Annotated in this window: 49 protein-coding genes, 1 tRNA gene and 1 pseudogene (1 of these 51 only partly in view); 27 read left to right on the plus strand and 24 right to left on the minus strand. The window is 74.4% G+C overall.

The window, feature by feature from the left end:
• A protein-coding gene (locus tag AC24FB_RS05815) for a DUF3027 domain-containing protein (protein ID WP_425714447.1) crosses the window boundary here: on the minus strand, nucleotides 1-549 show its 5' portion. 369 nt of this gene lie to the left of the window's left edge; only the first 549 of its 918 coding nucleotides appear in the window; the start codon lies at nucleotides 547-549; its stop codon lies off the left edge, out of view.
• 135 nt (nucleotides 550-684) lie between these two features.
• The gene (locus AC24FB_RS05820) at nucleotides 685-1,059 is read right to left on the minus strand and encodes a cold-shock protein (protein WP_425714446.1); all 375 of its coding nucleotides are present in this window, start codon (nucleotides 1,057-1,059) and stop codon (nucleotides 685-687) included.
• A gap of 326 nt (nucleotides 1,060-1,385) precedes the next feature.
• On the opposite strand from AC24FB_RS05820, the gene AC24FB_RS05825 reads away from it, so the two are divergent.
• The 10 genes from AC24FB_RS05825 to AC24FB_RS05870 all read left to right on the plus strand — a co-directional run bounded on the left by AC24FB_RS05825 (nucleotide 1,386) and on the right by AC24FB_RS05870 (nucleotide 14,813).
• Nucleotides 1,386-3,380, plus strand: a complete 1,995-nt coding sequence (locus tag AC24FB_RS05825) for a TPM domain-containing protein (RefSeq protein ID WP_425714445.1) — start codon at nucleotides 1,386-1,388, stop codon at nucleotides 3,378-3,380.
• Between the two features lie 145 nt (nucleotides 3,381-3,525).
• Nucleotides 3,526-4,344, plus strand: a complete 819-nt coding sequence (locus AC24FB_RS05830; RefSeq protein ID WP_425714444.1) for a PspA/IM30 family protein — start codon at nucleotides 3,526-3,528, stop codon at nucleotides 4,342-4,344.
• 303 nt (nucleotides 4,345-4,647) lie between these two features.
• Nucleotides 4,648-5,829 (plus strand): ABC transporter substrate-binding protein, encoded by a 1,182-nt coding sequence (locus AC24FB_RS05835; RefSeq protein WP_425714443.1) that lies wholly within the window; start codon nucleotides 4,648-4,650, stop codon nucleotides 5,827-5,829.
• Nucleotides 5,830-5,893: 64 nt separating this feature from the next.
• Nucleotides 5,894-6,751, plus strand: a complete 858-nt coding sequence (locus AC24FB_RS05840; RefSeq protein WP_425714442.1) for a branched-chain amino acid ABC transporter permease — start codon at nucleotides 5,894-5,896, stop codon at nucleotides 6,749-6,751.
• Complete coding sequence (locus AC24FB_RS05845) at nucleotides 6,738-8,549, plus strand: branched-chain amino acid ABC transporter ATP-binding protein/permease (protein WP_425714441.1); 1,812 nt, start codon at nucleotides 6,738-6,740, stop codon at nucleotides 8,547-8,549. The genes AC24FB_RS05840 and AC24FB_RS05845 overlap by 14 nt, the downstream gene beginning before the upstream one ends.
• Nucleotides 8,546-9,304, plus strand: coding sequence for an ABC transporter ATP-binding protein (locus AC24FB_RS05850; protein ID WP_425714440.1), 759 nt, complete (start codon nucleotides 8,546-8,548; stop codon nucleotides 9,302-9,304). Before AC24FB_RS05845 ends, AC24FB_RS05850 begins: the two co-directional genes overlap by 4 nt.
• 475 nt (nucleotides 9,305-9,779) lie before the next feature.
• On the plus strand, nucleotides 9,780-11,246 hold the full coding sequence (locus AC24FB_RS05855) for a dicarboxylate/amino acid:cation symporter (RefSeq protein WP_425714439.1): 1,467 nt from the start codon (nucleotides 9,780-9,782) through the stop codon (nucleotides 11,244-11,246).
• A 270-nt stretch (nucleotides 11,247-11,516) separates the two neighbouring features.
• Entirely contained in the window at nucleotides 11,517-12,083 is a 567-nt protein-coding gene (locus AC24FB_RS05860; RefSeq protein WP_425714438.1) for an NYN domain-containing protein, read from the plus strand.
• A 67-nt stretch (nucleotides 12,084-12,150) separates the two neighbouring features.
• Nucleotides 12,151-12,909 carry a response regulator transcription factor gene (locus AC24FB_RS05865; protein ID WP_425714437.1) on the plus strand — a complete coding sequence of 253 codons (759 nt, stop codon included), beginning with the start codon at nucleotides 12,151-12,153 and terminating at the stop codon, nucleotides 12,907-12,909.
• Complete coding sequence (locus AC24FB_RS05870; RefSeq protein ID WP_425714436.1) at nucleotides 12,909-14,813, plus strand: ATP-binding protein; 1,905 nt, start codon at nucleotides 12,909-12,911, stop codon at nucleotides 14,811-14,813. The genes AC24FB_RS05865 and AC24FB_RS05870 overlap by 1 nt, the downstream gene beginning before the upstream one ends.
• Nucleotides 14,814-14,920: 107 nt before the next feature.
• Here the strand turns inward: AC24FB_RS05870 and AC24FB_RS05875 are convergent, their stop codons facing one another.
• Genes AC24FB_RS05875 through AC24FB_RS05890 form a run of 4 tightly spaced genes read right to left on the minus strand, consistent with a single transcriptional unit; the run spans nucleotide 14,921 to nucleotide 20,506 of the window.
• The gene (locus AC24FB_RS05875) at nucleotides 14,921-16,612 is read right to left on the minus strand and encodes an FAD-binding oxidoreductase (protein WP_425714435.1); all 1,692 of its coding nucleotides are present in this window, start codon (nucleotides 16,610-16,612) and stop codon (nucleotides 14,921-14,923) included.
• Nucleotides 16,609-17,463, minus strand: coding sequence for a lysophospholipid acyltransferase family protein (locus AC24FB_RS05880; protein ID WP_425714434.1), 855 nt, complete (start codon nucleotides 17,461-17,463; stop codon nucleotides 16,609-16,611). The genes AC24FB_RS05875 and AC24FB_RS05880 overlap by 4 nt, the downstream gene beginning before the upstream one ends.
• Nucleotides 17,460-18,239 (minus strand): SDR family NAD(P)-dependent oxidoreductase, encoded by a 780-nt coding sequence (locus AC24FB_RS05885; RefSeq protein ID WP_425714433.1) that lies wholly within the window; start codon nucleotides 18,237-18,239, stop codon nucleotides 17,460-17,462. The genes AC24FB_RS05880 and AC24FB_RS05885 overlap by 4 nt, the downstream gene beginning before the upstream one ends.
• The gene (locus AC24FB_RS05890; protein ID WP_425714432.1) at nucleotides 18,236-20,506 is read right to left on the minus strand and encodes an SDR family oxidoreductase; all 2,271 of its coding nucleotides are present in this window, start codon (nucleotides 20,504-20,506) and stop codon (nucleotides 18,236-18,238) included. Before AC24FB_RS05890 ends, AC24FB_RS05885 begins: the two co-directional genes overlap by 4 nt.
• A gap of 218 nt (nucleotides 20,507-20,724) precedes the next feature.
• On the opposite strand from AC24FB_RS05890, the gene AC24FB_RS05895 reads away from it, so the two are divergent.
• The 3 genes from AC24FB_RS05895 to AC24FB_RS05905 all read left to right on the plus strand — a co-directional run bounded on the left by AC24FB_RS05895 (nucleotide 20,725) and on the right by AC24FB_RS05905 (nucleotide 23,529).
• Nucleotides 20,725-21,987, plus strand: a complete 1,263-nt coding sequence (locus tag AC24FB_RS05895) for an HD domain-containing protein (RefSeq protein WP_425714431.1) — start codon at nucleotides 20,725-20,727, stop codon at nucleotides 21,985-21,987.
• A 243-nt stretch (nucleotides 21,988-22,230) separates the two neighbouring features.
• Nucleotides 22,231-22,521, plus strand: a complete 291-nt coding sequence (locus AC24FB_RS05900) for a WXG100 family type VII secretion target (RefSeq protein WP_425714430.1) — start codon at nucleotides 22,231-22,233, stop codon at nucleotides 22,519-22,521.
• A 57-nt stretch (nucleotides 22,522-22,578) separates the two neighbouring features.
• Entirely contained in the window at nucleotides 22,579-23,529 is a 951-nt protein-coding gene (locus AC24FB_RS05905; protein ID WP_425714429.1) for a DUF4031 domain-containing protein, read from the plus strand.
• 133 nt (nucleotides 23,530-23,662) lie between these two features.
• Here the strand turns inward: AC24FB_RS05905 and AC24FB_RS05910 are convergent, their stop codons facing one another.
• Both AC24FB_RS05910 and AC24FB_RS05915 read right to left on the minus strand, forming a co-directional pair.
• Nucleotides 23,663-24,973, minus strand: coding sequence for an MFS transporter (locus tag AC24FB_RS05910; protein ID WP_425714428.1), 1,311 nt, complete (start codon nucleotides 24,971-24,973; stop codon nucleotides 23,663-23,665).
• A 52-nt stretch (nucleotides 24,974-25,025) separates the two neighbouring features.
• Nucleotides 25,026-25,433, minus strand: coding sequence for a universal stress protein (locus AC24FB_RS05915; RefSeq protein WP_425714427.1), 408 nt, complete (start codon nucleotides 25,431-25,433; stop codon nucleotides 25,026-25,028).
• 101 nt (nucleotides 25,434-25,534) lie between these two features.
• Between AC24FB_RS05915 and AC24FB_RS05920 the strand changes: the two genes are divergently transcribed.
• Entirely contained in the window at nucleotides 25,535-26,296 is a 762-nt protein-coding gene (locus AC24FB_RS05920) for a hypothetical protein (RefSeq protein WP_425714426.1), read from the plus strand.
• Between the two features lie 156 nt (nucleotides 26,297-26,452).
• Here AC24FB_RS05920 and groL read toward each other — a convergent pair whose 3' ends face one another.
• Nucleotides 26,453-28,078, minus strand: a complete 1,626-nt coding sequence (gene groL / locus AC24FB_RS05925; RefSeq protein WP_425714425.1) for a chaperonin GroEL — start codon at nucleotides 28,076-28,078, stop codon at nucleotides 26,453-26,455.
• A gap of 227 nt (nucleotides 28,079-28,305) precedes the next feature.
• Between groL and AC24FB_RS05930 the strand changes: the two genes are divergently transcribed.
• Nucleotides 28,306-29,919, plus strand: coding sequence for a glycoside hydrolase family 15 protein (locus AC24FB_RS05930; RefSeq protein ID WP_425714424.1), 1,614 nt, complete (start codon nucleotides 28,306-28,308; stop codon nucleotides 29,917-29,919).
• A gap of 39 nt (nucleotides 29,920-29,958) precedes the next feature.
• Here AC24FB_RS05930 and AC24FB_RS05935 read toward each other — a convergent pair whose 3' ends face one another.
• From AC24FB_RS05935 to AC24FB_RS05945, 3 genes are all read right to left on the minus strand, one after another.
• Nucleotides 29,959-30,138, minus strand: a complete 180-nt coding sequence (locus AC24FB_RS05935; RefSeq protein ID WP_425714423.1) for a DUF5302 domain-containing protein — start codon at nucleotides 30,136-30,138, stop codon at nucleotides 29,959-29,961.
• Between the two features lie 137 nt (nucleotides 30,139-30,275).
• Nucleotides 30,276-30,902 (minus strand): LytR C-terminal domain-containing protein, encoded by a 627-nt coding sequence (locus AC24FB_RS05940; RefSeq protein WP_425714422.1) that lies wholly within the window; start codon nucleotides 30,900-30,902, stop codon nucleotides 30,276-30,278.
• Between the two features lie 67 nt (nucleotides 30,903-30,969).
• Entirely contained in the window at nucleotides 30,970-31,269 is a 300-nt protein-coding gene (locus AC24FB_RS05945) for a DUF3263 domain-containing protein (protein WP_425714421.1), read from the minus strand.
• 414 nt (nucleotides 31,270-31,683) lie between these two features.
• On the opposite strand from AC24FB_RS05945, the gene AC24FB_RS05950 reads away from it, so the two are divergent.
• The 5 genes and pseudogenes from AC24FB_RS05950 to AC24FB_RS05970 all read left to right on the plus strand — a co-directional run.
• Nucleotides 31,684-32,655 (plus strand): NAD(P)-dependent oxidoreductase, encoded by a 972-nt coding sequence (locus AC24FB_RS05950; protein WP_425714420.1) that lies wholly within the window; start codon nucleotides 31,684-31,686, stop codon nucleotides 32,653-32,655.
• Nucleotides 32,652-33,182 (plus strand): AbrB family transcriptional regulator, encoded by a 531-nt coding sequence (locus tag AC24FB_RS05955; protein ID WP_425714419.1) that lies wholly within the window; start codon nucleotides 32,652-32,654, stop codon nucleotides 33,180-33,182. Before AC24FB_RS05950 ends, AC24FB_RS05955 begins: the two co-directional genes overlap by 4 nt.
• Nucleotides 33,179-33,802: an AbrB family transcriptional regulator gene (locus AC24FB_RS05960; RefSeq protein ID WP_425714418.1), complete on the plus strand. Its 624-nt coding sequence runs from the start codon at nucleotides 33,179-33,181 to the stop codon at nucleotides 33,800-33,802. The genes AC24FB_RS05955 and AC24FB_RS05960 overlap by 4 nt, the downstream gene beginning before the upstream one ends.
• A 10-nt stretch (nucleotides 33,803-33,812) precedes the next feature.
• Nucleotides 33,813-34,490: a uracil-DNA glycosylase gene (locus AC24FB_RS05965; protein ID WP_425714417.1), complete on the plus strand. Its 678-nt coding sequence runs from the start codon at nucleotides 33,813-33,815 to the stop codon at nucleotides 34,488-34,490.
• 239 nt (nucleotides 34,491-34,729) lie between these two features.
• Nucleotides 34,730-36,373: pseudogene (locus tag AC24FB_RS05970) on the plus strand (ABC-F family ATP-binding cassette domain-containing protein); the annotation flags it as partial.
• Here the strand turns inward: AC24FB_RS05970 and AC24FB_RS05975 are convergent.
• From AC24FB_RS05975 to AC24FB_RS05985, 3 genes are all read right to left on the minus strand, one after another.
• A tRNA-Thr gene (locus tag AC24FB_RS05975) sits at nucleotides 36,360-36,435 on the minus strand. The pseudogene AC24FB_RS05970 and the gene AC24FB_RS05975 overlap by 14 nt on opposite strands.
• A gap of 45 nt (nucleotides 36,436-36,480) precedes the next feature.
• Complete coding sequence (locus AC24FB_RS05980; protein WP_425714416.1) at nucleotides 36,481-37,359, minus strand: DsbA family protein; 879 nt, start codon at nucleotides 37,357-37,359, stop codon at nucleotides 36,481-36,483.
• 236 nt (nucleotides 37,360-37,595) lie between these two features.
• A complete protein-coding gene (locus AC24FB_RS05985) occupies nucleotides 37,596-39,779 on the minus strand; it encodes a serine/threonine-protein kinase (protein ID WP_425714415.1) in 2,184 nt (727 codons plus the stop codon).
• Between the two features lie 198 nt (nucleotides 39,780-39,977).
• Here AC24FB_RS05985 and AC24FB_RS05990 point away from each other — a divergent pair, with 198 nt between their 5' ends.
• From AC24FB_RS05990 to AC24FB_RS06005, 4 genes are all read left to right on the plus strand, one after another.
• On the plus strand, nucleotides 39,978-41,627 hold the full coding sequence (locus tag AC24FB_RS05990) for an alpha,alpha-trehalose-phosphate synthase (UDP-forming) (protein WP_425714414.1): 1,650 nt from the start codon (nucleotides 39,978-39,980) through the stop codon (nucleotides 41,625-41,627).
• Complete coding sequence (otsB, locus tag AC24FB_RS05995) at nucleotides 41,624-42,475, plus strand: trehalose-phosphatase (protein ID WP_425714413.1); 852 nt, start codon at nucleotides 41,624-41,626, stop codon at nucleotides 42,473-42,475. Before AC24FB_RS05990 ends, otsB begins: the two co-directional genes overlap by 4 nt.
• A 215-nt stretch (nucleotides 42,476-42,690) precedes the next feature.
• Complete coding sequence (locus tag AC24FB_RS06000; RefSeq protein ID WP_425714412.1) at nucleotides 42,691-43,815, plus strand: ABC transporter ATP-binding protein; 1,125 nt, start codon at nucleotides 42,691-42,693, stop codon at nucleotides 43,813-43,815.
• Nucleotides 43,816-43,955: 140 nt separating this feature from the next.
• The gene (locus AC24FB_RS06005) at nucleotides 43,956-45,179 is read left to right on the plus strand and encodes a DUF4032 domain-containing protein (protein ID WP_425714411.1); all 1,224 of its coding nucleotides are present in this window, start codon (nucleotides 43,956-43,958) and stop codon (nucleotides 45,177-45,179) included.
• 88 nt (nucleotides 45,180-45,267) lie between these two features.
• Here the strand turns inward: AC24FB_RS06005 and AC24FB_RS06010 are convergent, their stop codons facing one another.
• The 3 genes from AC24FB_RS06010 to cysS are packed head-to-tail and all read right to left on the minus strand — an operon-like array spanning nucleotide 45,268 to nucleotide 48,124.
• The gene (locus tag AC24FB_RS06010; protein WP_425714410.1) at nucleotides 45,268-45,624 is read right to left on the minus strand and encodes a hypothetical protein; all 357 of its coding nucleotides are present in this window, start codon (nucleotides 45,622-45,624) and stop codon (nucleotides 45,268-45,270) included.
• Entirely contained in the window at nucleotides 45,621-46,676 is a 1,056-nt protein-coding gene (gene rlmB / locus AC24FB_RS06015; protein WP_425714409.1) for a 23S rRNA (guanosine(2251)-2'-O)-methyltransferase RlmB, read from the minus strand. The genes AC24FB_RS06010 and rlmB overlap by 4 nt, the downstream gene beginning before the upstream one ends.
• Complete coding sequence (gene cysS, locus AC24FB_RS06020; RefSeq protein ID WP_425714408.1) at nucleotides 46,676-48,124, minus strand: cysteine--tRNA ligase; 1,449 nt, start codon at nucleotides 48,122-48,124, stop codon at nucleotides 46,676-46,678. The genes rlmB and cysS overlap by 1 nt, the downstream gene beginning before the upstream one ends.
• A gap of 160 nt (nucleotides 48,125-48,284) precedes the next feature.
• On the opposite strand from cysS, the gene AC24FB_RS06025 reads away from it, so the two are divergent.
• Nucleotides 48,285-49,718, plus strand: coding sequence for an MFS transporter (locus tag AC24FB_RS06025; RefSeq protein ID WP_425714472.1), 1,434 nt, complete (start codon nucleotides 48,285-48,287; stop codon nucleotides 49,716-49,718).
• A 286-nt stretch (nucleotides 49,719-50,004) separates the two neighbouring features.
• Here AC24FB_RS06025 and ispF read toward each other — a convergent pair whose 3' ends face one another.
• The 3 genes from ispF to AC24FB_RS06040 are packed head-to-tail and all read right to left on the minus strand — an operon-like array spanning nucleotide 50,005 to nucleotide 51,854.
• Nucleotides 50,005-50,490 (minus strand): 2-C-methyl-D-erythritol 2,4-cyclodiphosphate synthase, encoded by a 486-nt coding sequence (gene ispF / locus AC24FB_RS06030; RefSeq protein ID WP_425714407.1) that lies wholly within the window; start codon nucleotides 50,488-50,490, stop codon nucleotides 50,005-50,007.
• A gap of 7 nt (nucleotides 50,491-50,497) precedes the next feature.
• Complete coding sequence (gene ispD, locus AC24FB_RS06035; protein WP_425714406.1) at nucleotides 50,498-51,298, minus strand: 2-C-methyl-D-erythritol 4-phosphate cytidylyltransferase; 801 nt, start codon at nucleotides 51,296-51,298, stop codon at nucleotides 50,498-50,500.
• A gap of 22 nt (nucleotides 51,299-51,320) precedes the next feature.
• The gene (locus AC24FB_RS06040) at nucleotides 51,321-51,854 is read right to left on the minus strand and encodes a CarD family transcriptional regulator (RefSeq protein ID WP_425714405.1); all 534 of its coding nucleotides are present in this window, start codon (nucleotides 51,852-51,854) and stop codon (nucleotides 51,321-51,323) included.
• A gap of 164 nt (nucleotides 51,855-52,018) precedes the next feature.
• Between AC24FB_RS06040 and AC24FB_RS06045 the strand changes: the two genes are divergently transcribed.
• Entirely contained in the window at nucleotides 52,019-52,519 is a 501-nt protein-coding gene (locus AC24FB_RS06045; RefSeq protein ID WP_425714404.1) for a hypothetical protein, read from the plus strand.
• Between the two features lie 69 nt (nucleotides 52,520-52,588).
• Here AC24FB_RS06045 and AC24FB_RS06050 read toward each other — a convergent pair whose 3' ends face one another.
• Together AC24FB_RS06050 and AC24FB_RS06055 are read right to left on the minus strand one after the other, a co-directional pair.
• Nucleotides 52,589-53,278, minus strand: coding sequence for a response regulator (locus AC24FB_RS06050; protein WP_425714403.1), 690 nt, complete (start codon nucleotides 53,276-53,278; stop codon nucleotides 52,589-52,591).
• A complete protein-coding gene (locus AC24FB_RS06055; RefSeq protein WP_425714402.1) occupies nucleotides 53,278-54,516 on the minus strand; it encodes a sensor histidine kinase in 1,239 nt (412 codons plus the stop codon). The genes AC24FB_RS06050 and AC24FB_RS06055 overlap by 1 nt, the downstream gene beginning before the upstream one ends.
• Before the next feature lie 139 nt (nucleotides 54,517-54,655).
• Here AC24FB_RS06055 and phoU point away from each other — a divergent pair, with 139 nt between their 5' ends.
• Nucleotides 54,656-55,360 carry a phosphate signaling complex protein PhoU gene (gene phoU, locus AC24FB_RS06060; protein ID WP_425714401.1) on the plus strand — a complete coding sequence of 235 codons (705 nt, stop codon included), beginning with the start codon at nucleotides 54,656-54,658 and terminating at the stop codon, nucleotides 55,358-55,360.
• Between the two features lie 91 nt (nucleotides 55,361-55,451).
• Here phoU and AC24FB_RS06065 read toward each other — a convergent pair whose 3' ends face one another.
• Nucleotides 55,452-56,189, minus strand: a complete 738-nt coding sequence (locus AC24FB_RS06065; RefSeq protein WP_425714400.1) for a phosphoglyceromutase — start codon at nucleotides 56,187-56,189, stop codon at nucleotides 55,452-55,454.

The raw sequence follows: 56,189 nt of genomic DNA on the forward strand, positions 1-56,189 counted from the left end.
GCCCGCCGCGTTCTTCGCCACCGGCGCGTCGGGGCCGGCAGCCCCCTCGTACCACCGCTGCATGGCCTCGGCGCGGCCACGGGGCGAGAGCACCCGGGCGCGCGCGAGGCCGAGGTCCTCGGCGACCTGCCGCTCGGCGTCGTCCTCCTCGCCCGTGAACTCGTACCCCTGGACGAGCCGGTCGTCCTCGGCCACGTAGGGCAGGACGTCGTTCGTGCCGAGGTCGCCGGGGCGCAGGCGGTCGGCCCACGGCACCCACGCCGGGGCCAGCAGGGCGCCGTCTCCGGGGACGAGCTCGACCTCGCTCACGCTCGGGGTCCGGCCGCGCGGTACGCGGGCGACGGTCACCGCCCAGCGCCACCCCTGGTAGCCGGGGACCTGCGAGGCGAAGTAGTGCGTGCCGACCCGGTCGGCGTGGAGCTCGAAGCCCGTGTGGTCGCCGACGTGACCGCCGATGGCGACATCCTCGGCGGCAGAGCGGGCCACCTCGACGGCCCCGGACAGGACCTGATCCTTCGAGGGGGCACGGGCGGTGCGGGCTGCAGACACCCGGACAGTCTAGGCGTGACGCCGCGGGCAGGCGGCCCCGGGGTCGGCCGTGGGGGCGCCGCCGCGCATGCGGTCGGTCACCCGCGCGGGGGGCTCAGCCGTCGAGACGGATGGCCCAGAGGTCGAGACGGGCGTTCAGGCGTCGAACTGGTCGGCCACCGCGCGGAGCATCGCCGCGAGCTTGGCCCCGTTGTCCGGGTAGCGCCCGCGGTTGAGCGAGCTCGAGGCGCGGTCGAGAGTCTTGATGAGGTCCTCGACGATGGTCGCCATGTCCTCGGCCGGCCGGCGGTGCGCCTTGGCGACCGACGGCGGGGCCTCGAGCACGGTGACCGACAGGGCCTGCGGGCCGCGGCGGCCGTCCGCCACCCCGTAGTCGACGCGTGCCCCGGCGCGCGGGCTGGCACCGGCGGGCATGGCGGAGGCGTGCAGGAAGACCTCGGAACCGTCGTCCCCGGCGATGAAGCCGAACCCCTTGTCGGGGTCGTAGAACTTGACCTTGCCGGTGGGCACCGCGGAACCTCATTCGTCGATCGGGGCCGACGGCTGTCGGCGTGCGTGGGCGGGCCCGCCTCGGCCCGACCGGCACATGATACCCGCGGCCGCCGACACCCCGCCGTGCCTGGTCCGGCACCACACCGCCCGTCGTCGCGTGCCTCGGCCTACGTGGTCGCGCGTCGTCGTCCGTCCCGACGGACCGGGACCGGGCACGACGACGAGGGCCGGACCCGCCGGGGGCGGACCCCCGAGCGGCACCGACCGGGCAGGACGTGTCCGCCCGCGGCGGAAGGCGACGGACCCTCGTTGCGACGGCGGCCACATCACGCCAAGATCGTTGGGTGAGACCTGCCTCTCGTCGCCCCCGCCGCCTCGCCGCCCCGCTCGGTATCGCCGCGCTCGCGCTCGGCCCCGTCCTGCTGGCCGGACCGGCACTGGCGGCGGACCCGTCGAACCTGCCGGACGGCGTGCTCGACGAGGCCGACGTGCTGAGCGATGCCGAGGAGGCCGACCTCGAGGCGCTGTTCGACCAGATCGAGGCGGAGCACGACGTCCAGCCGTTCATCGTCTACGTCTCCGACTTCGGCGGGACGTCCGCGCCGCAGTGGGCCGAGGAGACCGCGCAGCTGTCCAACATGTCCGACGACGAGGTCCTCCTCGCGATCGCGGTCGACGAGTCCGCGTACGGGGTAGCCGTCGGCGAGAACGCACCGGTGTCCGACGGCGAGGTCCAGTCCGTCATCGACGGCGACGTGGCCGACCATTTCAACGCCGGGGAGTGGTCCGAGCTCGGCACCGCGTGGGGCGAGGGGCTCGGCGACGCGACGGGCGGCATCGGGATCGGTGGGTTCCTCATCGGCGGCGTCGCGGTCGTCGCCGTCGGGGCCGTCGGTTTCGCCGCGTGGCGCCGGAAGACCGGGAAGAGCGGCGCCAAGGACCCTCTCGAAGGGCTGCCCGAGAACCACCCGGCGCGACTCCCCCTGCCGGAGCTGCGGAAGGAGGCCGGGTCCGCGCTCGTCGGCGCCGACGACGCCGTGCGCTCCTCCGCCGCCGAGCTCGAGTTCGCCAAGGCCCAGTTCGGCCTGCGTCGCACGGACGAGTTCACCGAGGCGCTCGCCGCGGCGCAGAAGGCCGTCGACGAGGCCTTCCAGGCGCGGCGCACCCTCGACGACGAGCACCCGGAGTCCGAGGACGAGGAGCGCCGGCTGCTCCTGCGGATCCTCGACCGCAGCGAGGTGGTGCGCACGACGCTCAGCTCCCAGCAGGAGGAGTTCGAGCGGCTGCGCAACATCGAGTCCCGGGTCGAGGAGGTCCTCGAGGAGACCCGGACGCGTGCCGAGGAGGTGCGCGGCGAGGTCGAGAACTCCCGCATCCACCTGCGGGCGCTGACCGGCCGCTACCCGGCGTCCGCGCTCGCCTCCGTCAAGGACGACCCCGAGCAGGCCGAGCAGCTCCTCGACTCGGCGCTGCGCAGCGTGGACGAGGGGCTGGCCGCCGCCACCCGCAACCGGCGCGCCGCCGTCACCCACGCCCGCGTGGCCGAGGAGGCCGTCCACCAGGCCGCCGAGCTCGCGGACCGCGTGGCCGGCGCCGGCCAGCAGCTCGAGCACGCCTCGGCGAACCTCGCCAAGGCGATCGCGTCGATCTCCTCCGACGTCGAGGACGCCGACCGCCTCGCCCGCGACAACCCGGGCGTCCGCTCGGCCCGCGAGGAGGCGGTCGCCGCGATCGCCCAGGGCGAGGAGGCGCGTCAGGGCGGCGACCCGCTCGCCGCGCTCGACCGGCTCACCAGCGCCGAGACCGCGATCGACGAGGTCCTCGCCCCCATGCGCGAGCGCGCCGAGGTGGTGCGCCGCAACCGCTCGATCGCCGAGGGCCGGATCGAGGCGGCGGAGCGGCTGCACCGCTCGGTCGACCAGCTCATCAACACGCGGCGCGGCGCGGTGGGCCAGCACGCCCGCACGCAGGTCCGCGGCGCGGAGGACGAGATCCTGCGCGCCCGGTCCCTGCTCGACTCCTCCCCCGACGAGTCGATCCGCGCGGCCGGACGCGCCACGACGATGCTCCGCGAGGCGCAGCAGGACGTCGAGCGGGACCTCGCGTCCCTCCAGCTCGGCTCCGGCTACGGGGCCGGCAACCCGTACGGCCGCGGCTACCACCCGCGCCGGGGCGGGGTCGACGTCGGCTCCCTCGTCATCGGCGGCATCATCGGCGGGCTCCTCGGCGGGGGTGACGACCACCACGGCGGCTGGGGCGGCGGAGGCGGCTTCGGCGGAGGGTTCGGCGGCGGCGGCGGAGGCGGCTTCGGCGGCAGCAGCTTCGGCGGGCGCTTCTGACCGGCGTCGTCGACCGACCCCCGGCCGGGCCGTGACCGTCCCGGCCCCACGACCGGCCGGCACCAGCCGGCCCCGACAGACGGCGTCGCGAACGCGGCGCGGTAGGTACGACCGACAATCGCGACACCACCGACAGGGAGATCACATGGCTGAGAAGCAGAGCATCCTCGGGCGCATCGCCCAGCTGACGCGCGCGAACATCAACGCGCTGCTGGACCGCGCCGAGGACCCGCAGAAGATGCTGGACCAGATGGTGCGCGACTACACGAGCTCCATCAAGGAGGCCGAGGACGCCGTGGCCGTGACCATCGGCAACCTGCGCCTCGCCGAGCGCGACTACCAGGAGGACGTCCGCGACGCCCGCGACTGGGGCCAGAAGGCGCTCGCCGCCTCGAACAAGGCCGAGGAGCTGCGCACCTCCGGGGACGCCGCCGGCGCGTCGAAGTTCGACAACCTCGCCAAGATCGCGCTCAACAAGCAGATCACCGCCGAGGGCGAGGCCCAGTCCGCCAAGCCGATGATCGACTCGCAGAACGAGGTCGTCGAGAAGCTCAAGGCCGGGCTCGTGCAGATGCGCGGCAAGCTCGAGGAGCTCAAGGGCAAGCGCGACCAGCTCGTGGCCCGTCAGAAGTCGGCCGCCGCGCAGAAGCAGGTCCAGGGCGCGATCTCGTCGATCAACGTGCTCGACCCGACCAGCGAGATCTCCCGCTTCGAGGACCAGGTCCGCCGCGAGGAGGCCTACGTGGCCGGGCAGGCCGAGATCAACGCCGGCTCGATCGAGGACCAGTTCGCCGAGCTGGCCGACCACAGCAAGGACATGGAGATCGACGCCCGCCTCGCCGCGCTCAAGGCCGGTCGCTCGCCGCAGGCGATCACCGCCGACGCCGGGTCCGACTCCGGCGAGTACGTCCCCGGCGACGCCGCGACGAACGAGCCGCAGGCCGAGGACCGCACGGCCTACTGAGGCTCTGCCCGCCCGGACCCCGGCACGCAGGGGATCCGGCCGGCGACCACCCACGAGGCGCCCGTGACCGTCGAGGTCACGGGCGCCTCGTGGTCTCGGCACCTCGTCACGGTCCTCCAGCGCTACGCCGCCCCGACGCCCCGTCGTCTCACCTTCCGCAGTACCGGTTGTCCACCGTCCCCAAAGTTGTGACAATCGGGACGAAGGTGGCGCGCGGGACGCACAGCCGTCCGTCGGGCCGGCCCGCAGCGGAGCGGATCCGGCGGCCACAGGCATGCCGAGGCACAAGGAGTCCCCCGCACGATGACGTCCCGCACACGCAGCACGACCACGCTTCTCGCGCTCGCCGCCACCGCGGCGCTCACCCTGGCCGCCTGCTCCGGCGGTGACGACGACGGCGCGGAGGGCGACCCGATCCGGGTCGGTGCGGTCAGCTCCATCACCGGCCCCGCCCCGTTCCCCGAGGTGCCCGCCGCTGCCGAGGCCGTCTTCGAGCGCGTCAACGCCGAGGGCGGCATCGACGGCCGGATGATCGAGCTCGTCTCCGAGGACGACGGCGGAGACCCCGCGCAGGCGAGCCAGGCCGCGCGGCGCCTCGTCGACGAGAGCGGCGTCGTCGCCTTCGCCGGCTCCGCGAGCCTCGTCGAGTGCAGCGCGAACGCCGCGTTCTACGCGCAGCGGGACGTGGTGGCGATCTCCGGGACCGGGGTCGAGCCGTCGTGCTTCGAGTCGGCCAACATCGCGCCGGTCAACAACGGCACGATCCGCGGGTACGAGGCCCTGCTCCACTTCGCGTCGGAGGACCTCGGCCACGACCGCGTGTGCCCGGTCATCCAGGAGAGCGCCGGCCTCACGGAGCCCTACCTCGAGCTCATCGAGCGGTGGGAGGCGGACACCGGCTCCGAGGCCCCGCACGTCGACACCTCGGTGGTCCTCGGCGACGACCCGACGCCGGCCATCCTCGCCGTGCGCGACGCGGGCTGCGAGGCGGTCGTCTTCAACTCCAACGAGCCGGTCGCGGTGGCCTTCATGAACGCCGTCGACCAGCAGGGCCTGCTCGACCAGATCGACTGGCTCACCCTCACCTCGGCCTACAGCGTGAGCGTCCAGGAGTCCCTCGCGGAGCAGGGCACGCTCGGCCTCTACGCGAACTCCGAGTTCCTGCCCTACACCGGGGACGCCCCGGGCCTCGAGGGCTGGCGCACCACGCTCACCGACGCCGACGTCCCGCTCACCTCGCTGTCGATGGGCGGCTACGTGGCCGCCGAGGTCCTCGTCGAGGTGCTCGAGGGCATCGACGGCGAGATCACCAACGAGTCGGTGACCGAGGCGTTCCGCGCGCTCGACGAGATCGAGCACCCGCTCATGGGCATGCCCTTCACCTTCGGCGACGCGACCGAGCACAACCCCAACCGCTCGAGCATGATGGTCCAGGCCACCGAGGAGGGCTGGGAGACCGTCAGCGACTGGGTGCGCCTCCCGTGACACCCGCGGCGCGGGGGGCCTCCTCGACCCGGGAGCCCTCGGCGACGGCGGCCAGGACCCGCTGATGCTCGACGGCGTCGTCTCCGGGCTCGTGTCCGGCTCCGCCTACGCGATCCTCGCGGTCTGCGTGGTGGTGCTGTACCGCCTGGTCGGCGTGCTCAACTTCGGGCAGGCCGCGCTCGGCGCCGTCGGCGCGTACCTCTGCTACGCACTGATCGGCTCGGGCGTGCCGCTCCCCCTCGCCGCGCTCGGCGGCCTCGCGGTCTCCGGCGTCGTGGCCGGGTTCGCCGGCTGGGTGATGGCCCGCTGGTTCGGCGAGCCGTCCGTCACCGTGCGGGCGGTCGTCACCGTGGTCCTCCTCGTCGTGCTCCTCACCGCCGGCTTCCGGATGTTCGGCGACTCGCCCCGGGTGATGCCGAGCCTCGTCCCGGACGTCATGTTCGACGTCGCCGGGGTGCGGGTCTCGCTCACCACCGTGGTCGCCCTCGTGCTCACCGTCGCGATCGCGGGCGCCCTCACCCTCCTGCTGCGCCACTCGCAGACCGGCCTGCGCCTCGAGGCCATGTCCGAGCGCCCGGTGACCGTCCAGCTGCTCGGGATCGACTCGCGCCGCCTCGCGGTGATCGTCTGGGCCACGACCGGCGTGCTCTCCACCCTCGCGCTCCTGCTCGTCGCCCCCACCCGCAACCCCACGTTCGAGTCGATGTCCTTCCTCGTGGTCCCGGCCCTGGCCGCCGCGCTGCTCGGCGCGTTCAGCCGCGTGTGGATCGCCGTGCTCGGGGGCCTCGCCGTCGGGGCGGTCGAGGGGGCCGGCTCCCGGATCGACGCGATCGCCGAGTACCGGGGCGCGATCCCGTTCCTCATCATCGCGGTGGCCCTCATGTGGCTGCGCAGGCGGGAGGTCTGGGATGCGCCTCGCTGACGTCCGCACGGTCGCCACCGCGCTCCTCGTCGTCGTGCTCGTGGTCCTCGGGCTCGTCCTGCCCGTCTACTGGGTCTACCTGCTGAGCACGGTGGCGATCACGGCGCTGGTCGCGCGCAGCATCGGCGTGCTGACGAACCGGACCGGCCTCATCACGCTGTGCCAGATGTCGTTCGCCGCGATCGGCGGCTGGGTGACCTCGTGGCTCGCGCTCGCCGTGCCCGACCTCCCGTTCCCGCTCCTCGTGCTCGCCGGGGGGCTCGTCGCGGCGCCGGTCGGCCTCGTCATCGGGCTGGCCACCGCCCGGATCCGCGGCGTCGAGCTGGCCGTCGTCACCCTCGGGTTCGCCACCGCGCTCGACCTCGTGCTGCGCCAGGGCAGCTTCCCCGGCGTCGGCTCGGGCACGCCGGTCCTGCCCGCCGACCCGTTCGGCGACCCGCGCTGGTTCTTCGCCCTGTGCTGGGTCCTCCTCGCGCTCGCGCAGCTCGGTCTCTCCGCGCTCGGCCGGTCGCGCCACGGGCTCGGCTGGTCGGCGGTCCGCGAGAGCGAACGCGCGGCGGCGGCCCTCGGCGTCCGGGTCGGCGGCGCGAAGGCGAGCGCGTTCATGTGGGCGGCCCTCATCGCCGGGCTCGCGGGCGGGCTGCTCGCCGGGCAGTACGGGCTGCTCACGCCGGCCGTGTTCTCGCCGATGACCTCGATGGTCCACCTCGTCACCGCGGTCCTGTGCGGTGCGGCGGTCCTCGGCGGCGCCGTCCTCGCGGGCGTGTTCTCGGTGTTCGTCCCCGAGCTCCTGCGCCGCGTCGGCCTCCCCCTCGACGCCGCCGACGCGCTCATGGCCCTCGGCGCCTTCGAGGTCCTGCGCCAGGGCAACGGCGGGATCATGGAGCAGGTGAGCGACCGCCTCGAGACGCGTGCCGTGCGCGGCAGGCGGCTGACCTGCGACCTCCCGGGGCCGACGACGCCGCGCCCCTCGACGTCGCCGACCACCGTGGCGGACGTGGCCGCGGCAGATGGACCCCTGACGGACGGTCCCCGCACGACGACGCCGCACCCCGCCACCTCGCCCATCCGGTCGGCGGACGCGACCGACCGGGGGCCCGCCCTCGAGGTGGCCGGCCTGACGGTGCGGCTCGGGGGCGCGACGATCCTCGACGACGTCTCCCTGCGCCTCGACCCGGCGGGCGTGCACGCGCTCATCGGCTCGAACGGCGCGGGCAAGTCGACCCTCGTCGACGCCGTCACCGGCTTCCTCCCCGCCTACGACGGCGAGGTGCGCCTCGGCGCGGCGCCCGTCGACGCCCTGTCCGCCCGGGCCCGCGCCCGGCTCGGTCTGCGCCGCACGTTCCAGCACGGGCACGCGATCGACGGCCTCACCGTCGGGCAGTACCTGCGGCTGGCCGGCGGGCGCGCGGGCGCGGACCGGGCCGCGCGGGTCACGGAGTTCCTCGGGCTGCCGGACGCCGACGTGCCGATCCGGCTGATGGACGCCGGGTCGCGCCGCATCCTCGAGATCGGCGGGGCGCTCGCCTCGGGCCCCCGCGTGCTCCTGCTCGACGAGCCCGCGGCCGGGCTCGGGGAGGCCGAGAGCCGCGCGCTGGCCGACCGGGTCCACCGCATCCCCGCCGAGCTCGGCTGCGCGACCCTCCTCATCGAGCACGACATGGAGTTCGTGCGGGCGGCGGCCACCCGCGCCACCGCGCTCGACGACGGGCACGTGATCGCGAGCGGACCCGTGGCGGACGTGCTCGACGACCCCCGCGTGGTGGCCGCCTACCTCGGGACGGAGGCGACGGCATGAGCGACGGGCTCGAGGTGGAGGCGCTGACCGTCCAGCGCGGCGACCTGACGATCTGCCGGGACGTCGACCTCGTCGTTCCCCGCGGCGAGATCACGGTGCTGCTCGGCGCGAACGGCGCCGGCAAGACCACGCTGCTCGACGGGATCGCCGGCATGCTCCCCGCCGCGTCCGGGACGGTCGCGCTCGGCGGGCGGCGGATCGACCGACTGGCCGTCCACCGCCGGGCGCGCGCCGGCCTCGGCTACGCCGAGCAGGGCCGCAGCGTGTTCTCCAGGCTCACGGTGGCGCAGAACCTCGTCGTCGTCGACCGGTCCGGGTCCGCCCTCGAGCGGGCCTTCGACCTCTTCCCGCGGCTCGCCGAACGGCGCGACGTGCGCGCCGGACTGCTCTCGGGCGGGGAGCAGCAGATGCTCGTCGTCGCCCGCGCGCTCGCGACCCGGCCGACCGTCCTCATGGTCGACGAGCTCTCCCTCGGCCTGGCGCCGCAGATGGTGCGCACCCTCGTCGACGCGCTGGTCGAGCTGGCGGCGTCCGGCGTCGGGATCCTGCTCGTCGAGCAGTTCGTCGAGATCGCGCTCGCCGTGGGGAGCATCGCCCACGTCATGCACCGCGGCCGGATCGTGCGGACCGACACCTGCGCGGCGCTGCTGGCGGAGCGCACCTCGGCGCTGTCGCCGTACTACCTCGGCGGAGCGGGCGGCAGCAGCGGCGGATCAGCCGGTGGCACGGCCACCCCTGCCGACGACGAGAACTGAGGCGCTCGCCTCATCGCCCGGCGCCCCGGCGGCTCCTCGCGGCCGCCTGGCACACCACGGTCCCGCACCGGACGCCCCGGGTTCGTCGTCGGGCAGAGCCCTGTCCACGATGCGGACGGTCCGTGCGGGTGGTTCCCGTCCGCCGTCGGGTGTGCTTGTATGTGAATCGTCAACTACCTGGTCCGCATCGCGGACCCGACCCGGGAGCATCGGTGGGCAACCTCTGGCACCTCACGGCGCGGCTCGACGTCGACCTCGGTCGGCGCTCGACGTGCTCGTGTCGGCCCGTGCCCGCGCGGCCGGTCCGTTGACCCGCCGCTCCCCCTCCCGCGCGGTACGTCGGCGCTGACCGCCAGGCCTGGGCCCACCCCGGCCGGCCCGAGGTCCCGGGTCCACCGGCACCTCTCCCATCGCGTCGCCCGCACGGGCGTGCGCAGGCGCGCCGTCGCGCCCCCTCCCCACGAAAGGCACCCCTGTGTCCACCCGCTCCACCACCGCGCCCGCGCGCCGCCTCCGGCTGCCGTCCTTCAGCGCGCAGATCGTCATCGGCCTCGTCGCCGGCATCCTCCTCGGCTGGCTCGCCCTCGAGCTCGGGACCGGTCCCGAGGACGAGCCCAACGCCCTGACGACCACGCTCGACACGATCGGCTCGACCTTCGTCGGACTCCTGCGCGCGATCGTCCCGCCGCTCGTGTTCCTCGCCATCGTCACCTCGATCGCCAACCTGCGGGGCATCGCCAACGGCGCCCGACTCGCCGCTCAGACGCTCATCTGGTTCGCGATCACCGCCCTCGTCTCGGTGCTCATCGGCATCGGCCTGGGCCTCGCGCTCCAGCCGGGCAGCAACGCCGGCGTCGACGCCCAGGATGCCTCCGCCCCCGGGCGTCAGGGCGGCTGGCTCGACTTCCTCACCGGCATCGTCCCGGCGAACTTCCTCGGGCTCGAGGTCAACGCCGGGCTCGAGACGGCGGCGGACGGGGCCGTGACCGGCGTCGGCGCGTCGCCGGGCTTCAACGTCCTGCAGATCATCGTCGTCTCCCTCGTCATCGGGATCGCCGCGCTCAAGGTGGGGCAGAAGGCCGAGCCGTTCCTCTCGGTGTCCGCCTCGCTGCTCGCGATCGTGCAGAAGGTCCTGTGGTGGGTCATCCGCCTCGCCCCGATCGGGACGGTCGGACTCATCGGCAACGCCATCGCGACCTACGGCTGGACCTCGATCGGGAGCCTGGGCACGTTCACGCTCGCGATCTACGTCGGCCTGCTGCTCGTGCTGCTCGTCGTCTACCCCGTCATCCTGCGCGCGCACGGCCTGTCCGTCCTGCGCTACTTCCGCGGCGCCTGGCCGGCGATCCAGCTGGCGTTCGTCTCGCGCTCGTCGATCGGCACCCTGCCCCTCACGCAGCGCGTGACCGAGCGGAATCTCGGCGTGCCGCGCGGCTACTCGTCGTTCGCCGTGCCGCTCGGCGCGACCACCAAGATGGACGGCTGCGCCGCGATCTACCCGGCGATCTCCGCGATCTTCGTGGCCCAGTTCTTCGGGCTCTCGCTCGGCCTGACGGACTACCTGCTCATCGCCTTCGTCTCCGTGGTCGGCTCGGCCGCGACCGCCGGCATGACGGGCGCGACCGTCATGCTCACCCTCACGCTGTCCACGCTCGGCCTGCCGCTCGAGGGCGTGGGCCTGCTCCTCGCCGTCGACCCGATCCTCGACATGGGGCGCACCGCGGTCAACGTGGCCGGTCAGGCGCTCGTGCCGGTCGTCGTGGCGCACCGCGAGGGCATCCTCGATCGCGAGCAGTACGACTCCGCCGACGCCGAGGACCTCTTCCGCGACGAGGACGAGGTGGCTGTGGGGGCCGGCGCCGACCGGGGAGCCGACGCCGGGTCCGCCACGGACGGCGACGGTCGGTCCACGGACCGCGAGCAGCCCGCACCGGTGCGCTGACCGGGCGCTCCTGACCGGCCGCCCGCCACGCGGCTGCCGAGATCAGGGGAGGCTCGCCGAGATCAGGGGTGCTCAGCGGCTCCGGGTCACGAGATCGGGGGAAGTGGGCCGAGACCCGGGGAAAAATCCCCGTCTCTCGCCCGCCTCCCCTGATCTCGCCACACGATGGCCGGTGGCCGACCGCCCGCCCGCACCGTCCCCCCACTGGTCCGCCCCACGCGGCACCCACCCCGGGCACGCGCACGCCCCCACCACGCCTAACCTGTCCTCATGAGCGACGCCCCCACCACGTACCTCGTCATCGACGGCGAGAACATCGACGCCACGCTGGGGGTGAGCATCCTCGGCCACCGCCCGAACCCCGAGGAGCGGCCGCGCTGGGACCGGGTCCTCACGCACGCGGGCGACGCATGGGGCGGCGAGGCGCGCGGCCTGTTCTTCCTCAACGCCACCTCGGGCAACCTGCCGACGTCGTTCATCCAGGCGCTGCTCGCGATGGACTACCGGCCGATCCCGCTGGCCGGGTCGACCACGGAGAAGGTCGTCGACATCGGCGTGCAGCGCATGCTCGAGGCGATCCTCGAGCAGGGCCACGGCAACGTCCTCCTCGTCTCCCACGACGGCGACTTCCTCCCCCAGATGGAGGACCTCCTCGACGCCGGCCACCGGGTCGGCATCCTCGCCTTCCGCGAGTTCCTCAACCACGAGCTCACCGCCCTGACCTCGCGCGGCCTGGAGATCTTCGACCTCGAGGACGACGTGCGCGCCTTCACCACCGCACTCCCCCGCGTCCGGGTCATCCCGCTCGCCTCGTTCGACGCCAGCCAGTTCCTGTAACCCGCCCGACGGCGACGTCCGGCGCGCTCCCAGGAATCGTCCAGGATCGGGGTGGATCATGGGTCCTATGCCCACCGCTGCCGGCTCCGGTCCCGCGCCGACCGAGGCCCACCTCCTCGTCGTCGACGACGAGCCCAACATCCGCGAGCTCCTCACCGCGTCCCTGCGCTTCGCGGGCTTCGAGGTGACCCCGGCCGCCGACGGCAACGAGGCGCTGCGCAAGGCCGCCGACAACCGGCCGGACCTCGTGGTGCTCGACGTCATGCTGCCGGACATGGACGGCTTCACGGTCCTGCGGCGGCTGCGTTCGCACGACGAGTCGCTGCCCGTCCTCTTCCTCACCGCGCGCGACGACCTCTCGGACAAGGTCCACGGGCTGACCGTGGGCGGGGACGACTACATCACCAAGCCGTTCAGCCTCGAGGAGGTCGTCGCGCGCATCCGCACGGTCCTGCGCCGGGTCGGCATCACGGGCCCCGAGCAGGACCCGGTGCTGCGGTACGCGGACCTCGAGATCGACCAGGATGCCTACGAGGTGCGGCGTGCCGGGGTCCTCGTCAACCTCGCGCCGACCGAGTTCAAGCTCCTGCGCTACCTGCTCGTCAACGCCGAGCGGGTCGTGTCCAAGTCGCAGATCCTCGACCACGTGTGGGAGTACGACTGGCACGGCGAGGCGACGATCGTGGAGTCCTACATCTCCTACCTGCGCCGCAAGGTCGACTCCGCGGACTTCCTCGGCCTCGAGGGCGAGCAGGCCGAGGCTCTGGTCCCGCTCATCCACACCCGACGCAACTTCGGCTACGTCCTGCGCCGGCCGACCAGCTGATGCACGCGCTCGGACGGCGTCGGGCGGGGCACGCGCCGACGGAGGGCTGGTCGCTGTCGGCGCGCCTCGTCGTCACGACGGTCCTCCTGCTCGGCCTCGGCCTCGGGCTGGCGGGCGCCACCGTGGTCGCGGTGCTGCGCAGCCAGCTGGTCGACCAGCTCGACGAGAACCTCCACGACACGGTCGACACGATCGCCCAGCAGGACCTCGAGGAGCTGCGCGCCGGCGGCGACCAGGTGGTGCCCACCCGCTACGTCGTCAGCATCTCCCTCGACGGCGAGGAGACGCAGACGATCGCGCACCCCCGCACGTCGTCCGCGGTGGGCCTGCCCGTCCTCCCGGACCAGGCCGCCGACCGGCCGACCACGTTGCGCGGCACGCACGACGACGTCACCTGGCGCGCGCTCGCCCTGCCACTGGTCAGCAGCGCCGGCGACCAGGTCGGCGTCCTCACGATCTCCACCCCGATGGACGACGTGGCCGCCACGGTCCGGCAGACCAGCAAGTACGTCGTCCTCATCTCGGTCTCGCTGGTGGTGCTCGGCGCGACGGGCGGGTACCTGCTCATCCGCCACGAGCTGCGCGACCTGCGGGCGATCGAACGCACCGCGGGCGCCATCGCGGCCGGCGACCTCACGCGCCGCGTCGCACCCGGCGTGCCCGGGACCGAGATCGGCAGCCTGTCGGAGTCGCTGAACTCGATGCTCGCCCAGATCGAGCGGGCGTTCTCCGCGCGGTCGGCCTCCGAGCGCCGCATGCGCCGGTTCGTCGCCGACGCCTCCCACGAGCTGCGCACCCCGCTGGCCACCGTGCGCGGCTACGCCGAGCTGCACCGCATGGGCGGCGTCCCCGAGTCGGAGGTGCCCGCCGCGATGGGCCGGATCGAGGCCGAGGCCCGACGCATGGGCACGCTCGTCGAGGACCTCCTCACGCTCGCCCGCATCGACGAGGACCGCCGGCTCACCCTGTCCGACGTCGACGTCACCGACCTCGGGACCGACGCCGTGCGCGACCTGCGGGCGCTCGACCCGACCCGGCGGGCGACGCTCCTGCCGCTCCCGGGTACCGCGGGGCCCACGGTCGTCCGCGCGGACGCCGACCAGCTGCGGCAGGTCTTCGCCAACCTCGTCGGCAACGCGGTCCGGCACACGCCCGCGGGCACCGACGTCGAGATCCTCGTCGGCCTGCGCTCGGCGGCACCGCAGGTGTCAGTCCCCTCGGCCTCGTCCGGGGCGGCGGCCGGGGCCGCTCAGGGGCACCCGGCGGCTCGTCCGGCGTCGTCGGGGGCCACGGCGTCGTCGACGGCGTCGACCGAGCCCGACCCCGCGGCGGCGTCCCCCGGCGCGTGGGCGGCGACGGGGCAGCTCGGTCCCGTACCCGGATCACCGGACCCGGGGACCGGGCACGACGGCGAGCACCCCAGCCGTGCCGCCGGTGCCCCGCCGTCCGAGGACGTGGAGCCGGAGCGCACCGTGCCACGCCGGGCGCCCGGACGCGGGTCGCAGGTCCCCGCGGCGCGACGTCCGCCGGACCGGCGACTGCTCGGGCTGCTCGCGGGCCGCGGTCCGACGCCGCCCGCGACGGCGCCGCTGCCCGCCGAGCCCCCTGCCCAGGACGAGGTGGTGCTGCGCGTGCAGGACCACGGTCCGGGCATCCCGGCGGAAGAGGCGAACCGGGTGTTCGCCCGTTTCTACCGGCTCGACCGCTCACGGGCCCGCTCCGCGGGCGGTGGCTCCGGCCTGGGCCTGGCGATCGTCGCGTCCGTGGCCCGCGCGCACGACGGCCGGGCACGCGTCCTCGCGACCCCGGGCGGTGGCACCACCGTCGAGCTCGTGCTTCCGGTGGCCGGACCGACGGCGGGCGGGATGCTCACCGGCGAGGAGCAGGCACCCCGCCCGGTCTGACGGTCGTCGAGGTCCGACGGACCCGCCGTCCACCGCCCGACGGCGCCATGCGGGCAGGTGCCTCGAGGGACGCCCTGACCGCTCGGGTCAGCGCGTCGCGGTTCCCGTCACCACTCGCGGTGCTCGGGCAGCAGCGTGCCGGGGTTGAGCCGGCGGTGCGGGTCGGCGGAGCGCAGCAGCCCGACCATGAGGTCGATGCCGGCCTCGGAGACGTCCTGCTCCATCCACGGAGCGTGGTCGGTGCCCACGCCATGGTGGTGGGACAGGGTGCCGCCGCCGTCGATGAAGGCCTGCTGGATCGCGGACTTGAGGTGCCAGTACTGGTCGAGCGGTGCCTCGGCGCCCTCGGACTCGTCCGCCGGGAACGCGAAGGTGAAGTAGAGGCAGGCGCCCGAGTGGTAGCTGTGCGAGAGGTGGCACATGATGTAGCCGCGCACGCCGAGCCGGTCGTAGGTGTCCTCGGCGGCGGCGACCACGCCCTGGTAGATGCCGCGCAGCCGCGACCACGGGGCCGCGGTCTCCGAGACGTCGGCCAGCGCCCCCATGTCGAGGAGGAAGTCGCGGATGTAGGGCGTGTCGAACTTCTTCTGGTCGTACAGCGCGCCGGGGCCGGTCCCGAGCGGGATGCCGCCGTGTGCGCCGACGATCTTCCCGACCGCCTTGCGCTGGTAGGCCACGTGCTTGGGCGACCCCTCGTAGCCCACGTAGCTGAGGCAGACCTCGTCGAGGTCCCAGCCGCGCCTGGCCAGCAGGTCGAAGATGCCGGTCGAGATCTTGCCCTTGATGCCGGTCTGCTTCTTCTGGGTGGACAGCGAGAACTGGGTCTCGGCAGGGTCGGAGACGCGGGTGATCGAGGGGTGCACGTCCGAGGTGGAGATGTCGTGCATCGCCTCGAGCGCGGAGGCCCAGTTCTGGTAGAGGTAGGCCACCACGAGGCGCTTCTCGGGCAGGCGGTGGACGTGGATCCACACCTCGGTGATGACGCCGAGGCGGCCCTCGGAGCCGATGATCATCTCGCGCACCGACGGGCCGGTCGAGGTCGACGGCAGCGGGCGCAGCGTGACGACCTTGCCGGGCAGCACCGAGCGCAGGCCGCGGGTGATGTCGGCGATGTCGCCGTAGCGGTCGGACTGCATGCCGGAGCTGCGGGTGGCCACCCAGCCGCCCAGGGTGGAGTGCCGGAAGGAGTCGGGCTGGTGGCCGGAGGTCCAGCCGAGCGCGCCCAGCTGCTCCTCCAGGTCGGGGCCGAGCACGCCGGCCTGCACGCGGGCGAGCCCGGAGTCCTCGTCGATCTCGAGGACCTTGTTCATCCGCCCCATGTCGAGGGAGATGATCGGGCGGGTCTCGGCCGGCTGCGGGGTGAGCGAGCCGGAGATGTTGGAGCCGCCGCCGAAGGGGATGATCACCGCGTCCGCGGCGTCGGCGAGGTCGACGACGGCGCGCACCTCGTCCTCGCTGCCGGGGTAGACGACGACGTCGGGCACGCGCGGGAGGTCGCCGGCCCGGACCCGGACGAGGTCCGAGATGCCCTTGCCGTAGGTGTGCACGACCCGGTCCATGTCCTCGACCGTCACGTGCGCGTCGCCGACGGCACCGCTCAGGCCGGCGGCGAGCGTGTCCGGCAGCCGCGGGGCGGGGACGTCGAGGTCCTCGAACGCGGGCGGCGGGGTGCCGCCCAGGGAGAGGTCGAGTCCGACCTTGTCCAGCACGAAGGGGGCGAAGTTGGGCTTGTTGTCGTGGGTGAACGTCACTCCCTCGACGCCCCACCCCCACCACTTCTGGTGCTGGACCTCGGTCACGATGCCTCCTCCTGGCCGCCGGTGCGGCCGCTGCTCCCGGTGCCCGGTCGGGCGACGACGACGTCGGGCGTCCGCGCCCGGTACATCGCCGCCACCTGGGCCTGGATGCGTTCGTTGAACTCCCGGATCCGCTCGCCGCGCCGGGGACGCAGCGGGCGGCCGATCACGACCTTGAGGTGCGGGCGGCCGCGGGAGACGAACGACTGGCCCACCGGCATCGCCTCGTGGAACCCGATGAGGGCGACCGGGATGCAGGGGATGCGGCGCGTGACGCACAGGGCGGCGACACCGGGTTTGAACCGGGCCATCTCGCCGGTGCGCGAGCGCGTGCCCTCGGGGAAGATGAGCAGCGGCACGCCCGCGTCGACCAGCCGCGCGGACAGGCCCGCCTTGCGGCGGTTGCCGGACCGGTCGACGGGGTAGGTGTTGAAGAACAGGGCGGTGAGCGCCCTCGTCACGCGCTTGGTGTAGAACGTGTCGCCCGCGGCGGCGGTGGCGACCCGGCCGGCGTGCTGCCACGGCATGATCGCGTGGATCACGGCGGCGTCGAGGTGCGAGCTGTGGTTGGGGGCCACGACGAACGGGCCGCGCACGCCCTTGAGGTTCTCGCGCCCGACGACGTCGATGCGCGTGACGGTGCGGACCAGCGCGTTGAGCGGACCCTTCTGGGCGGCCACGCGGCCGACCCGCCACAGGCCGGAGGTGTACTGCAGGAGGCTGTCGCCCGCCGCGTCGACCAGTCGGCCCGCCGCCTTGCGGGCGGCCAGCGCGGCCTGGTGGGCGTGCCTCGTGGAGGGCGCGGGGACGGCGTCCTCGCCCGTCCCGGCCCGCTGCACGGGTGCTGCGGTCATCGTCTGCCTCCCTGGATCACGCGGGACACCGCCCGCACCGCGGCCTTGGGCCCCTTCTCGGCCGCGAAGGCGATGATCTTGTAGCGCCACGACGGGACGACCCGGTAGTCGCCCCGCTCGGCCGCATCGAGCGCCTCGACCACGACCTGGTCGGGGTCGAGCCACAGGGCGTCCGGGATCTTCCCCGTCGACATGCCGGCCCGCTGGTGGAACTCCGTGCGCACCCAGCCGGGCATGACGCAGGTGACCGTGACGCCGGTGCCCTCGAGCTCGGTGGCGAGCGACTCCGCCCAGCTGTTCGTCCAGGCCTTGATCGCCGAGTAGTGTCCGGTGGCGATCGTGCCGGAGATCGAGCCGATGGGGATGATGACACCGTGCCCACGGGCGGTCATCGCCCGCGCGGCGGCCGCGCCCGTGTCGAGGACCGCGCGGATCATGAGGTCGATGGCGGCGTGGTGCGGCGCCGTGTCCTCGGTCGCGAGCGGCTCGTAGAGGCCGTGCCCGGCGTTGGCCACGTACACCTCGACCGGACGCTCCTCGTCGGTGAGGCGCTCACCGACGACGTCGGTCCCCTCCCGGGTGGCGAGGTCGGCGACGATCGTCTCGACCTCGACGCCGAGGGCCGTCAGCTCCGCCGCCGTCGACTCGAGCCGGCCCGGGTCCCGGGCGACGAGCACGACGTCGAGCCCCGCCAGCGCGAGCCTGCGCGCGAACCCGAGCCCGATGCCCGACGTCCCGCCGGTGACGAGCGCACGGCCGTGCAGCCGGGCGGTCACGAGCGTGTTCCCCGCACGGCGCGCCACACGGGGGCGAGCCGCGACTCGGCGGTGCCGGTCCAGCTGACGACCGGCCAGCGCCGGGCGCGGGCGAACGCGTACAGGGCGGAGTCCGGGTTGACGGCGGTCGGGTTCCCCACGACCTCGAGCCACGGCCGGTCGGCGTACGCGTCGCCGTAGGCGAACGAGCCGGAGAGGTCCCAGCCGTTCTCACGGGCGGCGCGCACGAGCCAGGCTGCGCGGGCCTCGCCGACGAGCGGGGAGACCTCGAGGTGACCGGTCCACCGCCCGTCGTCGCCGACCTCCATCCGACCGGCCTCGATGTGGTCGAACAGGTCGTGGAGCGGCTCGACGAAGACGTCGATCTCACCGGTGACGAGCACGGTGCGGTGACCCGCTGCGCGGTGCTCCGCGATGCGGGCGAGCGCCTCGGAGTGCAGGTTCGCGCGCAACGACGGTGCGAGTCGCTCCTGCACGAGCCGGCGCATCCGCTCGTCCGGCACGCCGGCGTAGCGGCGCATGACGCTGCGGATGAACTCGCCGCGGTCGTGCCGGTCAGCCGTGAGGAAGCCGGGGGCCTTGGAGACGACCTCGAGGACCGACCTCGGCCAGGAGCCGGGCGACTTCGCGGTGAGCTCGGCCCACAGGAGGTGCTCGACCGGCGTCGAGCGGGCGATCGTGCGCTGGAGGTCGAAGACGGCGACGACGTCCTCGCGCCGTGCGAGGTCCGCCCCGGCGGGCGGCCGCACGCCCTGGGAGGCCGACCGGCGATCGCGCATGAGCCCGGGCACGTTGGGGATGTGGACGTCCTGCAGGTAGACCCGCCAGTCGATGTCGGTGACGTCGAACCCGAACTCGGCCCGACGCTCCTCGGGGAGCGAGTGGTGGAGCTCCCGCGTGCGGCGGTCGTCGAAGATGACCTCGGTCTGCGTGTAGGGCTGGTAGAGCTCGGTGAACTTGCGCAGGGTGCGCAGGTCGCGGCCGGCCTTGTAGATGGTCGACGACCAGGCGCGCGACCGGTTCGACCCCGGCAGCGCGGAGACCGCCCTGTCGGCGAGCTCGACGAGGCGCTCGCGCCGGGCGAGCCCCCGCTCCACCGCGCGACCGTGGGGGAACGACCACGAGGGGACCGTGACCTCGGACCCCTCGGCGTCGGAGAGCGGGTGCTCCTGGAAGTACTCGCGCACGAGGGAGTAGAGCCGGCCGAACCGCAGCGGGTTCGTCAGCCCCGACCCCACCTGGTAGTACGCGGGTTCGCCACGCTCGGGCGGCGCGGCGGCGGCCGCGAGGATCGCACCGACCACGAAGTCGACCGGGATGACGTCGAGGACCGTGTCGGCGAGCGCCGGGAACTCCGGCAGCAGGCCGCGGCCGTAGGCGGCGATGAGGGGGTCGGCCACCTTGAAGCCGTCGATCCAGCCCGGGTAGGGGTGGCGGAGGGCGGACTCGATGATGGTGGGGCGGACCACGGAGAGCCGGTGCCCGGCACCCCAGCGGCCCTCTGCCACCCGCTCGCCGAGCGCCTTGGTGAACGTGTAGACGTCCGGCCAGCCCAGGGTGCGGGCCCGGTTGCGCCCGGCGGCCACGAGCTCGTCGCGGACGGCGGCCTCGCGGGCCTCCTCGGCGGCGGCGGAGACCGCCTGCGCGCCGGCCCGTCCGTGCTCCTTGGTCGCCCTGTCGAGGAGCCCGCCGAGCCGCTCGGCGTCACGGGAGGCATGGTCGGCGCGCGTACGCGCGACCCGCGAGGCCTCGAGCTCGGTCTCCCAGTCGACCTCGTGCTCGAGGGACGTCTCCTCGGAGACACCCTTGCGCAGGCCGGCGACGTAGGACGTGGAGACGTGCACGACGTGGGGATCGGCCCCAGTCGCGGCGATCGCGTCGTAGAGCGCGACGGGGCCACCGACGTTGGACGCGAACGCCTCGTCGATGGGCAGGTCGAAGGAGACGGTGGAGGCGGAGTGGACCACCACGTCGAGGTCGCGCGGCAGCTCGGGCACGTTCCCCAGGTCGCCCTCGAGGACGGAGACGCGCTCCGCCAGGGCGCGCTCGACGCCGTCGTCGCCGACGCTCTCGCGCCAGGAGGCGAAGACGGGCTTGCGGGTGAGGCGGCGGATCCGGTCGGCGCCGCTGATCTCCCCACGGGGGCGGACGAGCAGCGTCACGCGCGTGGTGGGGTACGCCGAGAGCAGTCGCTCGAGCACGGCCTGGCCGACGAAACCGGTGGCCCCGGTGATGAGGACGTGCGCCCCGTCCAACGGTTGAGTCACGCAGGCACTCTACTGGCCCCGGGCGGGCCCGCGAGGTCCCCGCCGGTCGCGAAGGTCACGCGCGGTCCGCCGGAGTCGCGGCGGACTGCGCCTCGCCCGTCCTCGCGCGGCCGACGGGGAGACCGGCCCGTGCGCGGGTCCCGGGGTGCGCGACTACGATCGTCGGCGCGGACCGCACGGCCCGCGCACGAGGCCCCGACCGGAGGAAGGCGCACGACATGGGCGTCACCGACGCTCCCCAGTGGCTCCCCGCCGCCTTCGCCCGCAGCGCCGCGGCCGTCGGCGCGACCGCACCCGCCGTCGAGCTCGAGGAGCACGCCCGGGACCTGCTCGCCCGGTGGTCGGCACCCGGCCGCCACCACCACGGGGTCAAGCACCTCACCTTCGTGCTGATGAAGGTCGACGAGCTCGCGCAGGAGACCCATCACCCCGACGTCGTACGGCTCGCCGCCTGGTACCACGGGGTCGTGTTCTCGGTGGCCGAGGAGCACGCCTACCGCCGCGCCGCCGGCGAGGACGAGGTGGCGTCCGCGGACGTGGCGCGCGCGGAGCTCGGCCGGCTCGGCGTGGCCGACGACGTCGCGGACCGGGTCGCGGAGCTCGTCGTCCACCTGCGCGGTCACGAGGGCGACCGCGGGGACATCGACCAGCTCGCGCTCGCCGACGCACACCTGGCGGTGCTGGCGAAGCGTCCCCAGGAGTACCGCGCCTACCGGGAGACCGTGCGCGCCGAGTACGCGCACATCCCCGTGCGCCACTACGTCCAGGCCCGCCTGGCGATCGTCGAGGCGCTGCTCGGGCGCCGGCGGATCTACGCCAGCCCGATGGCGGCCGACTGGGAGGACGCGGCCCGCGAGAACCTCACGTCGGAGCACGAGATCCTCCGCTCGGAGCTCGACGGTCTCGGCGCATCCGGGCCGGAGGGTGACGTCGCGGCGGCCGAGGCGGGCGTCGCAGCGGATGAGGCCGGCGGCCGTCCGGCGGCCGAGCACCCGATGCGCGTGCACCCGGACCACGATCTGCACCCGGACCAGCCTGGTCGCCGGCCCGAGGCCGACCGTCCCGGGACGTTCCGCCCCGCACCGGTGCAGCCCGCCGACGCGGCCGAGCCGGAGCCCGCGCGGGTCCCGATCGCCGACCGGCTGCCCGGCACCACCCCCGGCCCCGGACCTGGCCCAGGCCCAGGCCCCGGCCGTCCCGCGGACCGGCCCGGCCCGCTCACCTCGACCCTCGAGATGGGGCCGGACGAGCTGCTCGCCCGCCCACGAGCCGGAGGTGCCCCGCTCCCCCCGCCGCCGAGGCCGTCCCCGCCAGTCCGTCCGACCGAGCCCGAACGCGACGAACCGACCGAGCCCGCCCGCCCGGGCGAGCGACGCGTCCCGACGGACCTTCAGGAGTCCGCCCCGACGCCCGACGACCTCACCACGCGCTCGGGCATGGAGCGCGGGCCCGACGACGCACCCCGCCGTCGGCGTCGCTGACCGTCCGCGCGCCGGGACGGAGCCGCGCCCGGCCGTGCCGAGCCGTGCGGGCCCGAACCTCGCGGTCCGAGACTCGCGGGTCCGGCGCACGCCGAAACGGATCTGTCGGCACGCCGTCTCCACAGCTCGTCCCACGACCACCCTGTCCACCGGTGGGGCGTCGGCGCGCGGCGCCACGTCCGGCGCGTTCGTAGCGTCACCCCCGTTGGCCCCGCACCGGGCGGGGCCGGGACGGGGGAGGTCATGGCACGGTTCCAGGTCGACAGCGGCGAGGTCGCGACTGCGGCGGCGCAGGTGCGCACCACGGCGAGCTCGGTGCGCGGCGAGGTCGCCGCGATGATGGCGCACCTCGTGGCGCTGCAGAGCACGTGGACGGGTGGCGCGTCGGTCGCGTTCGGCACCTGCTCGGACCAGTGGCGCACGGTGCAGTCGCAGGTCGAGGCGAACCTCGACCAGATCTCGCTCGCGCTGGACTCGGCCGCGCGCGGGTACGACGAGGCGGAGACTGCGGCGCACGGCATGTTCGCGGTGTGAGCCGGGCGGCGCGGCCGGCTCGGACCCGCCGGCCGCACGGCCCCCTAGCATCGGGGCATGGCCCTCCTGGTGGACGACCCGCTGTGGCCCGCCCACGGCACCACGTGGTCGCACCTCGTCTCGGACGTCTCGCTCGAGGAGCTCCACGCGTTCGCGCGGGACCAGCGCCTCCCGCCGAGGTCGTTCGACCTCGACCACTACGACGTGCCGGCCGGCGCGCTCGACGCCCTGGTCGCTGCGGGAGCCGAGCGGGTGGACCGCCGCACCCTGCTCCGGCGCCTGTCCGGCTCGGGGCTCCGGGTCGCGCTCGTCCGGCGCACCGAGGAGCGGCGCCGGCGGCTCGTCGCCGACCTGCGCGCACGCTGGGCCGGCCTCGGCGAGCGCATCGCCGGGGTCGGCGCGACCGACGCCTGGGTCGGGCTCGGTGACGACCTTCTCGAGCGGTGGCAGGAGCCGCACCGTCGGTACCACGACGTGCGGCACCTCGACGGGATCCTGCTCGACCTCGACCAGCTGGCGGCCGACGGCGCGGAGGTCTCCCCCGCCGTCGAGCTGGCGGCCTGGTTCCACGACGCCGTCCACGGGGGTCGCACGCCGGACGACGAGCGGGCGTCGGCCGAGCTCGCCTCCGCCGCGCTCGCCGACCCGGCGATCGGCCCGGCCGGCTCCCCCGGGCTCGCGGACGAGGTCGCGCGGCTCGTGCTGACCACGGCGGAGCACGCGGGAGGCGACCGCGACGCCGCGCTGCTCGGCGACGCCGACCTGGCGATCCTCGCCGCGCCCGCGGGCCGCTACGCCGAGTACGCCGCGGACGTCCGGGCCGAGTACGCCCACGTGCCGGACGAGGACTTCGCGTCCGGCCGCGCCGCGGTCCTGCGGGCGCTCGCCGAGGGTGGTCCGATCTTCTCGACCCCCGAGGGTCGTGCCCGCTGGGAGGAGCGGGCCCGGGTCAACGTCGCCGCCGAGATCGCCGAGCTCGGGACGAGCAGCACGGATCCGGCCGGCTAGGTCGGGGGCCGCGGATCCGATCGGCTGGGTCGGGAGCCGCGGATCCGACCCGCGACGTACGTCAGACCGGCCGGTGCGCGCGCCCGCGCACGCCACGCACCCGGTGCGGACCGGGACGTTCCCGCTCGGGCGGTCAGGCCCCTCGCGGGAGGCCGAGCGGCCGGGGCGAGGACGCGGGGAAGCCCGTGACGACGAGGGCGATCGACAGCCCGAGCATGAGCAGGCAGCCGGCCACCCAGTCGCCGGTGAGCCCGTAGACCCGACCGAGCACCACCGGGCCGAATGCGGCGATCGCGTAACCGACCGACTGCGCCATCGAGGACACGCTCCGGCCGTGGACCACGTCGACCGGCCGCACCGCCACGAGGGTGAGGCCGAGGCTGATGCCCATCCCCTGCCCCGCGCCGGCGACGATCACCCACACGAGCCACGCGTCCGGGGCGACGAGCAGTCCGACCATCCCGATCGCCCACCCCGCGCCGGGCACGGGGGACGCCCGGCGGTAGCTCCCCAGCAGCCGCACGACGACGGGGGTGGCGAGCGCCCCGACGACGCCGAGGAGGAAGTAGACGGTGAGCGCGATCCCGCCGTCGGAGCGGCTCGCCTCCGCGCGATCGGCGAGGATCGAGGGCAGCCAGGCCGCCGCGGAGAAGAACAGGGTGGACTGGAGCCCGAAGAAGGCCGCGAGCCACCAGCTCGACCCCTCGGCCCACGCGGACCGTCGCTCCGGGTACGTCTCCACGCTCGGCCGCACGAGGGCTTCGGGGTCCGGCGTCGATCCGGTTGTCTTCGTCGCCTCGGGTTCCGGCGTCGATCCGGTTGTCGTCGTCGTGCCGGCCGGGTCGGCGTCCTCCCCCGAGGTGGCCCGCACCCGGACGGCCCACAGGAGGACGGCCACTGCGATCGGGGCCGCGAGCAGCGCGAGCGTGGCGCGCCAGCCGAGCCACTGCTCGAGGTCGACGGCCACGAGCGAGGCGAGGGCGGCCCCGGTGGACAGGGCGGCGGTCGAGACAGGCATGAGCGTTCCGACGCGCGTGGGAACGTCCCGACGGATGACGACCGGCTGGAGGACGTTGGCGATCGTGATCGCGGCGCCCACGAGGATCGTCCCGGCGAACAGCACGACCGCGCCGCCCCAGGGCCGGGCCGCCACCGCGACCCCGAGCAGGATCAGCCCGACGAGCATGAGCCGGTCCACCCCGAGCCGGCGCACGAGCGCGGGCACCACGAGGCCGACGAGGGAGAAGCAGACGAGCGGCACCGACGTCAGGGCGCCGGTGACCGCCGGGCCCATGCCGAGGTCGGACGCGATGACGTCCTGGATCGGCGGGATGGCCGTGATCGCCGGTCGCTGGTTGAGCCCGATGACGAGGACGGCGACGACGAGGAACGCCACGCTCGCGCCGCGCGGGAGGCGGCGGGACGGGCCGGTCGGTGCGCTCACCCGGCGCACCTCGGCCGGTCCGCCGGCGCGCGGCGGTCGGAGGTCGGGCCCGTCACGGCTCCGGCGCGCCCTTGACGGCCAGGACCGGGACGTCGGCCTTCATGAGGATCTGCTGGGCGTTCGAGCCGAGGATGAGCTTGCTGACCTGGGAGCGCCGGCGCAGCCCGATGACGATCATGTGGGCGTCCTCCGCGCGAGCCACCTCGACGAGGTCGTCGGAGGGGTCGTACCCCCGCACGAGCGTGCGCACCTCGTGCTCGACGCCCGCCGCCTCGAGGTCGGCGCGCACGCGGTCGAGGTCGTCCTCGAAGCGGGCGGCCTCCGCGGGGTCCCACGTGCGACCGCCGTGCTGGGAGCTGACGACGAGCAGCTTGGCACCGCGGACCCGGGCCTCCTCGGCGGCCCGACGCAGGGCGGAGCGCCCCTCGGGCGTCGGCACGTAGCCCACGACGATCGACACGGGACATCCTCTCGGTCGCGGCCGCCGACCGGCGGCCCGGTCGCATCATACGAACGCTCCGACCGCCTCCGTGCGCCGCCGATCTCTGCCACGCTGGGCCGATGAGCCTGCGCCCCCGTCCTGCCGTCGCCGTCGCGGCAGGTCTGCTCGCCCTCGGCCTGGCCTCGTGCGCCGACGACGCCCCGGTCGGGCCCGCCGGGACCGCCGGCGAGGAGGTCCCCGTCGAGACTCCCGACGCCGACGACGCCGACGGCGTCACCCGCTCCACCGCGGCGGACGGGCTCTCCCTCACGGTCGAGCTCGACACGACGGGCGCGGCAGCGGACCCGGCGCAGCCGTCGCTCGAGGCGGTCTACGAGGTGACGAACACCGGCGCGGCCGACATGCTGCTCGTCCGCGGCATCGGCACCGCGAACCCGACCGCCGAGGACCTTGCCTCCGACCCGGCCGCGATCCCGTCCGCGGTCGAGGTCGAGGGCGGGGTGGCCTGGCTGACGAGCCGGGCCGCGCCGCAGACCGTCGTCCCGCTCAACGCCCGCGGCATCGTGCTCGCCCCCGGCGAGACGTACGTGGGCCGGGCGTTCGCGCCGCTCCCCCTCGAGCTCGCCGACGGATCGCGCACGCCGAGCTCGTGGGGCGTGTGCATCGAGCACGGGACGGCCGCCGACGGCGGCGCGACGACCTCCGGCAGCGGGCCGGACCTCGGCACGGCCCCGAACCACGACGGGTCCGGCGAGCATCCGCTCGTCCTGCTCGACATCGAGCCGCTCCCCGGGATCACCGCCGACCCGACACCGATCACCGTCCTGTGCTCGGCCACCGCGCAGATCCTCCCCGCCCACGCGCTGGCGGACGACGCCTGACCGGCTGCTCCTGACTGCCTGCTCCTGACGAGGCGGCGCTGACCGGCCGGCCCCGACGACCTGGTCCCGGCCACTCCCCGGACGGACGACGGCGGGCCGCCTCCCGCGAGGGGAGACGGCCCGCCGTCGACGTGCTGCCCGGGTGGGCTCAGCGGATCAGAAGCCGCCCATGCCACCCATGTCGTCGCCGCCCGGGACGGCCGGGGCGGCCTTCTCCGGCTTGTCGGCGACGATCGCCTCGGTCGTGAGGAACAGGCCCGCGATGGACGCGGCGTTCTGCAGCGCCGAACGCGTGACCTTCACCGGGTCGTTGACGCCGGCGGCGAGGAGGTCCTCGTAGTCGCCGGTCGCGGCGTTGAGGCCGTGGCCCGCGGGGAGGCCGCGCACCTTCTCCGCCACGACGCCGCCCTCGAGGCCGGCGTTGACCGCGATCTGCTTGAGCGGGGCGTCGACCGCGGTGCGGACGATGTTCGCACCGGTGGCCTCGTCACCCTCGAGCGCGAGCGACTCGAGCGCGGTGGCCGCCTGGATGAGCGCGACGCCACCACCGGCGACGATGCCCTCCTCGACGGCAGCCTTCGCGTTGCGGACGGCGTCCTCGATGCGGTGCTTGCGCTCCTTGAGCTCGACCTCGGTGGCCGCGCCCGCCTTGATGACGGCGACACCGCCGGCGAGCTTGGCGAGACGCTCCTGGAGCTTCTCGCGGTCGTAGTCCGAGTCCGAGTTCTCGATCTCGCCGCGGATCTGCTGGACGCGACCCTCGATGAGGTCCGCCTCGCCGGCGCCCTCGACGATCGTGGTCTCGTCCTTGGTCATGACGACCTTGCGGGCGCGACCGAGGACGTCGAGGTCCGCGCTCTCGAGCGTGAGGCCGACGGTCTCGGAGATGACCTGGCCGCCCGTGAGGATGGCCATGTCCTGCAGCATCGCCTTGCGGCGGTCGCCGAAGCCGGGCGCCTTGACGGCGGCGGACTTGAACGTGCCACGGATCTTGTTGAGAACGAGCGTGGTGAGCGCCTCGCCCTCGACGTCCTCGGCGATGATCGCCAGCGGCTTGCCCGACTGGATGACCTTCTCGAGCAGCGGGAGCAGGTCCTTGACGCTGGAGACCTTCGACTCGACGAGCAGCACGTAGGCGTCCTCGAGGACGACCTCCTGGCGGTCCGCGTCGGTGACGAAGTAGGGCGAGAGGAAGCCCTTGTCGAAGCGCATGCCCTCGGTCAGCTCGAGCTCGAGGCCGAAGGTGTTCGACTCCTCGACGGTGACGACACCCTCCTTGCCGACCTTGTCCAGGGCCTCGGCGATGAGCTCGCCGATGGCCGGGTCGCCGGCGGAGATCGCGGCGGTCGCGGCGATCTGCTCCTTGGTCTCGATCTCCTTGGCGTCGGCGAAGAGGCGCTCGACGACGACCTCGACGGCCTTCTCGATGCCGCGGCGCAGCGCGATCGGGTTGGCGCCGGCGGCGACGTTGCGCAGGCCCTCGCGCACGAGCGCCTGGGCGAGCACGGTGGCGGTGGTGGTGCCGTCACCCGCGACGTCGTCCGTCTTCTTGGCGACCTCCTTGACGAGCTCGGCGCCGATCTTCTCGTACGGCTCCTCGAGCTCGATCTCCTTGGCGATCGAGACGCCGTCGTTCGTGATCGTGGGGGCGCCCCACTTCTTCTCGAGGACGACGTTGCGGCCCTTGGGGCCGAGGGTGACCTTGACGGTGTCGGCGAGGACGTTGAGCCCACGCTCCATCCCGCGCCGGGCCTCCTCGTCGAAAGCGATGCTCTTGGCCATGCTGGTGTGTTCCTCCACGGTGTGGTGGCGTTCCGGCCGAGGTGCCCGCGACGGACGACCGCCGCGCGACGCGCTCATGTCCCGCGTCGGCGGACGGCCTCACCGGGCCGGTGGATTGTCACTCTCGGGTCGAGAGTGCTAACTCCGAGTCTGGCACTCTCGATGGTCGAGTGCAAGGAGACCGGGGCGTGGCCCCGCCGCGCGAGCGGCGCACGTAGGGTGCCCCGGTGGCCGCCGACCGACCGACCGCTCCGCAGGGTGCGGAGACAGGCACCGGGCGGGACCACGGCACCGGGCGCAGCTCCGACGCCACGCGCCCCGCACGCCGCCGCACCCGCACCCGGACCCGGGTGGCGATCGCTGCGGTGCTCGCCTTCGTCTCGCTCGCGCTCGTCACGGGCGCGAACGTGGTGCAGGGTCAGCGCGGGGGCACGTCGGCCTACATCGCGCTCTACCAGGACGGCCTCGGCACCGGGGCGGACGGCCTCGTGCGCTCGTTGCCCGCGGGGCGGGACGCCGAGTACCTGCCCGGGTCGCGCGTGGTGGTGCCGGAGAGGGCCACCGACCTCCCGGCCGCCCGCCTCCAGGCGGCGCGCGAGCGGCGGTGGCTCGCGGACGGGATCGTCCCCGGCGACGGCACGCAGTGGGAGGAGCTGGTCGCGGGCGCCCTGCTCGACCTGCACGCGCTCCAGGGCGGCCGCGGCACGTCCGGACCGGTCGCGGACACCGACGAGCGCGTGGTGCTGGCCGCCTGGCATCCGCGGTGGCAGTACGTGTGGCCGCGCGACACCGCGTTCGTCGCCGTCGCGCTCGCCCGGACCGGGCACGTCGAGGACGCGGCGGACGCGCTCGTCGCCGTCGGGGAGGCCCAGGCCGACGACGGGCTGCTCGCGCCCCGCTACCTGCCCGACCTGTCCGGGACGCCGGACGACCGGCCGCCCCAGGGCGACGGCCCCGGGTGGCTCCTGTGGTCCGCCGGGCTCACCGTCGAGGCCTGCGAGGAGCAGGCGGCCGGCGGGGGCGAGGAGGCCGGGACCGACGACGGTGCCGGCGCCGACGCCGACGCCGGGACCGGCGATCCCCCGGACTGCGCTGCGGTCCTCGAGGCGCTCGCACCGATGATCGAGCACTCGGTCACCGCGGTGCTCGCCGCGACCGACGGACCGAGCCCGCTCCCGGAGCCCACGTCGGACTACTGGGAGATCCCCGAGGACCGGCTGCCGCTCGGCGCCGTCGCGCCCCAGTGGGCGGGGCTGCAGGCCGCGCCCGCCCTGCTCGAGGCGCTCGGAGAGGACGAGCTCGCCGACCGGGCGCGAGGGCGTGCGGACGCGCTCGGCCAGGCGCTCGAGGCGTCGTACGGCGTGCGCGGCTGGACGCGGTACGCCTCGTGGGACCCGACTGCGGCGGTTCGCGGGGTGTCGGGCCGGGACGCCTCGACGTCGTTCCTGCTCCCGCCGTTCACCGAGGCACCTCCGGCGGGGGCCGAGGCCGCGTGGCTCGTGTCCGCGGGCGAGATGGCACGGCCCGCGGGCGGGCTGGCGCCGGGCAGCAGCTGGCGGCGGGACGGCATCTCGTGGACCCCGCAGACGAGCCTGTACGCGTGGGTCGCGGCGGTCAACGATCGGCCCGACGACGCCGTGCGTCGGCTCGCGTGGGTCGAGGCCCATCGCACGGCCTCGGGTGCGATCCCGGAGAAGGTCCTCGCCGACGGGTCGCCCGCCGCGGTCGCGCCGCTCGCGTGGTCCGCCGCGAACGTGGTGCTCGCCGTCCTCGCCCTCGAGGAGGCCGGTCAGCTGCCGGCGGAGATCCCGACCGCCGAGGGGCAGGGATCGGCCGACTGAGGTGAGCTGCGGCCGCCCGTGGACGGCCGCAGCCCCGGCTCAGCCCGACTTGCGTCGGAACGTGCGCTTGAGGTCGGGCGCGGCGACGTCATGCGCCTTGCCCTCGCCGTGGCCGCCGTCACCGTGGGCCGCGGTGCCCCGAGCCTTCTTCCGCTCGAGCGCCTCGCGCATCTTCGCCTTGACGTCCTCGGCGGTCGGCTGAGTCTCGCTGTCAGACATGACGCCTCCTCTCGCTCCTCGACGGTCCGGCTCCGCGGACCGGGTCACCCATCCTGCGCGAAGGTCGCAGGGGCGGCCAGCGAATTGAGGAGGTCGGGGCCGGCGCGGGCCCGGCGCGCGGCCGGTCCGGGAGGCGGTTACTCCTGGAAGTCGGGACGGAGCACGACGACGACGGACGCCGCCGCGGCCTGCTCGGCGTCCTCCTCGACGGCCTCGATGCCCAGGGCGTCCGCGACCTCCTGCGCCGTGGCCTCGTCCGCGGGGTCCGCGTAGAAGACGGTGGACGTCTCGGGCGGGCCGTCGCCGATGTTGTCGGCCGTCACGTTGGTGAAGCCGGCCGCGCCGAGCGTCTCGGCCGTGCGGCCCGCGATACCGGCCACGCGGGCGCCGTTGAGGACCTGGACGTCGGTCGCGAGGTCGACGTCGCCCGCAGGTGCGTCCTCGCCGCCCTCGGACGGAGACTCGCCGCCACCCTCGGAGGGGGCCTCTCCCCCGCCGTCCGACGGTGCTTCGCCGCCGCCCTCCTCGGAGGGGCTCTCGACCGGTCCCTGGCTCGGGGCCGGGCCGGGCTCGGTCGCGGTCTCGTCGTCGCCCCCGCCGATGAGCAGCGCGGCCACCCACACGACCACCACGAGGGCGGCGAGGACCGCGATGAGCGGGAGCATGGAGGCGCGACGCGCGCGCTCGCGGTGCGAGCCGTGGGCCGCACGCTCGCGCGCGGCCCGGTCGAACTCGTCCTCGGGGTACTGGTCAGGAGCGCTCACGCGGGTCACGCTACCCGGCGACGGCGGGCAGTCACGGACCCTCGCTCAGGGGACACGGACCCGTCTCTCAGGGCAGCTGCAGCCGGCGCACGCTGCGCTCGCGGTGCCGCTCGGACCGGAGCCGGCGGAGCCGCTTGACGAGCATGGGGTCCTGGGCGAGCGCAGCCTCGGAGTCGAGGAGCTGGTTGAGGATCTGGTAGTACCGGGTCCCGCTCATGCCGAGCCGCTCCCGGATCGCCGTCTCCTTGACGCCGGAGTAGCGCCACCAGCGCCGCTCGACGTCGAGCACGCCGGCCTCGACCTCGGTGAGGCCGTCCGCCGCGGCGCGCCCCGTGCCCGATCCGGCCTCGGGTACCGCTGCCGACATGCCACGCTCCTCGTCCGTCCTGGTCGGCCCGTCGGCATCGGCCGGCGGGGGTCTCGCGATGGCCATGGTAGGGGCAGAACGACAGCGTTGTCATTCACCGCGCGGTGGTGCTCGGCACGGGTCTGGCCGACGTCGGGTACCGACCTGACTCCGCGGGGACGCGAACCGCCCGGGCACGGCTGGTGCCGTGCCCGGGCGGTCGCCTGCTCTCCTGGATCGAGGTCAGCTCGTGTAGTCGAACAACGACAGCCAGATCTCCGTGTCCGCGTCGACGTTCTCGAGGTACTCGTCCATCGTCACCCGGTACACACCCTCGTCGTCGAGCGGCGGCATCTCGCTGTCCCCGATCGCCGACGCGACCGCCGCCGTCGACCCCTCCGCCCAGGTCGGCGCGCCGGTCGCGGCAGCGACCGCATGAGCCCGCGCGTCGTCGTCCTCGACGACTGGGAGGGCCTCCTCGCCCGCTCCGAGGGCATCGCGCGCATGCGGACCCGCGCCGACGTCACCGTGCTCGATCGCCCGCTCGCCGAGGTCCCCGACGCGGACCTGGCAGACGTCGAGTACGTCATGGCCGTGCGCGAGCGCACCCGGTTCGACGCCGCCGCGCTCGACCGGCTCCCGTCGCTCAAGGTTCTCCTGCAGTCCGGCGGGCACGCGTACCACGTCGATCTCGGGGCCGCGCGCGAGCGCGGGATCGTCGTCACCCACGGCCGGCGCGCGCACGGCCCCCGCGCGGCGGTGCCCGAGCTGACGTTCGCCCTGATGATCGGCGCGCTGCGGCACTTACCCACCGCGGTGCGCGAGATGAGCGCGGGCGGGTGGCCGGCGCTGACCGGCCGCACGCTGGCGGGGCGCCGCCTCGGGCTGCTCGGCACCGGGCGGCACGGAGCGAACGTCGCCCGGATCGCCGAGGCCTTCAGGATGGACGTCGTCGGCTGGGCCCGCCCCGGCGCGACGAGCCCCAACCCCGACATCCCGCGGGTCCCGCTCGACGAGCTCCTGCCCGCCTGCGACGTCGTCAGCATCCATCTGCGCCTCTCCGACGAGGTGCGCGGGCTGCTCGGGGCGACCGAGCTGGCGTCGATGCGCGAGGGCTCGGTCCTCGTCAACACCTCGCGCGGGGCGATCGTCGACGAGCCTGCGCTCGTCGAGGCGCTGCGCTCCGGACCGCTCGCAGCTGCGGGGCTCGACGTGTTCGCGGACGAGCCGCTGGCCCCCGACTCTCCCCTGCGGACCCTGCCGAACGCCCTCATCACGCCACACATCGGGTGGACTGTCGAGGAGGTCCTCGACGAGTTCGCGACGATCGCGGCCGACCAGCTCGAGGCACACCTCGACGGCACCCTGTCCGACGACGAGGTCAACCCCGGGGCTGCTGGCCTGTGACGGACGGGCGCGGGCGGCTCGCATCCCTCGGCGGCATCGCGCGCGTCCTCGCCGGGGCGGCGGCGGGGGCGGCCCTGCTCGACCTTCTCGGCGTACCGGCCGGGATCCTCCTCGGCTCGGTCATCGGTGCCGCGCTCGCCAACCGGGCGATCCCGGGGACGTCGGCGGTGACGATGCCGCGCGGGTTCCGCGTCGTCGGGTTCGTCCTTATCGGGTGCCTGACCGGGGTGCGGCTCGAGCCACACGCCCTGTCCGTGCTCGCGCGCATCGCGCTCCCCGTGCTCGCCTCGGTGGCCCTCCTCCTGCTCCTCAACGTCCTGCTCGCGCTCCTCCTCGTGCGCCGCTACAAGGTCGATGCGATGACGGCGGTCCTCGCCACCGCTCCGGGCGGGCTGAGCGAGATCGTCGCCGTGTCGATGGACTGGGGCGCACGCACGTCGGTGGTCGTCGCGATCCACACCGTCCGCGTCATGGTCATCGTGCTCGTGGCGCTCCCGCTGCTCGTCGCCTACCTCTCCACCCGATGAACTGGCTCGAGGTCCTCGCCATCCTCGGCGGCGGCGTGGCGGTGGCCGCGCTTTTCCGCCTCCTGCGCGTCCCCATGTGGCCGATCTCTGGCGGGGTCGTCGGCGCCGCGGCCGCCCACCTCGTCATCGGCGGCACCACCGTCATGCCCGCCCCCATGTCACCGGTCGCGCAGGTGCTCGTCGGGGCGGCGATCGGGGCCACGATCGGCCCCGAGATCTTCAAGGAGTTCGCCCGGCTGCTGACCCCGGGCGTCATCGCGGTCGTCCTCGTGGTCGGCCTCGGCGTCGGCCTCGGGTTCGCCCTGCACGGGCTCGGCCTGCTCCCTCCGGCCGAGGCCGTCCTCGGCATGGTTCCCGGCGGGGTCGGGGAGATGGTGGCGGCCGTGATCTCCCTCGAGGTCGACAGCGCGGTCGTCGCCGGCATGCACCTCGTGCGCCTGCTCGTCGTCATGTGGACGCTGCCGCTGCTCGTCCGCTTCGCCCGGTATCTCGGCGGGAGCGGCGGCGCGGCGGGTCCCGCTCCGGCCACCGGCCCGGACGCCGACCCGCCCCCGGGCTCGGACACCGGACCCGGTCCGGCCACGGGACGCGGCCCAGCCGCCGACCCGGTCCCCGACTAGCCTCGCCGGTATGCCGACCCGCCCGTTGACCGAGCTGATGGATCCCGGCTGGGCCGCCGCGATGGAGCCCGTCGCCCCGCAGATCGCCGCCCTCGGCGACAAGCTGCGCGGCGAGCTCGCCGCCGGCCGCACGTACCTCCCGCCGGCGGAGAACGTCCTGCGAGCGTTCACCTACCCGCTGGCGGACGTGCGCGTGCTCGTCGTGGGCCAGGACCCCTACCCCACGCCGGGGCACCCGATCGGGCTCAGCTTCTCGGTCGCGCCCGACGTGCGGCCCGTGCCGAAGTCCCTGCGGAACATGTTCACAGAGCTGGCCGACGACGTCGGGGCCCCCACCCCCTCGACCGGCGACCTCAGCCCCTGGGCCGAGCGCGGGGTCATGCTCCTCAACCGCGTCCTCACCGTCCGACCCGGCGCCGCGGGCTCGCACCGGGGCTGGGGCTGGGAGGCCGTCACCGAGCACGCGATCAAGGTGCTCGTCCGCCGCGACCAGCCGCTCGTGGCGATCCTCTGGGGGCGCGACGCCGGCACGCTCCGGCCGATGCTCGGCGACACGCCCGTGGTCGCGTCCCCGCACCCGTCGCCGCTGTCCGCCTACCGCGGGTTCTTCGGGTCGCGCCCCTACTCGCGGACGAACGAGCTCCTGGTCGCCGCCGGGGCGGAGCCGATCGACTGGCGGCTGCCGTAGACCTCGGCCCCGCACCCGTCCGCCCGTCGCCCGTCAGCGAAAATCACCGGCACGCGCCGCGCGCGGCACCTACGATGGGTGCCGTGGCACATCAGCTCCTCTTCCTCTGAGGGACCCCGTCCCCGACCCGCCCGCCCCTGCGGCCCGCGGGTCGGCCGAACGGACCCCACCCGCTGACCGGCCCTGCGGCCGGCACCCGTGAGACGGAGCGCCGCACGCGCCTCCGTCCGGAGGACCTGATGACTCTCACCCCACCCTTGCGACCGACCCTGCCCGCGCGTGACCATGCGCAGCTCGCCGCCACCGACGTCACCCTGGCCCGCGGCGGTCACCCCGTCCTCACCGGGGTCGACCTCGCGGTCACGCCCCGCTCCCGCTGGGGGATCGTCGGCGAGAACGGCCGGGGCAAGTCGACCCTCCTGCACGTCCTCGTCGGCGACCTCACGCCCGACACCGGCACGGTCGTGCGGACAGGCACGATCGGCGTCGCCGAGCAGGAGATGCCCTCCGACGACGGGCGAACGGTCGGCGACCTCGTCGACGACGAGCTTGCCGACTCCCGGCGCGCGCTCGCCGAGCTCGACTCGGCTGCGGCGGAGCTCGCCGACGGTGTGAGCGGCGCCGACACGCGCTACGCCACCGCCCTCGAGACCGCGACCCTGCTGGACGCCTGGGACGCGGACCGCCGGGTCGACGTCGCGCTCGAGCGCCTCAGCGCCGTCACCGACCGCGCACGGCCCCTCGCCGAGCTGTCGGTCGGGCAGCGCTACCGGGTACGCCTGGCCGCACTCCTCGGAGCGGAGCACGACTTCCTGCTGCTCGACGAGCCGACCAACCACCTCGACGCCGCCGGCCTCGACCACCTCACCGAGTCCCTGCGCGGCCATGCGGGCGGTGTGGTGCTCGTCAGCCACGACCGGGCACTGCTCACCGACGTCGCGACGACGATCCTCGACCTCGACCCGAGCCCGGACGGCCGCCCCACCGTCTACGGCGACGGGTTCGCCGGCTACCAGGAGGGCCGCCGGGCCCAGTACGAGCGCTGGGTCGCCGACTTCGAGGCCGAGCGGGCCACCCGTGCACAGCTGGAGCAGGACCTCGCGGCCGCGCAGGACCGCCTCGTCACGGGCTGGCGGCCGGACAAGGGCACGGGCAAGCACCAGCGACAGTCGCGTGCGCCCGGGCTGGTCGCCTCGGTGCACCGGCGGCAGGAGGCCCTCGACGCGCAGGCGCTCTCGGTGCCCGAGCCGCCCCTGCGACTCTCGCTTCCCGAGCTGCGGGGGCGGTCCGGCGTGACGATGCTCCGCGCCGACGAGGTCACCGTCGACGGGCGCCTCGACCGGCCCGTCACCCTCGACGTCCCCTCGGGTGGCCGGCTCGTCGTCACGGGGCCCAACGGGGCGGGCAAGTCCACCCTGCTCGCCGTCCTCGCGGGACGCCTCGAGCCGACGTCGGGCACCGCCCGCCCCGCCCGACGGGCCCGGGTCGAGCTGCTCGGGCAGGAGTCGCCGCGCCCGGGCCGGCGATCCGCGCACGCGGTCTACCGGGACCATGTCGGCCGACTCGTGAGCGACGGCGTGCTGCCGGAGAGCCTGGTGGTCGGCCTGTCGAGCCTGGGTCTGCTGCGCGCCGCCGAGCAGCGCAAGCCCGTCGGCGACCTGTCGATGGGCCAACAGCGCCGGCTCGACCTCGCGCTGGCGCTGGCCTCGCGGCCGCACGTCCTCCTGCTCGACGAGCCGACGAACCACCTGTCGATCGCGCTCGTCGAGGAGCTGACCGAGGCGCTCGAGGGCACGGAGGCGGCGGTCGTCGTGGCGACGCACGACCGGCAGCTGCTCCGCGACGTCGCGCACTGGCCGCGGCTGGCCCTGGAGCCGACTGCGGGACTCGAACCCGCGACCGTCCGCTTACAAGGCGGGAGCTCTACCAGCTGAGCTAAGTCGGCGCAGGCCCGGCCGGAGCCGGGCCTGCGCCGAGGGTACGCGAGGTGTCAGGGGGAGACGGTCGGGCTCTCACCGCTCGGCGACTCGGCCGGCGCATCGCTCGGCGTCTCGGCGGCGGGCTGCTCGTTGCCGGTGACCTCGAGGTAGAGGCCGCCCGGCGTGTACCGGCCCTCGGTGAACTCGTCGCCGTCGATGAGGATCGTGGGCGTGCCCTCGACCCCGTCGGCGACGGCCTGCTCGGTTGCCGCGGCCACGTACTCGGCGAACTCGTCGTCGGTGATGCTCGACGCGACGTCGGAGGGGACGCCGACGCCCTCGAGCGCGGCGATGATCTGCTCGTCCGTGGGCTCCTGGCCCGTGGACTGGGTGGCCTCGAGGCTGGAGAGCCACAGGTCGAACAGGGCGTCGTTGGCCTCGAAGATGTACTCGGGCGCACCGTCGGCGACCACGTACATCGCCTCGACACCGCGGCCGGAGTAGTCCGAGTAGTCGCCCGAGCGGTCGAGCAGACCCACCGGGCGCAGCGCCGCCTGGGCCTCGCCCTCGGCCACGAGCATCTGCAGGCCCTCGCCGTTGGCCTCCTCGAAGTTCGCGCAGTAGGAGCACGTGTGGTCGGCGTAGACGTCGACGACCGGCGCGCCGTCGGTCGTGGAGCCGGCCACACCGTCCTGGCCGACCATGATCGCGCCGTCCTCCTCGACGTTCTCCGGCACGGGGCCGGCGTACTCGTCGAGGGGGGACTTCGTCCCCTGCCAGATGATGTAGCCGATGACGCCGACGACGAGCACGGCACCCGCGACCACGGCCGCGATCGTGAGGATGCGGTTCCGACGGGCCCGACGCTGCTGCTCGGCCTTGAGCTTGCGGGCGCGCTCGCGGGCTGCCTCGCGTCGCTCGTTGGCGGTGAGCCGGTCCTTGTTGGCCATGGGTGAAGTCCTCCGTCGTGCCGTGACCTCCCGCGACAGGCCGGAGGCGCCCCCACACTACGACGCGGGCGTCGCGCGGCGGGGCGGCGTCGACCACGCGGACGGATGAACGTGGCCGGTGTCTCAGCCGGGTGGGGGCGGGGGAAGGTCCGGGGAACGACCGCGGGCGAGCCGGCGAGGAGTCACGGTCCGACGGCGACGCGCCCCCGGAGGACGCACCCGGCGCCCGGCGCCGGTCAGTCGGCGACGACGGAGGTGAGGTCGGGCAGGGGCCACCACAGCGGGTCGGGCGCCGCGCCGACGAGCGCGGTCCCACCGGCGACGACGGCGACGGCGAGCAGCGCGGCGACCAGGACGATGCGCGCGAGCCGCCCCGGTGCGAGGGTGCCGACGACCGAGCGGAAGCCCTCGCGCGCGTTGGAGCCCGTCGGTGCGAGCCAGACGCCGCAGACGGCGAGAAGACCGGCGAGCAGGAGGATGGGTGGAGTCGCCGGCTCGCCGGTGAGCAGCTCGGCGCCCAGGACGACCGACGCCGCAAGGACGAGGCCGATGACCACGCCGATCGCGCTCGTGAACGCGCCGACCACGAGGTGCCAGGGCATCGCGGCGAGCATCCGCCCCGTGTCCCCCGCCCGGACCCCGCGCCGCAGCCGGGCGTTGCGGCGCCCGCCGTCGGCCTGCCCCCAGGCCGCGAGGAGCACGGCGGAGAGCACGAGGAGCACGAGGAACCAGCCCGGCGCGTGCGGGGCGAGGGCCGCAAGTGCGAGTCCCGCGGCGGCCGCGATCCCCGTCCGCTTCGCGGGGGGCCGGGCCCAGTCCGGCACGCGCCCGTCCTCCCCGAGGAAGGAACGCGCGGTCTGACCGTCCGGGAGGGAGGTGCCCGTGTTGCCGTACGCCGCGATCCCCTCGGGGCTCTGGCCGTAGGGCCCGGCGGCGGGCTCGGGGCGGTCGAGCCCGAGCGGGCCGGGGGGACGGCCGCCGGAGCCACCGCGCGACCGACCGTCACGTGTGCGGTCGTCCCGCGCCCAGTCACCGTGCGCAGCGCCGCCGACGGTCTGGTCCGCGTACCCCTGGCCCCCGTGCGCCTGGTCGCCCGACCAGCGGTCGCCCGAGCCGGGCGGGTAGCTGCGCGGTGCCGGGTAGACGGGCGGCGCCTCGCCTCCCGCCGTGGCGAAACCGCCCGCCGCGGCTGATCCGCCGGCGCCGGCCGCCCCGTAGCCGGCGCCCTGGGCCCACCCCTGGTCGGCCACCTGCGTGCGGCCCTCGGCAGCGTGGCCACCGGGGTGGCCACCGTGGTGCGCCGGCGCTCCGACACCGTCGCCCTGCCCCGGTTGCCCGTATCCGGCGGGCTCGTACCGGTCGCCGGAGCCGTGGACCGGCCGCCGGGTCCAGCCGTCGCCGGACCCGGGGTCCGCGGCGGGAAGCACGCCCGTCGCGGCGCCGTCGGCGGGCAGCACCCCGTGCACGGCCGACGACGGCGCACGGCGCGCGCTCTCGGCGATCCGCGCGTCCAGGTCCGCCCCGGAGATCTCACCGTCGATGACCGCGAGCACGGTCTCCGGGTCGAGCCGGTGGGCGGGGTCCGGGCTGAGCGCGGCCGCGAGGGCGCGGGAGAGCATCGGGTCGACGCCCTCGAGGTCGACGCGCCCGGTGGCCACCCGGCCGAGGACGGCGGCGGTGGGCCCCTTCCCGAACGGGGGGCGCGCCGTCGATGCGTGGACGAGGACCGCGGCCCAGGCCCACCAGTCGCACGCCGGCGAGGGCTCGGCGCCGGCAAGCACCTCGGGGTCGAGGTAGCCCGGCGTTCCGGTGACGAGGCCCGTCTGGGTGAGGCGCTCGTCGTCGACGACCTGGGCGATCCCGAAGTCGATGAGGACGGGGCCCTCCGGGGAGAGCATGACGTTGCCCGGCTTGAGGTCGCGGTGGACGATGTCCGCCGAGTGGATGGCGCGGAGGGCGTCGGCGAGCCCGTGGGCGAGCATGACGATCTCCTCGCCGGAGAACGCACCGTGCTCCGCGACGTCCGCCTCGAGGGTGGGGCCGTCGACGAGCTCGGTGACGACGAAGGCCTCCTCGTCCTCTACCTCGGCGTCGATGACCCGGGCCACCCCGGGCGCGCGGACCCGGTGGAGGAGCTGGACCTCGCGCGCGAGGCGGTCCCGGGAGGCGGCCTCGCGCGCCACGTGCGGGTGGAGCAGCTTGAGGGCCACGCGGTGGCCGTCGCCGTCGACGGCCTCGTGCACCTCCCCCATGCCTCCGGACCCGATCCGGCGCAGGAGCCGGTAGCCGCCCAGCTCCCGGACGTGCTCGCTGGTCCGTGCGCGTCCGGCGTCGCGCGACGTCGCGGCGGCCCGGGCGGCGGTAACGTCGGGACCGTCCCACCCTCCGGCCGCCCGCTCAGGGCCCGCAGCACTGTCCACGCGCCGAGGCTATCCGGGCCGCGCGCCCCGTGCCGGTCCGCCACCCGGCGAGGCCTCCCCGCACGTCGCCCCGTCCTGATGCCCGGCCGGGGCCCGGGTACGGCCCCGCCGGCGCAGGGCCCGCACCCGGGTGCAGCCGCGCACGCGTGGGCCTACGGTGGGAGCGGCCGCCCAGGTGGCGCCGGAGGAGGACGCAGGATGACGCGCAGCACCACGAGCACGAGCACCACGGACGACGACGCGACCACCGGCCCGGTCGACGCGGCCGGCGACGGCTACGACCTCGTCGTCGTGGCCAACCGGCTCGCCGTCGACGCGGTCGAGGGACCGGACGGCGAGACCGAGTGGCGCCGCTCGCCCGGCGGCCTCGTCACCGCGCTGGCACCGATCATGCAGTCGGTCGAGGGCGCGTGGATCGGGTGGACGGGCGCCACCGCCGAGGACGAGGAGACGCCGGCCCCGTTCGACGCCGTCGGCATGCACCTCGTGCCCGTCCCCCTGCGCGCGACGGAGGTCGAGCGCTACTACGAGGGCATGGCCAACGGGACCCTGTGGCCGCTGTACCACGACGTCATCGTCCAGCCCGAGTTCCACCGCGAGTGGTGGGACGCCTACCGGCGGGTCAACCAGCGGTTCGCCGACGCCGCGGTCGAGACCGTCGCCGAGGGCGGCACGGTGTGGGTGCACGACTACCAGCTCCAGCTCGTCCCGTCGCTCATCCGCACCCGGCGCCCCGACGTCCGGATCGGCTTCTTCAACCACATCCCGTTCCCGCCGGTCGAGATCTTCACCCAGCTGCCGTGGCGCCGCCAGGTGGTCGACGGTCTGCTCGGAGCCGACGTCGTCGGCTTCCAGCGCGAGTCCGACGCCGGGAACTTCCTGCGCGCGGTCCGCCGCCTCACCGACCACCCCACGCGCGGCGACCAGGTCCGCGTCCGGCCGAGCTCGCTGCTGCCGGAGGAGCGCTCGGTGCGTGCGCGGGCGTTCCCCATCTCGATCGACTCCGAGGGGTTCGCCGAGAAGGCCGCCCGCCCCGAGGTCCGGGAGCGCGCCCGGGCGATCCGCAAGGAGCTCGGCGACCCGCGCACGGTGCTCCTCGGCGTCGACCGGCTCGACTACACCAAGGGGATCCTCCACCGGATCAAGGCGTACGGGGAGCTGGTCCGGGACGGCCTGCTCAAGGCCGACGAGACCGTGCTCGTCCAGGTCGCCTCGCCCTCGCGCGAGCGGGTCGAGCAGTACAAGGTGCTGCGCGACGAGGTCGAGGTCGCCGTCGCCCGGATCAACGGAGACCACGGCGACATCGGCTCGGCGCCGATCAGCTATCTCCACCAGTCCTTCCCGCCCGAGGAGATGGCCGCCATGTTCCTCGCGGCCGACGTGGCGCTCGTGACCTCGCTGCGCGACGGCATGAACCTCGTGGCCAAGGAGTACATCGCCGCCCGTGAGGACCTCGGCGGCGCGCTCGTCCTCTCGGAGTTCACGGGCGCAGCGGACGAGCTGCCGCAGGCGTTCATGGTCAACCCGCACGACATCGACGGGCTCAAGGCCGCGATCGTCCAGGCCACCCACCTCAACGCGCAGGAGGGCCGCCGCCGGATGCGGTCGATGCGCCGCCGCGTGATGACGCACGACGTCCAGCGCTGGGCCGACGACTTCCTCGGCTACCTCGCGCAGGCCCACCCGCGCGGCCTCGCCGAGGGCTCCGGCCACGGGAACGGCTCCGCCCACGCGGAGGGCTCCGGTCACACGTCCGACGACGCCGGACACGCACCCGACGACGACGGACACGCACCCGACGACGACGGTCCCGCCACCGGGGCCGCGAGCACCCAGGAGGACCGATGAACGAGCAGCCCGACGTGAGCGCCGACCGCGGCGTGCCCGGCCCGGGGATCGACTCCCCGATGTTCACGGTGCGCCTCGACCCCGAGCTCGACGAGGCGGTCGGCGCGCTCGCCCGCCACGAGCACCTCCTCGTCGCCCTCGACTTCGACGGGGTCCTCGCCCCGCTGGTCGACGACCCGCTGACCTCCCGGATGACCGACGCCGCCGTGTGGGCCGTCGACCAGCTCGCCCAGCTGCCGGGCGTCAGCGTCGCGGTCGTCTCCGGCCGTGACGCCACGACGCTCGCCTCGCTCGCCGACCTGCCGGAGGGGACCCGCATCGTCGCCTCCCACGGCGCGGAGCGCGGCCGGATCACCGCCGACGGCGGCATCACCGCGGACCCGATCGACCTCGACGACGAGCTCGTCGCCCTGCGCGCCGAGGTCCTGCGAGAGACCGAGCGGATCGTCGCCGAGCACCCGGGCACCCACCTCGAGGCCAAGCCGGCCTCCGTCACCCTGCACACCCGCGGCCTCGGCGAGGACGCAGCACGGGCCGCGACGACCGCGCTGCTCACCGGCCCCGCCGGCCTGCCGGGCGTCCGCGTCATCTCGGGCCACGACGTCCTCGAGATGGCCGTGCTCACCGTGACCAAGGGCGACGGGGTGCTCGACCTGCGGGCCGACACCGGCGCCGACGCCGTGCTCTACGCCGGGGACGACCGCACCGACGAGGACGCGTTCGCCGTCCTCACGGGGGCCGACCTCGGCCTCAAGGTCGGCGACGGGGAGACGGCGGCCCGGTTCCGGGTCGGCGACCCCGACGAGGTCGCCGCGGTGCTCGACCGGCTCGCCCGCCTGCGCGGCTGACCGGCCGCGCAGGCGGGCGTCCGACCGACGGAGCGCCTCGCCCTCCCGCGCACCTCGGCGCAAGGTCCTTCCGGCCCCACCGCGGGACCCGGCCGCGTGCCATGATGCTCCTGCGGTCGGCCACAGGGGCGCCCGCGCGTGTCGGTGTAGACACACCCGCGCTCTTCACGACGGATCGTCCGGCACGTACCTGCCGGTGAAGGGATACCACCACCATGGCTTCAGTGACCTTCGACAAGGCCACCCGCGTCTACCCCGGCTCCGACCGGCCCGCGGTGGACGCGCTCGACCTCGAGATCGCCGACGGCGAGTTCCTCGTCCTCGTCGGCCCCTCCGGCTGCGGAAAGTCCACGTCCCTGCGCATGCTCGCGGGGCTCGAGGACGTCAACGCCGGTCGCATCCTCATCGGCGACCGCGACGTCACCGACGTCCAGCCGAAGGACCGGGACATCGCGATGGTGTTCCAGAACTACGCGCTGTACCCGCACATGAGCGTCGCCGACAACATGGGCTTCGCCCTGAAGATCGCCGGGACGCCGAAGTCCGAGATCGCCGCGCGCGTGGAGGAGGCCGCGAAGATCCTCGACCTCACGGACTACCTCGAGCGCAAGCCGAAGGCGCTGTCCGGCGGTCAGCGCCAGCGCGTGGCCATGGGCCGCGCGATCGTCCGCCAGCCGCGCGTGTTCCTCATGGACGAGCCGCTGTCCAACCTCGACGCCAAGCTGCGCGTCCAGACCCGCACGCAGATCGCGTCGCTCCAGCGCCGCCTCGGCGTCACCACCGTCTACGTCACGCACGACCAGACGGAGGCCCTGACGATGGGTGACCGCATCGCGGTCCTCAACTTCGGCGTGCTCCAGCAGGTCGGGACGCCGCGCGAGATGTACGACCGCCCCGCGAACGTGTTCGTCGCCGGGTTCATCGGCTCGCCCGCGATGAACATCGGCGAGTTCACCCTCGACGGCGACCACGCCACCCTCGGCGAGGCCCGCATCCCGCTGAGCCCGGCGAGCCTGGCGGCGCTGCGCGAGGAGGGGGCGAGCGCGGTGACGATCGGCTTCCGACCGGAGTCCACGGAGCGGGTCTCGGAGGGCACCCCCGGCGCGCTCCCCGTCTCCGTCAACCTCGTCGAGGAGCTCGGCTCGGACGCCTACGTCTACGGCTCGCTCGTCGGCCGCGAGGCGGCGGCGAAGGTCGGCTCGGGCGAGGACCCCGACCAGGTCGTCATCCGGATCGACCCCCGCGACGTCCCGGACAAGGGCTCGACGATCCACGTGACCATCCGCCCCGAGGAGCAGCACGACTTCTCCCCCTCGACCGGCGAGCGCCTGCCCCACTGAGGCACCCACCCGGGGCGCGGCGCGCACGCCGCGCCCCGGGAACGCCCTCGGGAGCGCCCCAGGAAACGCCCCCGTCGCCGCGCCCCGGCGCCCCGAGCCGGGTCGCCGACGCCCGACCCGCAGCAGGAGGAGCTCCACCAGTGGCCCAGGAACGGCAGATCACCGCGTCCGTGGTCGACGCCGGCCTGCTCGCCCTGCCCTGGGACGTCCCGCTCGAGGAGTGGTCGGAGGACGTCCTCGCGGCACTCCCCCGCGGGCTCTCGCGGCACGTCGTCCGGTTCGTCCGCACCTCGACCGGACTCGTCGCCGTCAAGGAGATCGGCGAGTCGGTCGCCTACCGCGAGTACGAGGTCCTGCGGACCCTGGGGCGCCTCGAGGCCCCCGCCGTCGTGCCCCTCGCCGTCGTCACGGGTCGGACGGGGGCCGACGGCGAACCCCTCAACTCCGCCCTCGTCACCCGCCACCTCGAGTACGCCCTGCCCTACCGCGCGCTGTTCAGCCAACACATGCGCCCGGAGACGATCGGGCGGCTCATCGACGCCCTGGCCGTGCTCCTCGTCCGCCTCCACCTGCTCGGGTTCTTCTGGGGCGACGTCTCGCTGTCCAACACGCTCTTCCGCCGGGACGCCGGTGCGTTCGCCGCCTACCTCGTCGACGCCGAGACGGGCGAGCTGCACCCGCCGCTGTCCGACGCCAAGCGCAGCTACGACCTCGACCTCGCCCGCACGAACATCATCGGCGAGCTGATGGACCTCCAGGCCGGTGAGATCGCCCCGGAGGACATCGACACGATCGAGGTGGGCGACCAGATCGTCTCCCGCTACGAGTCGCTGTGGGCCGAGCTCACCCGGCGCGAGAGCTTCAGCGCCGGCGAGCTGTGGCGGGTCGAGCAGCGGATGAACCGGCTCAACGAGCTGGGCTACGACGTCGACGAGATCGACATCACGACCGACGTGTCCGGCACGACGGTCTCCATCCAGCCCAAGGTCGTCGACGCCGGCCACTTCCACCGGCAGGTCATGCGCCTGACCGGGCTCGACGTCCAGGAGAACCAGGGCCGCCGGATGCTCAACGACCTCGAGCAGTTCCGCGCCACCCGCGGCGGACCCGGGGACGACCTCGCCGTCGTCGCCCACGACTGGCTGGGCGAGGTCTTCGAGCCGACCGTCCGGGCGGTGCCGCGCGAGCTGCGCCGCAAGCTCGAGCCGGCGGAGATCTTCCACGAGATCCTCGAGCACCGCTGGTACATGTCCCAGGCGCACGGGCGCGACGTGCCGACCTCCGAGGCCGTGCAGTCCTACATCGAGACCGAGCTGCGCCACCGGATGGACGAGCGCCGGGTCATCGACACCGACAACCCCTGAACCGGCGCGCGGCGCCTCCGGGGCGCCCGGCCACGGCGCGACGCCCAGGGGCCGACAGCCCCTCGCCGTCGGGCCTCGTCCTTCCGGCTCAGGCCGAGGTGTCGCGCGGCCGCGGCGGCAGGACGAGGCGCCCGTCCTCGTCCGTGTGCCGGCGGGCGTAGGCCTGGAGGAACAGCTCCCCGACCGCGTCGGCCAGGAGCAGGACCCCGGCGGACCGGGCGCCGAAGGACCGCTTGCGCAGCAGCAGGCTGGCCCCCCAGAGCTCGGCCGCGACCGCGCCCCGCAGGATCCACGGCCGGTCGACCGCGAGGGCCCGGTAGAAGCCCCACAGGTCGCGCAGCGGGAGCGGGACGTCCGGGTCGCGCTCGTCGAGCACGAGCCCGTCGCCGGCGAGCACCGACTCGGCGGCCTCGTCCAGGTACTGCGCCACGCCCGCGTCGCTCATCGCTGCTCCTCCGACCCCGCTGCCGGCCCCGCGTCCGCCGCGCGGTCGTCGAGCGCCTCTTCTCGTCGTCGGGAGATCTCGTAGAGCGCCACGCCCGTGGCGACGGCCGCGTTGAGGGACTCGACGTCGGGGGCGATGGGGATCGACGCGACGACGTCGCACGTGTCGCGCACGAGCCGCGAGAGCCCCTTGCCCTCCGAGCCCGTGACGAGCACGAGGGGCTCGGTCGCGAGCTCGAGGTCCCGGATCGAGGTGGTCGCCTCGCCGTCGAGACCGACGACGAAGCAGCCGGCCTTCTTCGCGTCCGTGAGCGCGCGGGTCAGGTTGGTCTCCCGAGCCACCGGGACGCGGGCGGCGGCGCCGGCCGACACCTTCCACACGGTCGAGGTGATGCCGGCGGAGCGGCGCTCGGGCAGGAGCACGCCGTCGGCGCCGAACGCCCCGGCCGACCGGAGCACGGCCCCGAGGTTGTGGGGGTCGGTGACGGAGTCGAGGGCGACGATCAGCGGCGCTCCCCCGCGGTGCTCGGCCCGGTCGAGGAGGTCGGTGAGGTCGGCGTAGGAGTACGGGGCGACGGCGATCGCCACGCCCTGGTGCACGCCGCCGTCGGTGAGGAGGTCGAGGTCGACGCGGGTGGTCTCGACCAGCGGGGCGCCGAGCGCCGTCGCGGTGCGCACGAGCTCGGCGAGCCGGGCGTCCGAGGCAGCGGCGCCGGAGATGAGGACGTGGGACATCGTCACGCCGGCGCGGACGGCCTCGGCCACGGGGTTGCGGCCCACGACGAGCTCGGCGTCCGCCGCGATGCCCAGGCGGTTGCGCAGCTTCGCGGCACGGTCGGCGGCGAGGGCGGCCTGCGCCTTGGGGTCGTTGGTCGCCCGGCGGCGGTTGGCCTCGGCCCGCTTCGCCGCCGGGTGGTACTCGCGGTCCTCGGCCTTCGGCGTCGGGCCCCGGCCCTCGAGCCCGCGGCGGCGCTGGCCGCCCGACCCCTTGGTGGGCGCCTTCTTCGAGCCTGCCTTGCGTACGGCGCCACGGCGCTGGGAGTTCCCGGCCATCAGGCACCTCCTGCCAGATGCCAGCGGGCCCCGCCCGCACCGTCCTCGACCGAGATCCCGGCCGAGGTGAGCCTGTCGCGCACGGCGTCCGCCCGTGCCCAGTCCTTGTCCGCCCGCGCCCGGGACCGCTCCTCGAGCGCGGACTCGACGAGGGCCGCGAGGGCGTCGTGCGCCGCGTTCCCCCCGGAGGCTCCCCCCGCAGCGCCGGTCGTCCCGGCCCGCCAGGGCTCGGCGAGCGGGTCGAGCCCGAGGACGTCGAGCATCGCGCGGACCCGGACCTGGCCGGTGTGCGCGTCGGCAGGGCGGGCGTCGGCGAGCGCCGCGTTGGCGGCCCGCAGCTCGGCGTGGACGAGGGCCATCGCGGCCGAGACGCCGAGGTCGTCGTCCATCGCGGCGGTGAACTCCGCCGGCAGCGCGTCTGCGGCGGCGAGCTCCTCGGCGCCCGCCTCCCCGGTCGCCTCGGCGGACCGCAGCACGAAGGAGGTGATCCGCTCCCACTGCGCCGCGGCCTCCGAGAGCGAGACGTCGGAGAACTCGACGGCGCCGCGGTAGTGCACCGAGGCGAGCGCGAGGCGGACGACGGGGGCCGGGGCCCGCGTGAGGACCTGCTCGACCGTGAGGGCGTTGCCGAGGGACTTGCCCATCTTCTCGCCGGCCACGACCACCCAGGCGTTGTGCATCCAGATCCGCGCGAACCCGTACCCGGCGGCGCGGGACTGCGCCTGCTCGTTCTCGTGGTGGGGGAAGCGCAGGTCGATGCCGCCGCCGTGGATGTCGAACGTCTCACCGAGGTAGCGGTGCGCCATCGTCGAGCACTCGAGGTGCCAGCCCGGCCGACCGCGGCCGTAGGGGGTGTCCCAGGCGGCCGACTCCGGCTCGCCGGGTCGCGGCGCCTTCCACAGGGCGAAGTCGAGCGGGTCGCGCTTGTCGGGCGCGACGTCCGTCTCGTCCACCACGGAGCTGCCCGCACGCTGGTTGGTCAGGGCCCCGTAGTCGTCGAAGGAGCGGACCGAGAAGTAGACGTTCCCGGCGTCGCCCGCGTAGGCGTGGCCGCGCTCCTCGAGGCGCCGCATGAGGGCGACCATCTCGGTCACGTGGCCCGTGGCCCGCGGCTCGTAGGTGGGCGGGAGGACGCCGAGCGCCGCGTAGGCCGCCGTGAACTCGCGCTCGAACCGGTAGGCCCACGCCCACCACGGGGCGTCCGCCAGCGCGGACTTCTCGAGGATCTTGTCGTCGATGTCGGTGACGTTGCGGACGAGCGTGACGTCGAGCCCGGAGCGCCGCAGCCAGCGCGCGAGGACGTCGAACGCGATCGCGGAGCGCAGGTGCCCCACATGGGGAGCACCCTGCACGGTGGCGCCGCACAGGTAGATCCCGACCTTGCCCGGGGTGACCGGGTCGAGGGGGATCTCCCGTCGGGAGGCGGTGTCGTGCAGGAGGAGGCTCACCGGGACAGCCTAACGACGACGCCGACGAACCCGCCGATGTCACCTTCCCGACACCAGGTGCGGCTAGGTTGCGCGGGTGACCACCCCGGAGCCCCCCGGCCACGTCCGCCCCGAGCGGTGCGCGCCCGCCACCACCCCCCGCACCTCGACCACCGGCACCATGCCCGACGACGACGCCGCCCCCGCGGCGGGCCCGGACCCCGCGGCGGCCCGCCTGCGCGCGGAGGCCCGCCGGATCGCCCGCCCGTCGAAGGTTCTCGTCTGGGGGCTGTGGGACTGGGCCTCGGCCGCGTTCAACGCGGTGATCACGACCTTCGTCTTCTCCGTGTACCTGACGAACGAGGACCTGTTCGGGGAGGGGGCCGACGGCATGCTCGCCGCCGTGCTCGCCGTCGCGGGGGTCGTCATCGCGCTCATCGCCCCGGTGACCGGGCAGCGGGCGGACCGGTCCGGGCACCGCGCGCTCAACCTCGCCCTGTACACGGGTGTCATCGCGGTGGTCACCGCGTGCATGTTCTTCGTCGCCCCCGCCGTGCAGGCCGACGGGTCGTTCGAGGCCCAGTGGCTGTGGCTCGGGCTCATCCTGCTCGCGGTCGGCAACGTCGCGTCCGAGCTCGCGGGCGTCAACTACAACGCCATGCTCAACGACATCTCCACCCCGCGGAACGTCGGTCGGGTCTCGGGCTTCGGCTGGGGCATGGGCTACGTCGGCGGCATCGTGCTGCTGCTCGTCGTCTACTTCGGGCTCATCAACCCCGAGGTCGGCCTGTTCGGCGTGACGAGCGAGAACGGGATGGACGTCCGGGTGACCACGCTCGTCGCGGCCGCGTGGACGGTGCTCTTCTCCGCGCCGCTCGTCGTCACCTCCCTGCGCGACTCCGCCCGGCTCCGCGACCGCACCGGCGCCGAGGCCGAGGCGCCGAAGGAGTCGATCGTCCAGTCCTACAAGCGGCTCCTCGGCTCGATCGCCTCCCTCTGGCGCACCGACCGGCGCACCGTGTGGTTCCTCCTCGCCTCGGCCGTGTTCCGCGACGGCCTCGCCGGGGTCTTCACCTTCGGGGGCATCATCGCCGCCGGCACGTTCGGCTTCAGCGCCGGCGAGGTCATCATCTTCGCGGTGGCCGCGAACGTCGTGGCCGGCGTCGCGACCATCTCGTTCGGCCTGCTCGACGACCGGTTCGGGCCCAAGCGGGTCATCGTGATCTCGCTCGTGTCGATGGTGGTCGCGGGCATCGGGATCTTCGCGCTGCACGACCTGGGTGCATCCCTCTTCTGGGTCCTCGGGCTCGTGCTGTGCGTGTTCGTCGGCCCGGCACAGTCCGCCTCGCGCACCTTCCTCGCGCGGCTCATCCCCCCGGGCAAGGACGGCGAGGTGTTCGGCCTGTACGCCACCACGGGTCGCGCGGTGTCGTTCCTCGCGCCCTCGATGTTCGCGGTCGCGCTCTGGGTCGGCCGGCAGGTCACCGACCTGTCCGGCAACGACGTCCAGTACTGGGGCATCCTCGGCATCGTCCTCGTGCTCGCCGTCGGTCTCGCGCTGCTGATCCCCGTCAGCGCCCGCGACCTCACGCCGCCCCGGGACGCCCGCCGCTGACACCTCCCCCCACCCCGTTCATCGAGATTGCGGTTCGTCGCCGTCGAGATTGTGGTTGGGAGCCGCGCACCTGGTCGAGAGTGCGACTCAGTTCCGTCGAGATTGCGGTTCGTCGTCGTCGAGATTGCGGTTGGGGCCCCAACCGCAATCTCGACGAATCGGTCCGGCCGGTCGTCGCCGTGGCAACGGCTCAGCACCCCACCAGTGGTCGAGAGTGCGGTTCAGGGCCGTCAGACGTGCGGTGGGTTCGTGCCGGTCCGGCGTCCGCTCACGCGCCAGGATCCGCTCACGCTCCGGTGCGGGCGACGAGGGCCGTCGCCACCGCCGCCACGCCCTCGCGGCGACCCGTGAACCCGAGACCGTCGGTGGTCGTCGCGGACAACGAGACGGGCGCGCCCAGCGCGGCGGTCATCGCGGCCTGGGCCCCCTCCCGCCTCGGTCCGAGGCGCGGGAACGCGCCGATCACCTGGACGGCGACGTTGCCGATCTCCCAGCCCGCCGCCCGCACGCGCGCCGCCATCTCGGCGAGCAGCTCCGCGCCCGACGCCCCCTTCCAACGCGGCTCGCTCGTGCCGATCTGCGTGCCGAGGTCGGCCATGCCGGCGGCGGAGAGCACGGCGTCGCAGGCGGCATGGGCGGCGACGTCGGCGTCGGAGTGCCCCTCGAGCCCCACGACACCGGGCCACTGGAGGCACGCGAGCATCATCGGCCGGTCGGGGTCGGCCGAGACGGCGTGGACGTCGGTCCCGATTCCGGTGCGGGGCAACGACATGGCGGCCTCAGTCCCCCACCGCAGCCACGGCACCGTCCACGGCACCCGCACCGTCCGCGGCACCACCACGGTCGGCAAGGACGAGCTCGGCCACGCGCAGGTCGAACGGGGTCGTCACCTTGAGGGCGGCGGTCGAACCGGCCACAACCGCGACCGGCCCGCCGAGCGCCTCGACGAGACCCGCATCGTCCGACGCGGCCAGCGCCTCGTCGCCCGCGCGGTGGGCCCCGGTCTCGTGGGCGGACCGCAGGACGCCGATCGTGAAGCCCTGCGGAGTCTGGACGGCTCGCAGCTCGGAGCGGTCCACGGTGGCCACGACCGGCTCGACGCCGCCGAGCACCGGGTCGGCGACCCGCTTGAGGGTGTCGGTGACGGGGACGGCCGGGACGACGGCGCCGTGCCCGGCGCGGACGGCGTCGACCACGCGGCGCACCTGGTCGGTCGGGGTGAGGCAGCGGGCGGCGTCGTGGACGAGCACGACGTCGTCGTCGTCAGGGTTCGCGAGGGTGTCGAGCGCCGCGAGGCCGGCCACGACGGACGCCTGTCGCGTCGCGCCGCCCGCGGTGACGTCGACCCCACCGCGGTACCCGTGCTCGGCGAGCGTCGCCGAGGCGAGCCCGCGCACGTGGTCCGTCCGGTCGACCGGCGCCACGACGATCACGGAGTCGAGCACCCCGGCCAGGGCGAGCCCGCGCAGGGCGTGGACGAGCAGCGGTTCACCGCCGAGCTCGACGAGAGCCTTGGGCCCGCGCGCGCCGAGCCTGGTCCCGGACCCGGCGGCCACGAGGACGCAGTGGACGCGGGTCACGACCTGGTCCGGCCCGTCCCGCTCAGGAGGCGGGGGCGTCGGCGACGGGCTCCGCGGCCGCGGCGGCCTCGGCCCCGACGGCGAGGACCTCGTCGAGCAGGCTCTCGGCCTCTTCCTCGGTGATGTCCTTCGCGAGCGCGAGCTCGGAGGACAGGATCTGCCGCGCCTTGGCGAGCATGCGCTTCTCGCCGGCGGACAGGCCGCGGTCGGTGTCCCGGCGGGAGAGGTCGCGGACGACCTCGGCCACCTTGTTGATGTCACCCGACGCGATCTTCTCGACGTTGGCCTTGTAGCGGCGCGACCAGTTGGTCGGCTCCTCGGTGTGGGGCGCGCGGAGCACGTCGAGCACCTTCTCGAGCCCCTCCTCGCCCACGACGTCGCGGACACCGACGAGGTCGACGTTCTCGGCCGGCACCTGGATGCTCAGGTCGCCCTGGGCCACCTTGAGGTGGAGGTAGGTCTTCTCCTGGCCCTTGATCGTGCGGACCGTGATGTCCTCGATGAGGGCGGCCCCGTGATGGGGGTACACCACCGTCTCGCCCACTACGAACGTCATGTGTGAAGTACTCCCTCAGGCTTGGCGACAGGCCATTCTACCACGCCGTTTCGGCGTGATTCCGCGCCTCGTGAGACTCGACGGACCGCCTGACGGGGCCGACGTCGACGCAGGTCTAGTACCCTCGCGACAGGTCCCGACCACCCCCCTGAAGGAGCCTCACCATGGCCGTTCCCCAGCGCCTGACCCGCGTCGGCGTCGCCGTCGCGTCCGCCGCGCTGCTGTCGTCCTGCATGCTGGCGGCCGACGTGACGACGCTCAACCCGTACGCCCCGTCCGACGGCACGCGGGTCCAGGTCGCCGACGGGGTCGCGGTCGAGAACCTCCTCGTCCTCACCGAGGGCGAGGGCGAGGTCGGCCACGTCGTGGGGTCGATCGTCAACAACACGCTCGAGCCGGTGACGGTCCAGCTCGACGTCGGGGAGACCGGCGCACCAGCGCCCTTCGAGGTGCCGGCCGAGAGCCACATCCCGCTGCACGAGGCGAACGTGACGATCGAGGCGGTCGAGGGCGCTCCCGGCTCGACGCTGCCGACCGCGGTCCAGGGCCCCGGCGGCTTCAGCTCGGTCATCGAGATCCCCGTCCTCGACGGCACGCTCGCCGAGTACTCGGAGTTCCTCGAGCAGGCGGACTCGCCGGAGTCCGGCTCCGAGTCCTCCTCCTGAGTCGCGCCCTCCGCAGGACCGCCGGCCCGGGCGGGGCATCCGCCCCTCCCCTGCGCGACGACGCCGAGCTCAGTCGCCGTCGGTGACCAGCTTGTAGCCGAGCCCGCGCACGGTGTGCAGCATCTGCGGGTGCGCCGGGTCGACCTCGATCTTGCCGCGCACGCGCTTGACGTGGACGTCGAGCGTCTTGGTGTCCCCGTGGTAGTTCGGGCCCCAGATGCGGTCGATGAGCTGGCCGCGGGTGAGCACCCGGTCCGGGTTGCGCAGGAACAGCTCGAGCAGCTCGAACTCGCGCAGCGGCATGGCGACCGACTCGCCGTCGACGGTGAGCTCGTGCCGGTCGACGTCCATCCGGACGCGGCCGACGGTGAGCACGGACGACTCCCCCGCCTCGACGGCCGGGCCGCGCCGCAGGACCGCGTGCACGCGCGCGACGAGCTCGCGATAGGAGTACGGCTTGGTCACGTAGTCGTCGGCGCCGAGCTCGAGCCCGACCACCTTGTCGATCTCCGAGTCCTTCGCCGTCAGCATGATGACGGGGACCTGGGAGCGCTGCCGGAGCTGCCGGCACACCTCGGTGCCGGACAGGCCCGGGAGCATGAGGTCGAGCAGGACGAGGTCCGCGCCGTGCCGGTCGTAGGCCGCCACCGCCTCGGTCCCGTCGCCGACGGCCTCCACCGTGAACCCGTCCCGCTCGAGCTTGAACGTCAGCGTCTCGCGGTAGGTCTGCTCGTCCTCGACCAGCAGGATCTTCGTCATCAGCGCTCCTCCTCGGATGGCGGTCGACCGGGGTCGCCGCCGGTGGCGTCGTCCTCGTCGTCGGATGGATCGGTGGGGCCCGGCTCCTGGGCCTCGGGCAGGACGAGCGTGAACGTCGAGCCCCGGCCCTCGGTGGACCACAGCTCGGCCCGGCCGCCGTGGTCGGCCGCGACGTGCTTGACGATACTCAGGCCGAGGCCGGAGCCACCCGTCTCGCGGGACCGGGCGAGGTCGCCGCGGAAGAATCTCTCGAACACGCGGTCGCGGGCGTCCGCGGGGATCCCGGGGCCCTGGTCGACCACGGCGATGCGGATGAGACCGTCCGCGCGGGAGACCCCGACCGACGCGGTCGAGCCGGCCAGCGAGTACCGCACGGCGTTGTCGAGCAGGTTGCGCACGGCGGTGGTGAGCATGCCCTGGTCGCCGTACAGGCGCAGGCCCTGCGCGCCGCCGGAGCGGATCGACACCTCGCGGGCGTCGGCCTCGACACGGACGCGGTCGACGGCCTCGGCCACGACCTCGTCGACCTCGACGACCGCCGGGTCGACGAGCGCGTCGGGCTCCTGGAGCCGGGAGAGATCGATGATGTCCTGCACGAGCTCGGCGAGGCGCCGCGACTCGGTCTCCATCTTCCCGGCGAAGTGCCGCACGCTGTCCGGCTCGTCGGCGACGTCGTCCATCGTCTCGGCGAGCAGCGCGATGGCGCCGACCGGGGTCTTCAGCTCGTGGGAGACGTTCGCGACGAAGTCCCGGCGCATGTCCTCCACCCGCCTCGCGCGCGTGCGGTCCTCGGCCAGGAGCAGCACCCGGCCGCCCTTGAGCGCGGCGACCCGGACCTGGAGGTGCACCGTGCCGGCACCGGCCACCGGTCCGCGCGGGAGTGCCAGCTCGGCGTCGCGGATCTGCCCGTCGCGCCGCAACCGGGCCACCATCTCGGCGAGCTCGGCGTGCGCGAGGCGGTCGTGGCGCACGAGGCCGAAGCCGTAGGCGGCCGAGGAGGCGCGCACCACGTCGTCGTCGGCGTCGAGCACGACGATCGACTGGGGCAGCACCGTGAGGACCGAGATGACGTCGTCGTCGAGGCCCGGCGCGGTGCCCGCCGGCTCGAGCTCGGCGTCGCGCTCGCGGTCCGACGAGCGCAGGGCGAGACCCGCCCCGAGCCCGACGATCAGTCCGAGCAGGGCGACCACCCAGAGCTGCCAGGAGTCGTGCACGCCCACGAGATTAGGCTGGATCACGGACGTTCACCGACCTCGCCCCGCGGCGTTCCCCCCGGGCCACCGCCCGTCCACCACATGTTCACCGGGCGCGGCTTGGCTACCCTTGGACCGTGGGGCCGCGATGCGGTCGCCATCTCGAGAGCCGCGGAGGCCACCCATGCGCAAGATCTTCACGCACGACCTGGAGCAGCTGCAGGACAACCTCGTCCGCATGGCCGAGGCCACGAGCCAGGCCATGACCAAGGCCGCCGAGTCGCTGCGCACCGCCAACCTGCAGCTCGCCGAGCAGGTGATCGACGCCGATGACCGCATCGACGAGCTCGACCGTCAGCTCAACGAGCAGGGCATCGCGCTCCTCGCTCTGCAGGCGCCCGTCTCGCGCGACCTGCGCCAGGTCATCTCGGCGCTGCGCCTGTCCGGGACGATCGAGCGCATGGGCGACCTCGCCCAGCACGTCGCGTTCGTCGCCCGCGGCCGCTTCCCCGACCAGGTGGTCGGCGGCGCGGCGCACGAGCTGCTCGTCCAGATGGCCGACGAGGCGGTCCGCGTCGCGGCCGACGTCGTCGAGCTCGTCCGCGGGGCCGACCTCGACAAGGCCCGCGAGCTGGAGGAGAAGGACCACATCCTCGACGACCTCCACCTGCGCACCTTCGAGACCGTCCTCGACGACTCGATCGAGCTCAGCCGCCAGGAGATCGTCGACGTCATCCTCATCGGTCGGTACCTCGAGCGCTTCGGCGACCACGGCGTCTCGGCCGCCCACCGCATCAACTACCTCGTCACGGGCACGACGACGGACGCCATCAGCGACGGGGAGCCTGGCCAGGCCGGGGCCACAGACGAGCAGACCGGCGGTCTCTGACCCGTCCGCGCGGCCAGAGCCACGAACGACGGCGCCGCCCACCCGAGAGGGTGGGCGGCGCCGTCGTTCGTGCGTCGGACAGAGCTCGGGGTCAGCGGCCCTGGTTGGCCACGGCCTCGATCGCCGCTGCGGCGGCGTCGGGGTCGAGGTACTGGCCGCCCGGCGTCAGCGGCCGGAGGTCCTCGTCGAGCTCGTAGAGCAGCGGGATGCCGGTGGGCACGTTGAGGCCGGAGATGGTCTCGTCGTCGATGCCGTCGAGGTGCTTGATGATGGCCCTCAGGGAGTTGCCGTGGGCCGCCACGAGGACGGTGCGGCCGGCCTTGAGGTCGGGCACGATCGCGTCCTCCCAGTACGGCAGGGCCCGCTCGAGGACGTCCTTGAGGCACTCGGCGGCCGGGATGGGCTCGCCGGCGTAGCGCGGGTCGGCGTCCTGGCTGAACTCGGAGCCGGCCTCGATCGGGGGCGGCGGCACGTCGTAGGAGCGGCGCCACTGCATGAACTGCTCCTCCCCGTACTCGTCGCGGATCTCCTTCTTGTTCTTCCCCTGGAGCGCCCCGTAGTGGCGCTCGTTGAGGCGCCAGTGGCGGTGGACCGGGATCCAGTGGAGGTCCGCGGCGTCGAGCGCGAGGTTGGCGGTCATGATCGCGCGGCGCAGCAGCGAGGTGTGGAGGACGTCCGGGCGCACACCGGCGTCGGTCAGCAGGGTGCCGCCGCGGCGGGCCTCCTCGACGCCCTTCTCCGACAGGGGGACGTCGACCCAGCCGGTGAAGAGGTTCTTGGCGTTCCACTCGCTCTCGCCGTGGCGGAGCAGGACAAGTCGGTAGCTCAT

It is taken from the genome of Georgenia sp. Z1344, from assembly GCF_057652375.1.

What these genes read in the sequence shown, in the direction of transcription:
- AC24FB_RS05830 (WP_425714444.1), top strand. Translation starts at nt 3,526, where the DNA reads ATGGCTGAGAAGCAGAGCATCCTCGGGCGCATCGCCCAGCTGACGCGC.
- AC24FB_RS05835 (WP_425714443.1), top strand. Translation starts at nt 4,648, where the DNA reads ATGACGTCCCGCACACGCAGCACGACCACGCTTCTCGCGCTCGCCGCC.
- AC24FB_RS05840 (WP_425714442.1), top strand. Translation starts at nt 5,894, where the DNA reads ATGCTCGACGGCGTCGTCTCCGGGCTCGTGTCCGGCTCCGCCTACGCG.
- AC24FB_RS05845 (WP_425714441.1), top strand. Translation starts at nt 6,738, where the DNA reads ATGCGCCTCGCTGACGTCCGCACGGTCGCCACCGCGCTCCTCGTCGTC.
- AC24FB_RS05850 (WP_425714440.1), top strand. Translation starts at nt 8,546, where the DNA reads ATGAGCGACGGGCTCGAGGTGGAGGCGCTGACCGTCCAGCGCGGCGAC.
- AC24FB_RS05860 (WP_425714438.1), top strand. Translation starts at nt 11,517, where the DNA reads ATGAGCGACGCCCCCACCACGTACCTCGTCATCGACGGCGAGAACATC.
- AC24FB_RS05865 (WP_425714437.1), top strand. Translation starts at nt 12,151, where the DNA reads ATGCCCACCGCTGCCGGCTCCGGTCCCGCGCCGACCGAGGCCCACCTC.
- AC24FB_RS05870 (WP_425714436.1), top strand. Translation starts at nt 12,909, where the DNA reads ATGCACGCGCTCGGACGGCGTCGGGCGGGGCACGCGCCGACGGAGGGC.
- AC24FB_RS05880 (WP_425714434.1), bottom strand. Translation starts at nt 17,463, where the DNA reads ATGACCGCAGCACCCGTGCAGCGGGCCGGGACGGGCGAGGACGCCGTC.
- AC24FB_RS05895 (WP_425714431.1), top strand. Translation starts at nt 20,725, where the DNA reads ATGGGCGTCACCGACGCTCCCCAGTGGCTCCCCGCCGCCTTCGCCCGC.
- AC24FB_RS05900 (WP_425714430.1), top strand. Translation starts at nt 22,231, where the DNA reads ATGGCACGGTTCCAGGTCGACAGCGGCGAGGTCGCGACTGCGGCGGCG.
- AC24FB_RS05905 (WP_425714429.1), top strand. Translation starts at nt 22,579, where the DNA reads ATGGCCCTCCTGGTGGACGACCCGCTGTGGCCCGCCCACGGCACCACG.
- AC24FB_RS05920 (WP_425714426.1), top strand. Translation starts at nt 25,535, where the DNA reads ATGAGCCTGCGCCCCCGTCCTGCCGTCGCCGTCGCGGCAGGTCTGCTC.
- groL (WP_425714425.1), bottom strand. Translation starts at nt 28,078, where the DNA reads ATGGCCAAGAGCATCGCTTTCGACGAGGAGGCCCGGCGCGGGATGGAG.
- AC24FB_RS05935 (WP_425714423.1), bottom strand. Translation starts at nt 30,138, where the DNA reads ATGTCTGACAGCGAGACTCAGCCGACCGCCGAGGACGTCAAGGCGAAG.
- AC24FB_RS05945 (WP_425714421.1), bottom strand. Translation starts at nt 31,269, where the DNA reads ATGTCGGCAGCGGTACCCGAGGCCGGATCGGGCACGGGGCGCGCCGCG.
- AC24FB_RS05950 (WP_425714420.1), top strand. Translation starts at nt 31,684, where the DNA reads ATGAGCCCGCGCGTCGTCGTCCTCGACGACTGGGAGGGCCTCCTCGCC.
- AC24FB_RS05960 (WP_425714418.1), top strand. Translation starts at nt 33,179, where the DNA reads ATGAACTGGCTCGAGGTCCTCGCCATCCTCGGCGGCGGCGTGGCGGTG.
- AC24FB_RS05965 (WP_425714417.1), top strand. Translation starts at nt 33,813, where the DNA reads ATGCCGACCCGCCCGTTGACCGAGCTGATGGATCCCGGCTGGGCCGCC.
- AC24FB_RS05980 (WP_425714416.1), bottom strand. Translation starts at nt 37,359, where the DNA reads ATGGCCAACAAGGACCGGCTCACCGCCAACGAGCGACGCGAGGCAGCC.
- AC24FB_RS05990 (WP_425714414.1), top strand. Translation starts at nt 39,978, where the DNA reads ATGACGCGCAGCACCACGAGCACGAGCACCACGGACGACGACGCGACC.
- otsB (WP_425714413.1), top strand. Translation starts at nt 41,624, where the DNA reads ATGAACGAGCAGCCCGACGTGAGCGCCGACCGCGGCGTGCCCGGCCCG.
- AC24FB_RS06000 (WP_425714412.1), top strand. Translation starts at nt 42,691, where the DNA reads ATGGCTTCAGTGACCTTCGACAAGGCCACCCGCGTCTACCCCGGCTCC.
- AC24FB_RS06010 (WP_425714410.1), bottom strand. Translation starts at nt 45,624, where the DNA reads ATGAGCGACGCGGGCGTGGCGCAGTACCTGGACGAGGCCGCCGAGTCG.
- rlmB (WP_425714409.1), bottom strand. Translation starts at nt 46,676, where the DNA reads ATGGCCGGGAACTCCCAGCGCCGTGGCGCCGTACGCAAGGCAGGCTCG.
- AC24FB_RS06025 (WP_425714472.1), top strand. Translation starts at nt 48,285, where the DNA reads ATGCCCGACGACGACGCCGCCCCCGCGGCGGGCCCGGACCCCGCGGCG.
- ispF (WP_425714407.1), bottom strand. Translation starts at nt 50,490, where the DNA reads ATGTCGTTGCCCCGCACCGGAATCGGGACCGACGTCCACGCCGTCTCG.
- AC24FB_RS06040 (WP_425714405.1), bottom strand. Translation starts at nt 51,854, where the DNA reads ATGACGTTCGTAGTGGGCGAGACGGTGGTGTACCCCCATCACGGGGCC.
- AC24FB_RS06045 (WP_425714404.1), top strand. Translation starts at nt 52,019, where the DNA reads ATGGCCGTTCCCCAGCGCCTGACCCGCGTCGGCGTCGCCGTCGCGTCC.
- AC24FB_RS06050 (WP_425714403.1), bottom strand. Translation starts at nt 53,278, where the DNA reads ATGACGAAGATCCTGCTGGTCGAGGACGAGCAGACCTACCGCGAGACG.
- phoU (WP_425714401.1), top strand. Translation starts at nt 54,656, where the DNA reads ATGCGCAAGATCTTCACGCACGACCTGGAGCAGCTGCAGGACAACCTC.
- AC24FB_RS06065 (WP_425714400.1), bottom strand. Translation starts at nt 56,189, where the DNA reads ATGAGCTACCGACTTGTCCTGCTCCGCCACGGCGAGAGCGAGTGGAAC.